Here is a 56,126-nt window from a genome sequence, read left to right as displayed (position 1 = left end):
TGCGCCAAGTTAGCAGACCAGTTTTCTGCCACATCGGCAGGGTGGCGCCGGCGATAAAAAACTGCGACCAGTGTAAGGATGTCGGCCAGCTAAAGGAATTGGTCAGTCCAAAATAAGCCAGGATCGTGAAGTGGATCAACCAATGAGGGGTTCGGTTTTGACAGCGCAGGGCGAAAGAGTAAGTTAAAGGTAGCTGACATCTAAATTAAACTGGTATAACAGCATCGCGGTGCGAGACAGGCATAAGGACAAAACATGGAACAAACATGGCGTTGGTATGGCCCGAACGATCCGGTCTCTTTGGACGACGTGCGTCAGGCCGGGGCGACCGGGGTGGTGACGGCGCTGCATCATATCGCGAACGGCGACGTCTGGCCGATCGATGAGATCCGCGCGCGACAGGCGCTGTTGGCGGAAAAGGGGCTGGTGTGGTCGGTGGTGGAGAGCGTGCCGGTGCATGAGGAGATCAAAACCCACAGCGGCGACTGGCGGCGGTACATCGCCAATTATCAACAGTCGCTGCGCAACCTGGCGGCCTGCGGCATCGACACCGTCTGCTACAACTTCATGCCGATCCTCGACTGGACGCGCACCGATCTGGCCTATCCGCTGCCGGACGGTTCCAAAGCGCTGCGCTTCGATCAGATCGCCTTCGCCGCGTTCGAGCTGCATATCCTGCAGCGCGCCGGCGCCGAGGCCGATTATACGCCGCAAGAGCGCAGTCAGGCGGCGGCCTATTTCGCCGCCATGAGCGAGGAGGAAAAAAACCGGCTGACCGGCAACATCATCGCCGGGCTGCCGGGGGCGGAAGAGGGCTACACGCTGGAACAGTTCCGCCGCCGGTTGGCGGAGTACGACGGCATCGACAAGGCGCGGCTGCGCGAGAACATGGCGGTCTTTCTGCGCGCCATCGTGCCGGTGGCGGAAGAGGTCGGCATCCGGCTGGCGGTGCACCCCGACGATCCGCCGCGGCCGATCCTCGGCCTGCCGCGCATCGTCTCCACGATTGAAGACATGCAATGGCTGAAGCAGACCGTCGACAGCATCTATAACGGCTTCACCCTATGCACCGGTTCCTACGGCGTGCGCGCCGACAACGATCTGGTGCGGATGATTGAAACCTTTGGCGATCGCATTCACTTTACCCACCTGCGCGCCACCTGCCGCGAGGAGAACCCGAAAAGCTTCCACGAAGGGGCGCACCTGCAGGGCGATGTGGACATGGTGGCGGTGATTGAAGCGATCCTGACCGAAGAGCTGCGTCGGCAGCGGGCGGGCGATCTGCGGCCGATCCCGATGCGCCCCGATCATGGGCATCAGATGCTGGACGACTTGAAAAAGAAAACCAATCCGGGCTATTCGGCCATCGGGCGGTTGAAAGGGCTGGCGGAGCTGCGCGGCGTCGAGCTGGCGCTCAAGCGGCGTTTTTTCCCGGGGTTGCCTTAGCGGAAAATGAAACGGGGCCGCGTTCCGGCCCCGCTGGCGTCGACTAGTCGGCGCGGCTCATGTAGCGGCGTTCGGCGATATGAATGCGAATCTTGTCGCCGGCGCTGAGGTATTCCGGCACGTGGATCACCAGGCCGGTCGCCATGGTGGCCGGTTTGTTGCGGGCGCTGGCGGAAGCGCCTTTGATGCCCGGCGCGGTCTCGACGATTTCCATATCCACGGTCTGCGGCAGCTCCAGCGCCAGCACCTGGCCGTCCAGCGTCAGCACCTGCATACCCGGCAGGCCGCCTTCCGGAATGAACAGCAGCTCGTCTTCGATCTGGTCTTTCTTGAAGATGTACGGGGTGTAGTCTTCGTCATCCATGAACACGTATTCTTCGCCGTCGATATAGGAGAAGTTCACCTTGCGGCGCGACAGGGAAATGGTGTCCAGGATATCGTCGCCCTTGAAGCGTTCTTCCACTTTCAGGCCGGTGCGCACGTCGGAGAAGCGCATTTTGTACAGGGTGCTGGCGCCGCGGGCGCTCGGGCTCTGCACGTCGATATCTTTTACCAGCAGCAGCTTGCCGTTGTAGCTGATCGCCATGCCGCGCTTAATTTCGTTAGCTCTTGCCATTTCAATTCATCCGCAATGAAGAGTATTAGTGAAGTTGCGACAAGGTACTCGCGCCGCCGATTTCAGGCAATAGCCCGGCGTAAAAACAGTGCGGGAAAGGGAGGGCGATCGCCCTCCCGTCGGGGATTAGCGGAAGACCGGCAGCAGGCCGAACAGCGAAAGAATATGCGCGGCGGCGTTGATCAGGCCGAACAGGATAACGAACAGGATCACGCCGTTGCCGCCCGGTGCACGGTAACCGGCCTGCGGGTGGCGGCGGCGGCTGGCGCGTGCCATCAGCGCCGGCACGATCACCGCCCAGACGGTGGCCGCCAGCCCGGCGAAACCGATGGCGTACAGGAAACCGTTCGGGAACAGCAGCGCGGCCAGGGTCGGCGGCACAAAGGTCACCAGCGCGGTCTTGCTGCGTCCGACGGCGTCGTCCTTGAACTTGCAGAAGTCTGCCAGGTAGTCGAACAGGCCCAGCGACACGCCGAGGAACGAGCTGGCCAGCGCCATATAGGAGAAGGCGTTCAGCAGTTGGCTGACGGTCTGGCTGCTGGAGACGTTGCCCATTTGCTTGAGCAGGCTGCCGATGTTGCCGCCCTCGGCGATCACTTGCTTAAAGGCGTCGCGCGCGATATTGCCCTGGATCACGTACTGCCACAGGATGTAGATAGCCAATGCCAGCAGGGTGCCGTACACCAGGCTGCGCACCACGGAGCCGCTGTCCTTGTGGTAATACTTCACCAGCCCGGGAATGTTGCCGTGGTAGCCGAACGAGGTCAGCAGGTAAGGCAGCGCCGCCAGGGCGTAAGGCAGATAGCTGGCCTGGTCATCGCCGGTGTTGAACAGCACCGCGGGCTGCACGTGGGTGAACATGTCGCCCACCGACATCACGAAGGTGATCACCATACCGCCGATTAAAATGGTGCTCAGGCGGTCGACCGCGCGGGTGGAGAGCCATACGATAAACGCCACGACCAGCGCGAACACCAGGCCGGCGGTGGTCTGGCCGACGCCGACGATGCCCTCCAGCGTGTGGGCGATGATCGAGCCGCCGGCGGAGATATAGGCGTAGGTCAGGATGTACAGCACGAACGCCACCGACAGGCCGTTCACGGCGTTCCAGCCTTTGCCCAGCAGATCCTTGACCATGGTATTGAAGCTGGCGCCGCTCGGGTAGTGCAGCGTGGCTTCGAGGATCATCAGGCCGGAAAGTAACATGCAGGCCCAGGTATACACCAGCAGCGCGACGGAGCCGCTGAACCAGACACCGGAAGTGACGATCGGAATGGAAAACATGCCGGCGCCAACGGCGGTTCCGGCAATGATCATCGCGCCGCCGAGGACGGAAGGGCGGGCCAGCTTCTGGATGGTGTCCGTAGACATGCGTGCTCCTGGGGGATGGATTCTTTTGTACTAGCTCAATGGTACATGGGCGCATGGCGCATGTAAAGCGTGGTAATTGCACGTTTCACGCGTTTTTGTCTTTAAATCAAGGTTTGTTGGGCGTTTTTTCGCCAAAGGATGCAGCCGGCCGGCGCAGGGCGATGAGTGTAAAGATCGCCGGGGCGCAGGGATTCTGCTGGCGGCCGCCGCGCGCGGCTGCTATTGTCGCGCTTCTTTTCCCCAGCCCACCAGGAGTAGCGCTGATGGACTGTCGCAGCGACTGCGGCGCCTGCTGTATCGCGCCGTCAATATCCAGCCCGATCCCCGGCATGCCGAACGGCAAGCCCGCCAATACCCGCTGCATTCATCTGGATGAACGGCTGCGCTGTGGCCTGTTTCATTCGCCGCTGCGGCCGAAGGTGTGCGGCAGCCTGCAGCCGAGCCGCGACATGTGCCACGATCACCGCGATCAGGCGCTGATTTATCTCGCCAGGCTGGAAGCGGACACCGCGCCTTAAGCTTCCCTCAACCGCCACAGACACAGCGTCGCGCCTGCCGCCATCGCCAGCGCGGCGTAAAACACCGCATGGTAATTCCAGATTTCCGCCACCGCACCGGCGATGGCGCCGGCGATGACCCAGCCTACCCGAATGGTGTTGGTGAACAGCGTGGTGGCCGTGCCGGCCTGACCGGGCATCAAATCCTGAAAGTAGAGCATGCCGATGCCAGCCAGCACGCCGATAAACGCCGCATTCAGCAGCTGCAGGGCAATCAGCGGCCAACTGCCGGTGATAAACAGCAGGCCGCAATAGAACAGCATGCCGGCGACCACCGCCCCGCGCATCAAACAACGCTTGCCGCAGCGTTTCGCCACCATGCCGGCGATCAGCATGATTGGGATCTCCAGCCCGGCGGCGGCGCCCATCAATATCCCGGCCAGCCGCTCCGGCAGCCGCAGCTCGTGCACCACATACAGCGGCATGTTGATCAGGTACATGCTGTTGGCGGTCCACATCAGGGTGCAGGCGACGAACAGCAGCAGCGAATCGCGGCGATGCTGCCGCGGTGCGGCCAGGGGCGCGTTCGTCGCCGCGGTTTTCGGCATCGAAGGCAGCCGCTTCCACACCAGCAGGCCGCACAGCACAAAGGCCGCCGCGCCCGCCAGATACATGACCTTAAAGCCGAAGCCCAGCGCCAGCGCGAAGGCGATCGGCGGGCCAATGACCCAGGCAAGGGAAACCTGGGCGCGCATGATGGAGGTGAACATCACCGCCTCGCGTCCGGTGCGATCGGCATGCTCGCGCGCCAGCGCAAACATCTGCGGATTGGCGGTGGAGCCGAAGCTGGTGAGCAGCACGCCGACGAGCAGCAGCAGGTAATAGTTGCGGCTCCAGGCGAACAGCGTGAACCCCAGCGCACCCAGCATGCAGCAGAGGAAGATCAGTGATTTGCGGTCGCCTTGTTTATCCGAACGGCCGGCGAGAAACTGGCTGACCAGAATGCCGATCACCGCGCTGCCGGTAAAGAACAGCCCGACCAGCGCCGGCCGTACCTTGACCTCGGTTTCCAGAAACAGGCTCAGCGTCGGGGTTTGCAACGCGCCGGCGATGCCGGTCAGAAACGCCACCGCCAAAAAGGCCAGCGAAGTGAGATCGGGCGCGCGTCGCGTTACTGCGGATGAAGTCGGCATGGCGGTTGATAATTCGTCGAAAAAGGGAGGTCGCGCGCATCATACGCCCGTTGAAATGAAACGCAAACCGCTCCCTTGCGGCGAAGGGTAAGCGGATATGTCGCGCGGCGACGAGAAAAAAGGGGCGCGTTGCGCGCCCCAGTTTATCGCGGGTTATCGCGGGATCAGGCGCCTTGCGGCACCGCGTGCGCGGTATTTTTCAATACCGGCCCCCGATACTTCTCGATCTGCAGCTGCGCCATCTGCCCGCAGTTGCCCTGCGCCAGGCTGGAAGAGCCGATGTCGAAGGTCAGGCAGTTGACGTTGCCGTTCTTGCACAGCGAGCCGGGCTGCGCCGGATCGGCCGGATCGAACCAGGCGCCTTCGCTGATGCGCACCACGCCCGGTCGCACGTCTTCGCTGACCACCGCCCCCACCAGGATCTGGCCGCGATCGTTGAACGCCCGCACCAGATCGCCGCCGCTGATGCTGCGCGGCTGCGCGTCCTGCGGGTGGATCAGGATCGCTTCACGATCCGCTACCGCGTATTTCTCGCGCAGCGGCGTGTTGTCGAGCTGAGAGTGCAGCCGGTTGGTCGGGTGCGCGGTATTGAGCGACAGCGGATACTTGGCCGCTTCCGGCCCGCGATACCACTCGTGCGGCGGCATCCAGGTCGGGATGCCGGGGCAATCCTCGTAATGCATTTTGGCGATGGCGTCGGAGTAGATCTCGATCTTGCCCGACGGCGTGCCCAGCGGGTTCAGCAGCGGGTTGTCGCGATAATCGGCAAAGCGCACCCACTGCTTGTTGGCCTCCGGCACCGGGAAGCGCACGTAGTTGTTGGATTGCCAGAACATGTCGAACGGCGGCAGCGCCACCCGGGCGGCGCGCGCCTGGTTTTTCATGTCGTCGTACATGCCTTTCAGCCACTGGGTTTCATCCTTGCCCTCGGTAAAGGCCTCCTGCACGCCCAGCCTGGCCGCCATCGCCGAGAAGATGTCGAAGTCGCTGCGCGACTCGTGCTGCGGCGGCACGCATTGATGCATCGGGAACACGTAGAGCTGCGAATAGTCGCCGCCCATTTCCAGATCGTTGCGCTCGTAGCTGGTGGTGGCCGGCAGCACGATGTCGGCATGCTTGGCGGTGGCGGTCCAGTAAGGCTCGTTGACCACGATGGTGTCCGGCCGCTGCCAGGCTTTGACCAGGTTATTGGTGTCCTGATGCTGGTGGAAGGTGTTGCCGCCCGCCACATATACCATTTTCACCTCGGGGTAGGTGACCTTGGCGCCGTTGAAGTCGATGGTTTTGCCCGGGTTGCTCAGGCATTCGGCGATGCGTGCCACCGGGATCGGCGCCGGCGAGTTCTTCGGCGCGTTGCCGGCGGAGATGCCGGCGATGATGCCGCCTTTGGCGGTCGGGCTGCCGCCGGAGGAATAGTGGTAGCTGAAGCCGAAGCCGCCGCCCGGCAGGCCGATCTGGCCGAGCATCGCCGCCACCGTCACCAGCAGCCAGTGCTGCTGTTCGCCGTGGTGCTGGCGCTGAATGCCCCAGCCGCCCATGATCATGGTGCGGTGTTTCGCCATCTCGCGCGCCAGTTGGCGCAGCGTGTCGGCATCGACGCCGCTGATGTCGGCCGCCCATTCGGCGGTTTTCGCTACGCCGTCGCTCTCGCCCAGCAGGTAGGCCTGGAACTTGTCGAAGCCGACGGTGTAGGTTTTCAGGAAGTCCGGGTTATGCAGCTTCTCGGTCAGCAGCGTGTGGGCGATGCCGATCAGCATGGCGCCGTCGGTATAAGGGCGCGGGGCGATCCACTGCGCATTGACGAACTTGGCGCTGTCGCTGTGCACCGGATCGATGCTGATCACCCGGGTGCCTTTCTTCTTCAGCGCCTCGAAGCCGGTCTGGCCGACGTGATCCGGCACGTTCCAGCTGTTTTTCAGCGTGACCATCGGGTTGCAGCCCCACAGGATCACCAGCTCGCTGTTCTCAATTACGTTTGGCCAGGCGGTCTGCTGTTCGTAGACCTCCATCGAACCGACCACGTGCGACATGATCACCTGCGCCGCGCCGGTGGAGTAGTCGCCGGCGTAGCCGAGGAAACCGCCGGTCAGGTTCATCAAGCGTTGCAGCAGCGTGCGGCTGTTGTGCAGCATGCCGACGCTTTTCCAGCCGTAGGAACCGGCGTAGATCGACTGCGGCCCGTGATCTTTTTGCAGGCGAGTGATTTCATTGCACACCAGCTCGGTCGCTTTGTCCCAGCTGACGCGCACCCACTCGTCGCGGCCGCGCAGCTCGGTGCGGCTGCCTGGGCCGCCCTCCAGCCAGCTTTTACGCACCATCGGGTATTTGATGCGGTTCTCGGCGTGCACCTGATAAGGCGCCATGGCGATCAGCTCATTCGGATACGGATCGTCCTGCACCGGCTGCACGCCGACCATCTTGCCGTCCTGCACGATGGCCTCGAACGCGCCCCAGTGGGCGCCGGTCAGAATGCCTTTTTGCGCCTGACGCAAGGCGATGAACTGCGGCAGCGCTTCGCTGATGGCCTGCGCCAGCGCCGCTTTGGGCCATAAGCCCGCCAGCAGAGGGGCGGCGGCCAGAGCGGCGGCTCCGGTCAGGAAGCGGCGGCGGCTCATGGTTAACGGTTGTTGGTTGCTCATTGCGCTTCTCCCTTAAAGCTTGGCCGGTGCGGCAGGTGGCATGTCGCTGGCGTGTTTTTGTACGTATTGCGTCAGCACGCGCAGCTGTTCCTGCGTCAGCGAGGTGCGCGGCGCCATGCCTTTGATGACGCCAATCCATTGGTTGGCGTTGAAGCGATCGAGCGCGGTCAGCCCGTGGCAGCCGGTGCAGTTGGCCGACATCATGTCCGCGGCGTAGCGCCAGATTTTTTGCTGATCGTCAATCAACTGTTTACGCGGCAGCCACACCTGCAAAGAGACCTGATGCCAGACCAGGCCGGTTTCCGCATCGGTCTGGGTGGAGGCGGTCTTCAGCTGTTGGCGCGCGTCTTCACCCAGCAGCACGCTGAGGATGCGTTTGCCCTGCGCGGCGTAGAACACTTCGCTGACCCCGTCCTGCTGCCAGCCGCTGACGGTGGCCAGCACCTTGTCGCCATCCTGTTTCACCACCTGCACTTCGGTGGAAGGCATCAGGTTGCCGGCGTTATGGCTGTCGTCTGCGCTGAGGAAGAACGGTTCTGTGGCGATGGTGTAGAGGGTGGTGGCGTCCGGTGCGGTCAGCGCCGCGGCCTTCGCCAGCTCGGCGGCGCCGGCCTGGGTTTCGCCGCTCATATCCGGCAGGATGTGGGCTACGCCCTTATGGCAATCGATGCAGGTCTCGCCCTGTTTGATCGCCACCGGGTGCTGCAGGCGCGCCTCAGGGCGCTGGGCGGTGATGTCCATGGCGTCGTAGCTGTGGCAGGAGCGGCAGGTGGCCGAGTCGTTCTCTTTCAGCGTTTTCCAGACCGACTGCGCCATCGCCAGCTTGTGCGCTTCGTATTTTTCCGGCGTATCGATGGTGCCGACCATTTCGCCGTAAATATCTTTCACCGCGCGGATTTTGGTCCACAGGTAATCGATCGGCTGGTGCGGCACGTGGCAGTCGGCGCACTCGGCGCGGATGCCCTTGGTGTTCTGGAAGTGAACGCTGCCCTGATATTCGGCCAGCGGCTGTTGCATGGTGTGGCAGGAAACGCAGAAGGCGGTATCGCTGGTTTTATGGAATACGGTGGCGGTCCCGGCCAACAGCGCCGCGCCGAGGATAATCCCCAGCAGCAAAAGCCATAGCCATCCCCACCGGCGCTTTTTTTCAAAGCCAGTCAGTTTTTTGCTCATGGTAAACCCGCTTATAATTATGAATTTAAAATAAAATCTTGCCAAAAGGCCGCCGACCGGAGGTCAGAATGCCACGTCGATTGCAGGGGTAATATAGAAGAGGGTTAACCCCATAGGGTTATCCGTAGTCAAAAAAAGGGCATATATCGCAAAAAATAGCGTTATATTCTGGTGTATATAGCGATGGGATCGAGCGGCAGGGGAAGCGAACGCAGGACGCGTTCGCGATGGCTCAGGCCGTGGGCAAATAGGGCTGGCCGCTCAGCCATAGCCGGATGGCGGTGCGGCTGGCTTCGAAATGCGGTTCCGGCAGGGCGTCGGGCGCGCACCAGCGCCACTCGGCGCACTTTTCGGGTTCTTTCAACTCGGCGCTGCCGCCGGGGTGATCTACCTGCAGGCAGACAGACACCGTGTGTTTGCCTTCGGCGCGCCAGGTTTGCAGATTGTTGCTGACGCCCACGAAGCGCGGCGGATCGATGAGCAGCCCGGTCTCTTCGGCGATTTCGCGCCGGGCGCACTGCTCGAAGGTTTCACCGGCCTCCAGATGCCCGCCGGGGATCGACCAAAAGGGCGCGTGGGAACCGCAGCGCTTGCCCAACAAAATCTCGCCCTGCGGGTTGACGATGATCACCCCGACGCCGGTCACTACGTTCATGCTTTTCTCCGTCAGCAAAGTTTCAGCACAGTATGTCATTTTGCCCCGGCGCTGACCAATGCGTCGGCGAAAGTGTGCGTAAGCTCAAAAATCTGCAATGGCAAAAGGGAGAAAGCTTGCTTTCGCCTTGCGCTGCTCACACACTCCTTGAAACGTTTCAGCGTTATCCGGCCGCTTGTGGCGAGCGGGTAACGCTCCTTTTTCTCAATGAAGCTGAAACGATTCAATTCAGCAGGGGAGGAGAATCATGTTCCAGTTGTCACCGCAAGACATTCATCTGGGCGCCGCTGCCGCCGATAAGCAGGAGGCCATCCGCCAGGTGGCCGCCGCCCTGACCGAAGCCGGCTGCGTCAGCGCCGGTTACGTGGACGGCATGCTGCAGCGCGAACTGCAGACGTCCACCTATCTGGGCAACGGCATCGCCATTCCGCACGGCACCACCGATACCCGCGATCTGGTGCTGAAAACCGGCGTGCAGGTGTTCCAGTTCCCGCAGGGCATCGCCTGGGGCGAAGGCCAGACCGCCTATGTGGCGATCGGCATCGCCGCCCGTTCCGACGAGCATTTGGCGCTGCTGCGCCAGCTTACTCACGTGCTGAGCGATGACGGCGTGGCGGAGCGGCTGGCGAAAACCACCTCCGCGGAAGAGCTGCGCGGCCTGCTGATGGGCGAGCAGCAGAGCGCCGAATTCCAGTTCGACGTTTCGCTGATTGCGCTAGACGTCGCGGCCGACAGCCTGATGACGCTGCAGGCGCTGAACGCCGGCCGGCTGCAAAAGGCCGGCGCGGTCAACGCGCAGTTCGTCAGCGATGCCATTACCCGCAAGCCGCTGAACCTGGGGCAGGGCATCTGGCTGAGCGACAGCGTTGAAGGCAACCTGGCCAGCGCGGCCACCGTCAGCCGCCCGGCGCAGGCTTTCGTGGAAGACGGCGAGCCGGTGGCGCTGCTGCTGACGGTGTCGGTCGCCGACGCGCAGCCGCTGGCGGTGCTCAACTACCTCAGCGACCTGCTGCTGGCCAACAAAGCTGAACGCCTGCTGAAGGCGGATGCCGCCGGGGTGCTGGCGCTGCTGACCAGCGAAGTGGCCGAGGAGAGCAGCGTACTGAGCGCCGAGTTCGTGATCCGCAACGAGCACGGCCTGCACGCACGGCCGGGCACGGCGCTGGTCAACGTGATCAAAAGTTTCAACAGTGACATCACCGTTACCAACCTGGACGGCAGCGGCAAGCCGGCCAACGGGCGCAGCCTGATGAAGGTGGTGGCGCTGGGCGTGAAAAAAGGGCATCACCTGCGCTTTACCGCCAATGGAGAAGATGCTGAAGCCGCGCTGAAGGCGATCGGCGAAGCGATTAATGAAGGACTGGGCGAGGGCGCAGCATGAGCAGAAGAGTAGCAACGATCACCCTGAACCCGGCGTACGATCTGGTGGGGTTTTGCCCGCAGATCGAACGCGGGGAAGTCAACCGGGTAAAAACCGCCGGCCTGCACGCCGCCGGTAAGGGCATCAACGTCGCCAAGGTGTTGAAGGATTTGGGCATCGACGTCACCGTCGGCGGCTTCCTGGGCAAAGACAATCAGGACGGTTTCCAGCTGCTGTTCAGCGATCTGGGGATCGCCAACCGCTTCCAGGTGGTGCCGGGCCGCACCCGCATCAACGTCAAGCTGACGGAAAAAGACGGCGAAGTCACCGATTTCAATTTCTCCGGTTTTGAAGTGACGCCGCAGGACTGGGATCGCTTCGTCAGCGACTCGCTGAGCTGGCTGGGCCAGTTCGACATGGTGGCGGTGAGCGGCAGCCTGCCGGCCGGCGTCGATCCCGATGCCTTTACCGACTGGATGACCCAGCTGCGCGCCAAGTGTCCGTGCATCATTTTCGACAGCAGCCGAGAAGCGCTGGTCGCCGGGTTGAAGGCCTCGCCGTGGCTGGTGAAGCCGAACCGCCGCGAGCTGGAGATCTGGGCCGGCCGCCCGCTGCCGGCGCTGGCGGACGTGGTCGAGGCCGCGCATGCGCTGCGCGAGCAGGGCATCGCCCACGTGGTGATCTCCCTCGGCGCGGAAGGCGCGCTGTGGGTTAACGCCTCCGGTGCCTGGATCGCCAAACCGCCGTCCTGTGAGGTGGTCAGCACCGTGGGCGCCGGTGATTCGATGGTCGGCGGCCTGATTTACGGCCTGCTGATGCGCGAATCCAGCGAACACACCTTGCGTCTGGCCACGGCGGTAGCGGCGCTGGCGGTCAGCCAGAGCAACGTCGGCGTGACCGATCGTCCCCAGTTGGCCGCGATGATGGCGCGCGTCGATCTGAAACCTTTCAATCAATAGCAGGAGGCAGAATGAAAACGCTGCTGATGGTAGACAGTTCGCTGGGGCAGGCCCGTGGCCACCTGGCGAAACGCATGCTGGAGGCCGCCGCGGCCAAAACCGGCCTGACGCTGGTCGAGTCGCTGCAGGACGCCGAACTGGTGGCGGTGGCGGGGCAGTCGGCCCCGGCTGACGCCGGGCTGAACGGCAAATTGGTGTATGTGGGCGATGTAGAACAGGCGGTGCGTGAACCGGACGCTTTTCTGGCGCGCGCCAAGGCCGAAGCTGAAACCTATCAGGCGCCGCAGGCGGCGCCGGTGAAAGCCGCCGGGCAAAAACGCATCGTGGCGATTACCGCCTGCCCAACCGGCGTAGCGCATACCTTTATGGCGGCCGAAGCCATTGAAAGCGAAGCGAATAAACGCGGCTGGTGGGTGAAGGTGGAAACGCGCGGCTCCGTCGGCGCCGGCAACGCCATCACCCCGGAAGAGGTGGCGGCGGCGGATCTGGTGATCGTCGCGGCGGATATTGAGGTGGACCTGGATAAATTCGCCGGTAAGCCGATGTACCGCACTTCCACCGGCCTGGCGCTGAAGAAAACTGCCCAGGAACTGGACAAGGCGCTGGCCGAGGCTGAGGTGTTCCAGCCGCAGCAGCGCGGTAGCGCGGCGCCGGCGGGTAAAAAGAAAGAGGGCAACGGCCCGTATCGTCACCTGCTGACCGGCGTGTCCTACATGCTGCCGATGGTGGTGGCCGGTGGCCTGTGCATCGCGCTGTCGTTCGTGTTCGGCATTAAGGCGTTTGAAGTCAAAGACACGTTGGCGGCGGCGCTGATGCAGATCGGCGGCGGCTCCGCCTTTGCGCTGATGGTGCCGGTATTGGCCGGTTTCATCGCCTTCTCCATCGCGGATCGCCCTGGCCTGACGCCGGGCCTGATCGGCGGCATGCTGGCGGTGAGCACCGGCGCCGGGTTCCTCGGCGGCATCATCGCCGGTTTCCTGGCGGGTTACGTCGCCAAGGCGATCAGCAGCAAGCTGCGCCTGCCGCAGAGTATGGAAGCGCTGAAGCCCATCTTGATCATTCCGCTGGTGGCCAGTCTGATCACCGGTCTTATCATGATTTACGTGGTCGGCACGCCGGTGGCGAAAATCATGGAAGGCCTGACTCATTGGCTGCAATCGTTGGGCACCGCCAACGCCGTGCTGCTGGGGGCGATCCTCGGCGGCATGATGTGTACCGACATGGGCGGCCCGGTGAACAAAGCGGCCTACGCCTTCGGCGTGGCGCTGCTCAGCTCCTCGGTGTATGCGCCGATGGCGGCGATCATGGCGGCGGGCATGGTGCCGCCGCTGGCGATGGGGCTGGCGACGCTGCTGGCGCGCCGCAAGTTCCCGAAATCCGAACAGGAAGGCGGCAAGGCAGCGCTGGTGCTGGGGCTGTGCTTCATCACCGAAGGGGCGATTCCGTTCGCCGCCCGCGACCCGATGCGCGTGCTGCCGTGCTGCATTGCCGGCGGGGCGCTGACCGGCGCGCTGTCGATGGCGTTCGGCGCCAAGCTGATGGCACCGCACGGCGGGCTGTTCGTGCTGCTGATCCCGGGCGCGATTTCGCCGGTGTTGCTGTACCTGGTGGCGATCGCCGCCGGTACGCTGCTGGCGGGCGTGGCTTACGCCCTGCTGAAACGTGCTGAAGTGCCGGCGGCCAGCGTGGCGTAACGGCGTCCAGCCATAAAAAAACCGGAGCCCAGGCTCCGGTTTTGTCGTTTTGGCGCCGCGTTACTGCTGCGCTTTCAGCCAGGCGATCTCTTCCGCCCAGATATCCGGGTTTACCGTTTCCAGAATCAGCGGGATATTGTCGAAGCGCGGATCGCGCATGATGTAGCTGAACACCGTTTTGCCGATGTTGCCTTCCCCCAGGCTATGGTGGCGGTCGACGCGGCTGTTGAACTCGCTCTTGGCGTCGTTCAGGTGCATGCCGCGCAGATAGTTGAAGCCGACGATGTCGCCGAGCTGTTTGAAGGTGTGTTCGCAGTCTTCTTCGGTGCGCAGATCGTACCCGGCGGCGAAGGCGTGACAGGTGTCGATGCAAACGCCGACGCGGCTTTTGTCTTCCACGCCGTCGATGATCGCCGCCAGGTGCTCGAATTTGAAGCCCAGGTTGCTGCCCTGGCCGGCGGTGTTTTCGATCACGGCCGTCACGCCGGCGGTTTTATCCAGCGCGATGTTGATCGATTCGGCGATGCGCGCCAGGCACTTGTCTTCATCGATTTGCAGCAGGTGGCTGCCGGGGTGGAAGTTCAGCAGCGTCAGCCCCAGCTGTTCGCAGCGCTGCAGCTCGTCGATGAACGCCTCGCGCGATTTTTCCAACGCGTCGGCCACCGGGTGGCCCAGGTTGATCAGGTAGCTGTCGTGCGGCAGGATCTGCCCCGGCCCGAAGCCGTACTGGGCGCAGGCGCTCTTGAACTTATCGATCACGTCGGCGGCCAGCGGCGCGGCCTTCCATTGACGCTGATTTTTGGTGAACAGGGCGAACGCGGTCGCCTCCAATTCGTGCGCGCGGATAACCGCCTGATCCACGCCGCCTGACGCGCTGACATGTGCACCGACAAACTTCATCTTCATTCTCCTGTGTTATCGGTGACATTATGGCATTGATGGCGGGCGGAATAAATGCGGCCCGCCGAAGCGAGCCGCAGAAGGGGCAGAAGGGAGTGATTAGAGCCAGTGTTGCACCAGTTGGTTTATCGCGCCGCCGCCGACCAGCAGCCAGACGAACAGCAGCGTGGCCAACAGAATCGGTTTCATCCCGGCCTGGCGCACGGCGCTGATGTGGGTGGTCAATCCCAGCGCCGCCATCGCCATCGCCAGCATCCAGGTGTCGGCGGTGATCAGGTGCTGCACCAGCATGGCCGGCAGCAGGTTGAAGGAGTTCAGCCCGGCGACGGCGATAAACAGCACGGCGAACCACGGAATGGTAATCGCGGATTTTTCCGCCTTGCCTGCGCCGCCGCGGCTGATGTAGCCCGACAGCAGCAGCAGGAACAGCGCCAGCATCATCACGCGGATCATCTTGGCGATCACCGCCGCATTTTCGGCGTCAGGCCCGATGGCGTGCCCGGCCGCAACCACCTGAGCCACTTCGTGGATGGTGGAGCCGGCATAGATGCCGAAGGTTTCCTGGCTGAACGGCAGCCACTGGAAGTGTTCGTTCAGCTGATACAGCCACGGGTAGGCGAAGATCGCCAGGGTGCCGAACACCACCACGGTCGAGACCGCCACCGCTACTTTACTGGAGTCGGCCTTCAGCACCGGCTCGGTGGCCATCACCGCCGCCGCGCCGCAAATGCTGCTGCCGGCGCCGATCAGCATCGCGGTCTGGCTGTCGATGCCGAACACTTTCTTGCCGAGCCAGCAGGCCAGCAGGAAGGTGGTGGTCAGGGTCAGCGCATCGATGATGATGCCGCTGGCGCCCACGTCGGCGATCTGCTGAAAGGTCAGGCGGAAGCCGTACAGGATAATGCCCAGACGCAGCAGGCGTTGTTTAGCCAGCTGTACGCCGCCGTGACAAACGGTTTGCCAGCGGGGATACAGCGTGTTGCCCACCAGAATGCCGAACAGGATCGCCAGCGTCAGCGCCCCCAGGCCCAGCTCCGCCACCCAGGGAATGTCGCCGGCCCAGACGGCCAGCGCGGTGAGCGCGCCGGTCAGCGCCAGCCCCGGCACCAGCCGCGGCAGGCCGAACAGCGGAAAGCGTCGCTCGGGGTAAGTATGAGTGGTATCAGTCGCCATAAAAGTCAGTCCTTCAGTCTGTTTCTTGCTGCCAAGAGTACGTTTGGGCTGAATAAAAGAGAAATTGATTATATATTTATAACCTATCTGAATAAGTGGTATGGCGTCAGGCATTGGCATACAGCCGCATTGCGGCTAGGGTGAGGAGGAGCGGCGAACCGCCGTCAACTTTCCAACTGAACAGGAGCAGGCGATGGATACCGACGATCAACGCAGAGAGCAGATAGACCGGGAAGTGGGCCGCGCGGTGCGGCGGTTGATTGAAGAAAACAAGGCGATCGACCGCGACCATCTCGTGGCGATGCTGCAATTGATACAGCGGGACGAAGCCGGCACGCCGCGCGAGGCGGCGCTGGCTGCGGCGGCGCAGCTGGTCGCCTTGGGTAAGTAGCGCGCCGAATTGGCCGTAAACGGGGTGGCCTCGCTGGGCTCTCCACAGCATGTTGACATCATTTTGCGGTTCTCTGGCAGAACCCTTTTTCATTACCGGGACGGCTATGCATATCACGTTGCGTCAACTGGAAGTCTTCACCGAAGTGCTGAAAAGCGGTTCGACCACTCAGGCCTCGGTGGTGCTGGCGCTGTCGCAGTCGGCGGTCAGCGCGGCGCTGGCGGATCTGGAGGGGCAGCTGGGCGTGCAGCTGTTCGATCGCGTCGGCAAACGGCTGGTGATCAACGAGCACGGCCGGTTGCTGTATCCCAAGGCGCTGGCGCTGCTGGAGCAGGCGGGGGAGATCGAGCAGCTGTTTCGCCATGACGGCGGGGCGTTGCGCATCGCCGCCAGCAGCACCATCGGCAACTACATGCTGCCGGAGATGATCGCCCGTTACCGCCGGGATTTTCCGGCCACGCCGCTGGAGCTGAACGTCGGCAATAGCCAGGACGTGATCGTGGCGGTGGCGGATTTCCGCGTCGATCTGGGGTTGATCGAAGGGCCTTGCCATATGCCGGAGCTGGTGACGCAGCCGTGGCTGGAGGACGAGCTGGTGGTGTTCGCCGCGCCGGACAACCCGCTGACCCGTCAGCCGCCAACGCTGGAGGCGCTGGCCAATGCCCCTTGGATCCTGCGCGAGCGCGGTTCGGGCACCCGTGAGGTGCTGGATCATCTGCTGTTGGCGCACCTGCCGCATTTCCAGCTGGTGATGGAGCTCGGCAACTCGGAGGCGATCAAGCACGCGGTGCGGCACGGCATCGGCATCAGTTGCCTGTCGCGGCGGGTGGTGGCGGAACAGCTGGCCAGCGGCGCGCTGGTGGAACTGCCGGTGCCGCTGCCGCCGCTGCGGCGCACCCTGTACCTAATCCGCCATCGGCAAAAGCACATTTCCAACGCCTTGCAGCGTTTTCTCAGCTATTGCGCGCTGTAATCGACAGCGCGTCACGCCCTCTGCTGCCGCGCAGGCCGAAGAAAGCATAAAAACCTGCGCGCGCTCACATTAATGAGAGTAAGTAAGGCCATAAGGGGCGCGGCTAATAATTGCCTCTGAATTATGAAGCTATCTTATATCAGTGCAATGTTGCTAGTTCACCGGCGGGTATTTGTTACAATCCGCCCTCATTTTTTCAAAGAGCAGATAGGGTACGAATGGCTCAGCAGGATATAAAAACATCGGGGCAGCAAGCACCCGGATTGCGCCGCGAGCTGAAAGCCCGGCATTTGACCATGATCGCCATTGGCGGCTCCATCGGCACCGGCCTGTTTGTCGCCTCGGGCGCCACGGTTTCTCAGGCAGGCCCCGGCGGGGCGCTGTTGTCTTACGCTCTGATCGGTTTGATGGTGTACTTCCTGATGACCAGCCTGGGCGAACTGGCGGCCTTTATGCCGGTTTCCGGTTCATTCTCCACCTACGGCGCCAAATACGTGGAAGAAGGCTTCGGCTTCGCGCTGGGCTGGAACTACTGGTACAACTGGGCGGTGACCATCGCCGTTGACCTGGTGGCTTCGCAATTGGTGATGAGCTACTGGTTCCCGGACACCCCCGGCTGGATCTGGAGCGCGCTGTTCCTCGGCCTGATGTTCCTGCTGAACTACATTTCGGTGAAAGGGTTCGGCGAGGCGGAATACTGGTTCGCGCTGATCAAGGTCAGCACCGTGATTATCTTCATCGCCGTCGGCGTGCTGATGATCGTCGGCATTCTGAAAGGCGGCGAGCACGCCGGCTGGCAGAACTGGACGATAGGGGACGCGCCGTTCGCCGGCGGCTTCTCGGCGATGATTGGCGTGGCGATGATCGTCGGCTTCTCGTTCCAGGGCACCGAGCTCATCGGCATCGCGGCCGGCGAATCGGAGAACCCGGGTAAAAACATCCCGCGCGCGGTGCGTCAGGTGTTCTGGCGTATTCTGCTGTTCTATATCTTCGCCATTCTGATCATCAGCCTGATCATTCCATACACCGATCCGAGCCTGCTGCGCAATGACGTGAAAGACATCAGCGTCAGCCCGTTCACCCTGGTGTTCCAGCATGCCGGCCTGCTGTCGGCGGCGGCGGTGATGAACGCGGTGATCCTGACGGCGGTGCTGTCCGCCGGTAACTCGGGCATGTACGCCTCTACCCGCATGCTGTACACCCTGGCGTCGGAAGGCAAGGCGCCGCGCATCTTCGCCAAGCTGTCGAAAGGCGGCGTGCCGCGCAACGCGCTGTATGCGACCTGCGTGGTGGCCGGGCTGTGCTTCCTGACCTCGATGTTCGGCAACCAGTCGGTTTACCTGTGGCTGCTGAATACCTCGGGCATGACCGGTTTCATCGCCTGGTTGGGCATCGCCATCAGCCACTACCGTTTCCGTCGCGGTTACATGCTGCAGGGGCGCGATCTGAACGACTTGCCATACCGTTCCGGGTTCTTCCCGCTGGGGCCGATCTTCGCCTTCGTGCTGTGCCTGATCATTACCCTGGGCCAGAACTACCAGGCCTTCCTGCAAGACAAGATTGACTGGTACGGCGTGACCGCCACCTACATCGGCATTCCGCTGTTCCTGCTGATTTGGTTCGGTTACAAGCTGTCGCGCGGCACCCGCGTCGTGAAGTACAGCGAAATGGAATTCCCGAAGATGGACGTGAAGTAATCTTCGGTGAGTGACACGCGGCGGGAGCTCCCGCCGCGTGTGGTTTTACTTTTTCCCGCCTTTGGCTTCCGCCAGTGCCTGCTGCGCCGAACTCATCAAATCTTCCACCGTCGCATAATCCTGCGTCAGCGCCAAAATGCCGGCGTTGAGTTGCATGTTCACCTCGCCGAACGCGCCAAAATCGTAGGGCGCTTCCAGCGGCGGCACAATGCGCGCCAGGAACTCGCTTTCCGCGCCGTAGGGCAGATCGTGCACCAGTATCAAAAACAGGCCGCCGGTGTAGCGGCAGACGTAGTCGCTGGGGCGGATCAGCGTCTTGAGGCGCTCGCCGACGGTGCGCAGCACGTCGTCGCCGATCTGCACGCCGTGGCTTTGGTAAAGCGCCGCCAGCGGGCCGAATTCAAGAATGAACAGGTGAGAGATTGGCTGTGTCGTACCAGGGCGGCAGATGTTGCGCATCACTGCCTCGCCGCCCGCGCGGTTGAGGAAGCCGGTCAGGCGATCGCGGTGGGACGCCTGCTGCTTCTCCCACGCCAGCGTGACGTGCTGTACCCGCTGGCGGTGGTAGCGCGCGATCATGCCATGGGCCAGCACCAGCCACAGCGGCGTGAGATCCGCCAGGACGAACAGGTTTTGCACGCGCGACAGCGGCGCCGCCAGCAGGTAGGGCAGCGTCAGCGCGATCACCTCAAGCAGCGCGAAACGCGGCGCGGCGGCATGGCGCTGCATCAGCCAGCAGGCCAGAGCGGTGATCGTCAGACCGGCGAACAGGATCAGCACAAAGCGGCCCGACAGCATCGCCAGCGCGGCGCTGGCGCCGACCAGCAGCATCCACAGCAACACCGTCACCAGCATGGCGTCCGGCCAGGCGGGTTGGCGCCTCTGCGCCAGCCAGGCGCGCCCGGCGGTCAGCAGCAGCAACAGCAGCAGCAGAACGATACCGACCAGCCGCTGGTTCAGCCAAGCGTACCCCACCAACAGCGCCGCCGGCCCCACGGCATTCAGCCAGGGAGTGAGAGGAGAGGGCGTCAGCGTGAGCCGCAGCTGGCGTTTAAACGGCTCGTCATCGGCGTGCAGCGGGCTGTGCAACAGCCAGTTCAGCAGCGCCGGGCGTTTGGGCGTTACCGCCGGAGATGGACTTCTCATTACAGCCTCGTCAATAAGGCCGCTCTTACGGCGGCCTGAAGTTTTTTGCACGCTCGGTGCTGTGATTTTGGATTCTATGTGGTTTTTTCGTTATTTGTCAGAGTCTGGTCGGATCAGGAATAACTTTCAGAATAATGAACCTGCTGGCCGCAGCGGGGGTAAACGCGATGGATTGAAGAATGGCGTGGAAAAACAATTTATTACATTTCGATAACGCCGTTTTCACCTATTGATATGATTGATAAGTATTATCGTTTGCTTTATTGTTGACGGCTGCGCGCAGGCTGTCGCCGCGCGCTTTCCGGTTTACGGCGGACGCTTTCGCGCCGCTGTCATGATGGTTGTAACAGGTATCTTAACGAATGAGCGTATCCACCGATCCCATGACTGACGCCAAGGGGCAACCCAACGCCGGCGTGATGGGGCGTTATCAGCATATTCTTCGCCATCGCCTGTTGATGATGGGCGTGTTGGCACTGGCGATCCTGGGGTCGCTGCTGCTGGATTTCACCATGGGGCCGTCCGGGCTGTCGCTGTCGTCTTTATGGCAAACGCTGCTTGACCCCGCGGCGGCCGATGCCGGCACGCGGGTGATCGTCTGGGACATCCGCTTGCCTTACGCGCTGATGGCGGTGGTGGTGGGGTTTGCGCTCGGCCTGGCCGGGGCGGAAATGCAGACCATCCTGAATAACCCGCTGGCCAGCCCCTTTACCCTCGGCGTGTCTTCCGCCGCGGCCTTTGGCGCCGCGCTGGCGATCGTGCTCGGCATCGGCATTCCGGGCATTCCCGATCAGTGGTTCATCTCCGCCAACGCCTTTATCTTCGCGCTGTTCGCCGCGCTGATGCTCGACGGCATCACGCGCTGGACGCGGGTCGCCACCTCCGGCGTGGTGCTGTTCGGCATCGCGCTGGTGTTTACCTTCAACGCGCTGGTGTCGATGATGCAGTTCATCGCCAGTGAGGACACGCTGCAGGGGTTGGTGTTCTGGACCATGGGCAGCCTGGCGCGCGCCTCGTGGGACAAGCTGGGCATTCTGTTCGGCGTGTTCGCCGTGCTGCTGCCGCTGTCGATGATGAGCTCGTGGAAACTGACCGCGCTGCGCCTGGGTGAAGACCGGGCGGTGAGCTTCGGCATCGACGTGCGCCGTCTGCGGCTGACCACGCTGCTGCGCATCAGCATCCTTTCGGCGCTGGCGGTGGCGTTCGTCGGGCCGATCGGCTTTATCGGCCTGGTGGCGCCGCACATCGCCCGCATGATCTTCGGCGAAGATCACCGTTTCTATCTGCCGGCCAGCGCGCTGATTGGCGCGCTGGTGCTGTCGATGGCCTCGGTGGCGTCGAAAAATTTGGTGCCCGGGGTGATCATTCCGGTGGGCATCGTCACGTCGCTGGTCGGGGTGCCGTTCTTCCTGAGCATTATTCTGCGCCACCGGGGGAACGTATGAGCCAGGGCCTGCGAATAGAACACTTCTCGGCGGGCTACCCGAAGCGCCAGGTGATCGACGATCTCTCGGTGCCGATGCTGCCGCGCGGGCAAATCACCGTGCTGCTGGGGCCGAACGGCAGCGGCAAATCGACGCTGCTGCGCTCGCTGGCCGGGCTGAACCCGGCGCAGGGCAAGCTGTGGCTGGACGACGGCGATCTGATGCAGATGCCGTTCGCCCGTCGGGCGGAGAAAGTGGTGTATTTGCCGCAGTCGCTGCCCGCCGGGGTGCATCTGCACGTGCTGGAGTCGATCATCGTGGCGCAGCGCGCCTCGGGCGGCCGCAGCAACGCCGGCAGCGAAGCGGAAGTGATGGCTTTGCTGGAGCAATTGGGTATCGCCCACCTGGCGCTGAGCTATCTCGATCAGCTGTCCGGCGGCCAGAAACAGCTGGTGGGGTTGGCGCAGTCGCTGATCCGTCAGCCCTCGCTGCTGTTGCTGGATGAGCCGCTGAGCGCGCTCGATCTCAACTATCAATTCCACGTGATGGATTTGGTGCGCCGCGAAACCCGCAAGCGCAACATCGTGACGGTGGTGGTGGTGCACGACATCAACATCGCGCTGCGCCACGGCGACCACGTGCTGATGCTGCAGGATGGCGATCTGATCGCCGACGGCGCGCCGGATCAGGTGATTACGCCGCAGAGCCTGGCGCGGGTCTACGGCGTGCGCGGGCGTATCGAGCGCTGTTCGCAGGGCACGCCGCAGGTGCTGATAGACGGTCTGGTGAACCAGCCGACGATTTAATCCAAGAAAAAGCCCGGCATCGCCGGGCTTTCTTTATCGTGCTGCGTGGTTCAGCGCCTCGCTCACGCGTTCGACGACGTGCTGGGCGGTGACAATGCCGCCGGACAGATACACCTCGGCCGCCGGCAGGTAAACCACCTGGCCTTTTTTCACCGCCGTGGTTTTCTTCAGCGCGGTGCCGGTGAGGATCTTCTGCGGCGCCACCGCGTTCGGCCGCCCGGTCGCGGCGTCTCTGTCGATGACGAACAGCCAGTCAGGATTCAGTTTGGCCACCTGCTCAGGCGTCAGCTTGTTGCCGCGCACGTCTTTTTCGTCGGACTGCAGCGCAGACGCGAAGCCGAGGGCGTCATAGACGAAGCTGAAACGGCTCTTGGGGGCGTAGGCGCTGATCTTGCCGCCGGAGAACAGCACCACCAGCCCGCGCCCGGCCTGAGCGGCCTGCGGTTTGACCGCCGCGATCTGCGCATCCAGCTTATCGACCGCCGCCTGCGCCTGTTGCTGCTTATCGAACAGCTCGCCCAGCTGCAGCGTGCGCTGTTTCAGGCTGCCCAGCTGATCCTGCGGATCGACGGACATGTTCAGCGTCGGCGCCAGCGCGTTCAGCTCGTCATAGGCTTTGGACGCCCGGCCGGCGATCAGGATCAGATCCGGCTTGGCGGCGCGCAGCACGGCCATATCCGGCTCGAACAGGGTGCCGGCATTGAGGTATTTGTCGTCCTGATAGCGCTTCAGGCTATCCGGCAAGTTCTTGCGGTTGCCGGGCAGCGCCAGCGGCTCGACGCCCAGCAGCTGCAGCGTTTCCAGCGAGGCGTAATCCAGCACCACGATGCGCTGCGGGTGCTTGTTCACCTCGGTGCTGCCGTTCAGGTGCTGGACGTTGACGGTGGCCGGGGTTGCGGCTACCGGCGTAGCGGTTTTGCTGTGGCAACCCGCCAGCGCCATCGCGGCCAGCAGGGCGATCATCAGGGGGGAGCGGCGTAATCTCATGGGGCTTCCTCACGGTGATGGAATGAAAAGGGCGCGCAGCGCGCGCCCGGGGGCATCAGAAGTTATAGGTCATGCCGACGGTGTAACGGCGGCCGTCCAGCGTGGTGTTGTAGTGGTCGTAATCCACGGTCTTGTCGAGGATGTTGTAGACCCCGCCGGTCAGCTGCAGGTTTTTCGCCGCCTGGTAGCTCAGGCCCGCATCGACGAAGGTGTAGGACGGCGTGCTCTTGGCCATTGAGGTACGGCTCAGATACTCAGACGTTTTGCTGCGGAAATTGACGCGCGACCATAGGCTGAGGTCCTGCGTGGCGCGCCAATCCAGCACGGTGTTAACCATGTGCTTCGGCATCTGGTTGAGCGCCTTGCCCTGGAACTCGCCGCTCTTCTGCTCGGAAGCGGTGTAGGTGTAGTTGGTGTTCCACTTCCAGTCTTTGTTGATCTGCCAGCCGAAGGTGGCTTCCACGCCGCGCATGTTGGCTTTGTCGACGTTGACGCGATCGCTGATAAAGTCGTAGGACGTGCCGCCGATGGTGCAATCCGGCGTGTCTTCGCAGCGGCGTACTTCGGTGATCTTGTTCTTGAAGTCGGTGTTGAAGACGGTCACGCCGGCGTTGATGCCTTTCAGGCTATCCCACATCAGGCCGATCTCTTCGCTCAGGCTCTTCTCCGGCTGCAGATCCGGGTTGCCGACGATGATGCCTTTACGCACGCCGCCGCCGGTGACCTGGCCCCAGTTAGGAGAGGATTGGCGCAGGTCCGGCGATTTGTAACCGGCGGAGACGCCGCCTTTCAGCGTCCACTGTTCGGTCAGGTGCCAGACGCCGTACATGCGCGGCGTCCAGTGGCTGCCGAAGTTTTCGTCCTGATCCATGCGGATGCCGGTTGTCAGACTGAAGTCGTTGGTCAGCGCCCATTCGTCTTCAGCGAACAATGCCCAGCTCCAGCGCGTCAGCTTGCTGAGACCTTGAGCCGATTCAAGCTGGTTACCGCCGTCGCCCAGTTTTTCATAGCGGTATTGGCCGCCGAGGTTCAGCATGTGGGAACCCAGTTCGAACTGGTTCTGGGTGTTGAAGATGGTGTTGTACATCTTCATGTTACGGCCTGGGTTATTGGTCTCTTCCCGCTGCACGTAGCTGGTGGAGTTGCCGAAGTCATAATAGCCATTGTGGGTCAGCGCGTAGTTGGTGCGCGTATACAGGCTTTCGCTGCGGGACGTCGGCGAGCATTTGCCTTTGCTGCAGCGCTCCGCCACCACCGATTTGCCCGGCGTGCTGTTGCGATCTTGCAGCGAACGGCCGATTTCGAAGTCGAATTCGTTTTTCTCGTCCGGCGTCAGGGTGAACACCGCGGTGCCGCTGCGCATGCGCTGTTCGTTGTAACCGTTGACGATTTTATCTTCCGCGCGGCGCGACAGCAGGCCGTTGACCCGCAGGCCGAGCAGCCCTTCAACCAGCGGGCCGGAGGCGTAGGCGTTGGTCTGGAACAGATCGCCGGAATCGCGGTTTTCCTGAATGGTGGCGTCGCCGTGCAGCGAGCCTTTCCACTCGGTGCGGGAGGTCTTGCGAGTGATGACGTTGATCACGCCGCCCATGGCGTCGGAGCCGTACAGCGAAGACATCGGCCCGCGCACCACTTCGATGCGCTCGATGGCTTCCATCGGCGGCAGCCAGCCCTGTTCGATGCCGGCGTTGTCGCTGTTCGGACGGGTGCCGCGGGTGTCGACGCGCTTGCCGTCCACCAGGATCAGGGTGTACTTGGAGGACATGCCGCGGATGCTGATGTCACTGCTGCTGGCGCCGCCGGTGATCACCACGCCCGGCACGTCTTTCAGCGCGTCGGTCACGTCGCGATAGGCCTTGTCTTCGATCTGCTGGCGCGGGATCACCGAGATGGAAGCGGCGGAGTCCTGAATTTTTTGCTGGAAGCCGGAGGCGGTGACGACCATGGTGTCCTGAGTGTCGTCCTGCGGCGCGGCCAGCGCGGCGGTGGCGCTGAGTGAGGCGATCACCAGAGCGGCGAGCTTGCTGTAACGTGGCGTTTCCATGAGGTAAACCTTTCCTGGATTGAAGTGAAAGTAATTAACCAATTGAATTTCTAATGAAATTGTTCGTCTTTCGCTGAGAAATGCTTAGCTTCGTCAACGTTGCGTGAGGCTATTGTAAGGATTTTTTTCTGAATGTAAACGCTAATGATAATCCATATCATTTGTATGCTGGTTTTGCTGGCGGGAAAGGTTAACCGGATGAATTAAAGGGAAAAGCGGCGCAGCGGGCGTGCGCCGGGGAGGATCAGCGTTTTTGGATGTAGGTGATGGCCAGCGCCAGCGCCAGCACCAGGCCTTTGATAATGTCCATGGCGTAGTAGGGCACCGACAGCATCACCAGCCCGTTTTGCAGCACGCCGAGGATCACCGCGCCGATCAGAGTGCCGAGCGCATTAGGTTTGCCGGCCCCGGCCAGCGAGAAGCCGATATAGGCCGCCGCCACCGCGTCCATCAGATAGCCGCCGCCGGCGTTGACCTGCGAAGAGCCGATACGTGACGCCAGCAAGATGCCGCCAAGCGCCGCCAGCCAAGAGGAAATGACATAAGCGGCAACCCTGTAACGCACGGTGCGGATGCCCGAAAGGCGCGCCGCCTCGGGGTTGCCGCCGATGGCATACATGCGGCGGCCATGCTTGGTCAACGACAGGAACAGCTGCACCGCCACGGTGACCGCCAGCATGATCAGCACGATCACCGGCACCTGGCCGAGGGCGGAAAACACCTCCGGAATCAGGCCTTCCGCCATGTCGCCATTCGGCAGCACCATGTTTTGGGTGATGGATCCGCCGTAGCTGTAGGTCATCGCCACGCCCTGGATCACGAACAGGCTGGCCAGCGTCGCCAGCATATCGGGAATTCTGAACACCACGATCAGCAGGGCGTTGAACAGGCCGACCAGCGTGCACAGCAGCAGCGTCACCACGATGGCGCCGGTGGTGCCGAACCCGTGCCAGACGAACAGCGAAATTACCAGCGCGTTGGCCAGCGAGGCGGTCGAGCCGACCGACAGATCGAAACCGCCGACCGACAGCGAGATAGAGACGCCGATGGCGATCACCGTCACGATGGCGATCGAACGCAGGATATTGATGATGTTGTTGGCATCGAGGAAGTTGTCCGACGCCAGGCCGAACAGGGCGATCAGCGCCGCCACGGTCAGCAGCATGCCCCATTTGTAGAGGAAATCGAACAGCTGTTGGCGCCAGGGCAGCGCAGGCCGCAGGGCTAATTCTTTACTCACGCAGGGGTTCCTCCGGTGGAATAGAGCAATAAGGTTTCTTCGTCGATGTCGGCGGCGTTCAACTCCGCCACGATGCGGCCGTCCCACAGCACGCAGATGCGATCGCACAGGCCAACCAGTTCGGCGAACTCGCCGGAGGCGTAAACCACGCCCTTGCCGGCGCGCGCCAGGCCGTCGATCAGGCTGAACAGCTCCTGCTTGGCCTTGATGTCCACGCCCTTGGTCGGTTCATCGAAGATCAGCACCTCGGCGTCGCCGCGCAGCCATTTGCCGATCGCCACTTTTTGTTGATTGCCGCCGGACAGGCGCGCCAGCCGCTGTTGCGGGCCGGAGGCGCGAATGTTCAGGCGTTGCATGATCTCGCGCGCCCAGCGCAGCTCTTGTCGCCGGCTGAACAGGCTCCAGCGCGAGAAGCTGTCGTCGGCGCTGACGCTCAGGTTCATCGGGATCGCCTCATCGATGAAAATGCCTTCTTTGCGGCGTTCCTCCGGCACCAGCGCCAATCCTTGTTCGACCGAGAGGTGCGGCGCGCGCGGCGCCCAGGGCTGCCCGCGCAGTTCGCCGCGCTCAAGCTGCACGGCGCTGGCGCCGAACAGCGCTTTGCACAGCTCGGTTTTGCCGGCTCCCGCCAGCCCGGCGATGCCCAGAATTTCGCCTTCATGCAGCCGCAGCGAAACGTCGCGCAGCTTGTGGCGATCGCGCAAGCCTTGCACCTGCAGCAGCGTTCGCTCGGCGTGCGGCGGGCGCGGCGGCGGGAAAATATCGTCCAGCCGATGGCCGAGCATCTTCTCGACGATCTGTTCGCCGCTCAGCCCGCGCATGGCGTCTTCGCTGACGCGACGGCCGTCGCGCAGCACCGTCAGCCGATCGCAAATGTCGCTCAGTTCGTGGATGCGGTGGGAAATAAATACGATGCCGATGCCTTCGGATTGCAGGCGGCGCACCACGTTAAACAGGCGCTCGCTCTCGGCGCGGTCGAGCGGGGCGGTCGGTTCGTCGAGCACCAGAAAACGGCAGCGGTGCGACAGCGCGCGCGCCAGCAGCACCTGCTGTTTTTCCGCCAGCGTGCAGTCCGCCAGCCGCCTGCGCGGGTTGAGCGGCAGCGCCCATTGCTGCAGCAGCTGCGCGGCGCGGCGGTGCAGTTCCGCCCAGTTCAGCCAGTGGCCCGGTTCGTTCAGCCAGTCCAGCATGATGTTTTCCGCCACCGACAGCGTGGGGATCAGCGCGACGTCGACCTCTTGCTGCACCACGTGAATGCCGTGGCGGCGCGCCTGCAGCGGGGAGTGGATCGCCACCGCCTGGCCGTCGATCAGGATCTCGCCGCGATAATGATCGTGGGCGCCGGAGAGGATCGCCATCAGCGTCGACTTGCCCGCGCCGTTGGCGCCGACCAGCGCGTGGATTGAGCCGCCCTGCAGCGTGAAGTCCACGTCCTGCAGCGCATTGAAGCCGGCGAAGGCGATCGAGATATTGCGCATCTCGAGGCGTGAAGGCGTTGCGGTTGACATAGGGTATTAAGGCCGTTTAGATGTTTAGATGGCTGTTATGCTCTGTTGTAACACAGATTACGCCGTTGGCAACCAACAAAATGGCATAACGGCGGTGGAAAACGCGTTGGCGGGTAGGGGCGCAACCCGCGTCAGGCTGCGCCGGTGCGAGAAGCGCTCAGAAGGTGGTGGGGGTGTGTGCGCTGACGATGCGGCAGATGCGCGCCGCGGTATTGCTGAAGCTGTGCGGAATGCCGGTGTTGATGGCGTAACTCTGGCCGGCGGTCAGGCAGTAGCTCTGGCCGTTGATGGTCAGCACGATCTCGCCCTCCAGCAGGGTGCCGATCTCTTCGCCCTGGTGCTTGATCTTTTCACCGGTGGTGGTGCCGGGCTGGTAGGTTTCCAGCATCATCGCCAGGTTACGCGTCGGGCTGCCGTTGTGCACCAGCTTCATCGACACCCCCTGGCTGCCGATCTCAATTAGATCCTCGGCGTCGATCACCACGCGCGGCTCGTCGACGGCTTCCGGTTCGGCAAAGAATTCAGACAGCGACAGGCCATACACCTTCAGCAGCTTTTGCAGCGTGCTGATGGCCGGGCTGACCTTGTCCTGTTCGATGGTGCTGATCGCACTGTGGGTTAACCCGGACAGTTCGGCGACCCGGCGCTGCGACAAACCCAATTGCTGACGGATCTGCGACAGGCGTTTGCCCGGTGCCAAGCTGGCTTCGCTCATAGCGGTACTTCCTTCTGGTAGGGGCGACAGGCAGACATGAATATCGCTATCGGGCGCCTGTCTGGGCGATAACGATGTTGCATGATATCGGTAGTTAGGGCAGGTTTGGAAAATATATTGCCCATGTTCACTCTCGGTGCGTTGGACGAAATAGTTGACGTAAAAATGGCGGCAAGGCCTTTTCGGTCAATATTTTATCAATTTAGCAGCCGGCGGCGAATAATCAAACAGGATTGTAACATTTGCAAACCTATTCTGTTAAGACTATGTTTCATGGTGTGGATGTTATTTTGAGCGCCCGGCAGCGGCGCAGCCTGGCGAGAAATCCAATCATGTTTTGAATCGAACGGCGGACGGGCGCCAACGCGCCTTAAGAGCATAATGGCGGGTGACGTATGCAAACCAATAGCGCAGCAGTTGAACATTTTGCACAGCATCATGAAGAGAGGCGAAGTAGCGCGTTCCAAAATGAGGTTGCTCATTATTTGGAACGCCATCCCGCCACGCAGTATGTCGATATCCTTCTCACCGATCTCAATGGTTCCTTCCGCGGCAAACGCATACCCGTCTCAGGGTTGAAAAAACTGGAAAAAGGCAGCTACTTCCCCGCGTCGGTGTTCGCCATGGACATCCTCGGCAACGTGGTGGAGGAGACCGGCCTTGGGCAAGAGCTCGGCGAGCCGGACCGCATTTGCCTGCCGGTACCCGGCTCGCTGACGCCGTCGGCCGCCGATCCGCAGCATATCGGCCAGGTGCTGCTGACCATGCTGGATGAAGATGGCACTCCCTTTGACGTTGAACCCCGCAATGTGTTGAACCGCGTGTGGCAGGCGCTGCGACAGCGCGGCTTGTTCCCGGTGGCAGCGGTAGAGCTGGAGTTTTATCTCATCGATCGGCAGCGCGATGCGGAGGGCGATTTGCAGCCGCCGTGCGCGCCCGGCACCCAGGAGCGCAACACCCAAAGCCAGGTGTACTCCGTCGATAACCTGAACCATTTCGCCGAGGTGCTGAACGACATCGACGCGCTGGCGAAGCTGCAGGGGCTGCCGGCGGACGGCGCGGTGGCGGAGGCGTCGCCGGGGCAGTTCGAGGTCAACCTGCGTCATACCGACGATATCTTGCTGGCCTGCGACCACGCGCTGGCGCTGAAGCGGCTGGTGCGGCTGGTGGCCGAGAACCACGACATGCACGCCACCTTTATGGCCAAGCCCTACGAGGATCATGCCGGCAGCGGCATGCACGTGCATGTCAGCATGCAGGACGGCGCGGGCAACAACCTGTTCGCCGACGACGAAGGCGAGGATTCGCCACTGCTGAAACAGGCGCTGGCCGGGATGATCACCCTGATGCCGGCGTCAATGGCGCTGCTGGCGCCGAACGTCAACGCCTACCGGCGTTTCCAGCCTGGGATGTATGTGCCGATCCAGGCCGCCTGGGGCCACAACAACCGCACCGTGGCGCTGCGCATTCCCTGCGGCGAAGCGGAGAACCATCGGGTGGAGTATCGCGTGGCCGGCGCCGACGCCAATCCATATCTGGTGATGGCGGCGATCCTGGCCGGCATGCTGTACGGGCTGGACAACGCGCTGCCGCTGCCTGAGCCGGTGACCGGCAACGGGCTGGAGCAGGAGGGGCTGCCGCTGCCGATCCGCCAGAGCGACGCGCTGTACGAGTTTGAGCATCAGCACGCGCTGACCCACTATCTGGGCGAGCGTTTCACCCAGGTTTATCACGCCTGCAAGACCGACGAACTGCTGCAGTTCGAGCGGCGGGTGACGGAAACCGAGATTGACTGGATGTTGAAAAATGCCTGAATGGGCGTATAAAGTAAGAGGTATGTGCGGCCGACCGGCCTGCCGGTAGTGGATTAATTCGCCTGCCGGGCCGGTTTTCCGCTCGATCGACAAAAAGAATTTGTATTTGAGGGCTTCCGGATCTTGTCATCCGGAGGCATTCTGGTGCAAAATATCTCAAATGCAGATAGCCGACGTTTTAACGCGTCGGTTATTTTTTTTTGCATTAAGTTTTACCAACGTAGCGTTTCATACACCAAGCGAGGCCGGACACCGATCCGGATAGATAAATAGTTTCGTGCACGATCAAACAAAACTTTATGGTCGTGACTCATGAGGATTAGAAAGATGGGGCAATTTTTCACTTTAGCACCGGTGCCCGCCGGTTTCCGCTGTGGCCGCAGCGACTATGGAGCAGCCGAGGTTACCTCGACCCGTTATCCAGCTTACAATCCCCTTCTTTTAGAATTAAGTCGCTCGTTGCGAAGTTTCCCCGCAACCTTAAGTCTTGGCGTGTCCGCCATCCGCAAGGCTCAAGGTAAGGGGGGGCTGAACAATGTCCGATAACACCCTCAACGCCGCTCCGGCTCAGCGCACTCAGCTGCGTAAAACCCTGACTTTGGTTCCGGTAGTGATGATGGGCCTGGCTTATCTGCAGCCAATGACCATCTTCGATACCTTCGGCATCGTATCCGGCCTGACCGATGGTCACGTCGCGACCGCGTACGCCTTCGCTCTGCTGGCGATCCTGTTTACCGCCCTGAGCTACGGCAAACTGGTGAAGAAGTTTCCTTCCGCCGGTTCCGCCTACACTTACGCCCAGAAAGCCATCAGCCCGCACGTCGGCTTTATGGTGGGCTGGTCATCGCTGCTGGACTACCTGTTCATGCCGATGATCAACATTTTGCTGGCCAAGATTTACCTGGAAGCGATCTTCCCGGGCGTTCCGTCCTGGATTTTCGTGGCGGTGCTGGTCGGCTTGATGACGATTTTCAACCTGCGCGGCATCAAGCTGGTGGCTAACCTGAACTCCATCATCGTGGTGGTGCAGGTGGCGATCATGATCGTGTTCCTCGGCCTGGTGATCAACGGCGTTTACCACGGCGAAGGCGCCGGTACGCTGGTCAGCAGCCGCCCATTCTGGTCCGATAACGCGCACGTGGTGCCGATGATTACCGGCGCGACCATCCTGTGCTTCTCGTTCCTGGGCTTCGACGGCATCAGCTCGCTGTCTGAAGAGACCAAAGACGCGGAAAAAGTGATCCCGAAAGCCATCTTCCTGACGGCGCTGATCGGCGGCATCATCTTTATCGTGGTGTCTTACTTCGTGCAGCTGTACTTCCCGGACATCTCGCGCTTCAAGGATCCTGACGCGTCGCAGCCTGAAATCATGCTGTACGTGGCGGGCAAATTCTTCCAGTCGGTGATCCTGGTGTTCTCCTGCGTGACGGTATTGGCGTCAGGCATGGCGGCGCACGCGGGCGTTTCGCGTCTGATGTACGTGATGGGCCGCGACGGCGTGTTCCCGACTCGTTTCTTCGGCTATGTACATCCGAAGTGGCGTACCCCGGCGCTGAACGTGCTGCTGGTTGGCGCCATCGCGCTGTCCGCCGTGTCGTTTGACCTGGTGACCGCGACCGCGCTGATCAACTTCGGTGCGCTGGTGGCCTTCACCTTCGTCAACCTGTCGGTGATCTCGCAGTTCTATATTCGCGATAAGATGAACCGCACCGTGAAAGACACGTTCAACTACCTGATCCTGCCGGTGCTGGGCGCATTGACCGTCGGCGCGCTGTGGATCAACCTGGAAGCCAGCTCGATGACGCTGGGCCTGGTCTGGGCGGCCATCGGTCTGATCTACCTGGCCTTCGTCACCCGCAGCTTCCGTCTGCCGGTGCCGCAAGCGAGCGAAGACGCCGCCTAAGCGCGAGCCGTCTCCTCAGCCACAAAAAAGGCCGCATTTGCGGCCTTTTCCTTTTCTGCTTGCTGCGGGTTTACCCCACCAACTCTTTGCCGTAATCGAACAGCGCTTTCAGCAGGGCGGTTTTCTCTTTGTCGCCTTCGTGCAGGTTATACAGCGATTCGAGCTGCAGCAGGTAACTCTGCACGCGCTCCGCGCTCAGCGCTTCCTGGCGGTGCTGCAGCCAGCGGCGCTGTTCGGCATCGTCCAGCGTATTCGGGTAGTTGCGCGCGCGGAAGCGGAACAGCAGCTCTTTCATGCGGCCGTCGCTGAAGGCCAGATCCAGCGCCGGCAGGTTCTGCGGCTTGGTCTGCTGGATAATCCTCATCGCCGCCTTGTCGGCGTCGCTGAAGAAGCCGTCATACAGCCGGGCGTCGACGTCGTCGGAGCCTTTGAACGGCTCGGCTTCGGCGAACAGCGCCACCACTTTCTCGCGCACTTCCGGGTGCTGTTTCAGCAGCTGCAGGTTTTGCAGGCAGGCCTGGCGATCGATGCCCAGCCGCTCGGCGTTCTCCGGCAGCAGGGTTTTGGCCGGCGCCAGCACCGGGCATTTGTTGATGTGCACCAGCTTGATCGGCACCGGCGCCTGATCCGGCGCCAGGTCGTCGCGGCGGGTGTACAGCCGTTCACGCAGCTGCTCGGCGCTCAGCGTCAGCAACGGCGTCATGTCGCCGGCGAGATCGCACATGATCACCGCGTTTTTGTTGTCCGGGTGCCAGGCCAACGGCGACACCCAGCTGGTGTTGCCGCGCGCCGCGCCAAACATGCCGGAGACGTGCACCAGCGGCGTCATTTCGGCGACGTCGATCAGGGCGTTCAGCTTGTGCTTGTTGCGGTGCTGCAACAGGAAATCGAACAGCCGCGGCTGCGCCTGCTTGACCAGCTTGGCCATGGCGATGGTGGCGTAAACGTCCGACATTGCGTCGTGAGCCTGCGTGTGTTCGACGCCGTTGGCGCGCGTGAGATGCTCCAGGCGGAAGCTGGGGAAGCCGTCTTCGTTTTCCGGCCAGACGATGCCGTCCGGGCGCAGGGCGTAGCAGGCGCGCATCACATCCAGCAGATCCCAGCGCGAGTTGCCGTTTTGCCAGCTGTAGGCATAGGGATCGTAGAAGTTGCGATAGAAGATATTGCGGCTCACTTCGTCATCGAAACGGATGTTGTTGTAACCGAGAATGCAGGTGCCGGCCACGCTGAAGGCCTGGTGGATTTGGCGGGTGAATTCGGCTTCGTTAACGCCTTTGGCGCGCGCCACCTGCGGCGTGATGCCGGTGATCATCACCGCCTCGGGTTCCGGCAGGTAGTCGTCGGCCGGGGCGCAGTAGATGACCAGCGGCTCTTCGATAATGTTGAAATCCATATCGGTGCGCACGCCGGCAAACTGCGCCGGGCGGTCCAGCGACGGGCTTTTGCCGAAGGTTTCGTAATCGTGAATATAAAATGTGGCCGTTGCCTTGCTGCTCAAAATCGCGTCTCTTCAGTGGCGGATACAATATGTTCCTATTGTAACGGCGTAGGGAGCGATGCCAAGCGACGGTTAGCGAAATGCGCGCAATTACGCACGGCGATAGTAATCCAGCCGTTGATGAAAGTAGGGGAGCAGGTGGTCGGGGATCTGTCGTTCCGTTTCCGCCTGGGTCGAGGCGATGCCGTAGCGCTCATTGTAGATCACGCTGATGGCCAGCAAATCGGTTTCTATTTTTTCGCGTTGTGCCTGCGGTAAGCTATCCAGCTTTCGAGCCATCGTTATCTCCCTGTTAACCTTAGGGCATAATAGGATCGTTAGCGGGTCTTGTCCCTACCCATTCCGGGGGGCGCTTGATGCCTGTGAGCTGGGTTGCGTGCAAGGGGGCTGGCTGTGGCGAGCGGCGAGCTCGCTCTCCGGGTGGTGAGCCTGGAAGCGATCCGCCCGGTTATACAGCGAACAGGCGCCGTTTATCACCGCCCCCCAAAACAGGGCGCACAGCAGCAAAACCCCCAACCAGATTTTTTGGTTATAGGTCATAAGTCCTCCACGGACGATAAGAGAAATAACATTGACCGCTAAATTAAATCAGGCGCTACATCAATGGTATTTAAACGGCAGAGATTAATCATAAAATAGATGAGATTCTTTTGTTACTAAATCCACGCTGGATGTATCAAAAGATTCCTTAAGATAATATTAAGAGAAGTGATTTCTGGCGCCGTAATTCTATTTAATATTTGTTTAAATACCCGCAGATACAATCTCCCACATTCAATGCCAATGTGGATGACAATTATGAAAACGCTACTGTTGACCGGCGCTACCGGCTTTTTGGGTGGTGCAGTTCTCGAGAAATTATTGATTGAAAATCAGTCTGTTAATTATCTTTTGTTGGTGCGCGCCGACGATGCGCAACAAGGGCTGGCCCGTATTCGCGCGAATATGGAAAAATTTAATATCGACGCGAGCCTGCTGTCTAAAATTACGATAGAAAATATATTGTTGGGCGACCTTTCCGAGCCGGCCAACTTTTTAACTGACGCACGTATTAACAAAGTCACGCACGTTATTAACTGCGCGGCCGTTGCTTCATTTGGTAATAACCCGCTCATTTGGAAGGTAAACGTAGAAGGCACTCTGGCCTTTGCCGAAAGAATGGCGCAGGTGCCGGGATTAAAACGTTTCCTGCACGTTGGTACCGCCATGTCCTGTTCGCCGGAGCCGGGTTCGCTGGTGGCGGAGAGCGGCGAGTTTGAGGAAGACGCCGAGCATCTGGTGGAATACACCCGTTCCAAATCCACCATCGAACAGCTGATGCGCCAGCGCTGCCCGCAACTGCCCCTGACCATCGCTCGTCCGTCGATCGTGGTGGGGCACACCCGCCTGGGCTGCCAGCCTTCCAGCAGCATTTTCTGGGTGTTCGGCATGGCGCTGATGCTGCGCAAATTCATGTGCTCGCTGCAGGACAATATCGATGTGATCCCGGCGGACTACTGCGCGGATGCGCTGGTGATGCTGATGAACAGCGAAACGTTGGAGAACGACGTTTATCACATCTCCGCCGGTGAGGAGAGCAGCGTCAGCTTTGCCGAAATCGACCGCGCCATGGCGGCGGCGCTGGAAAAGGCGCCGGTGGGCGATGAGTATGCGCAGGTGACGTATGACGCGCTGGTGAAAATGCGCCGCCAGCTGAAAGACATTTTCGGCCCGTGCAACGAACGGCTGATGCTGAAAGCGATGCGCCTGTATGGATCGTTCGCCATGCTCAATGTGCGTTTCAGCAACGAGAAGATCCTCAAGCTGGGCATGCCGAAACCGCCGCGCTTCACCGACTACATCGCCGGCTGCGTGCAGTCGACCCGCGGGCTGTCTATCCAGCAGCAGATGGTGGTGGACTTCAAATAACCGCCGGGCGCAACGGGCGCCCGAGGTTGCTCCGCTACCAGGACGAAGAGGACCAGAAGACGCGGCCGAGCACCACCAGTTGCTCCTTGCGCTGCTGGTAGCTGAGATGCTCGTCCTGGTACTCTTCCCGGTTGAGGGAGCGGATGACGACGCCGCCGTCCGGCTGCTCGATCAGCACCTTCACCCGCAGCAAATTGCCGTGGCGGATGGCGTAGGTCTTGCCTTCGCGGATGCGCGTATCGTCGGTGTTGATGCCGACCACGTCGCCGTCCTGCAGACGCGGTTCCATGCTGGAGCCGGAGATGCGGATAATGCGCGCGGCGTTGACCGCCACCCCCATCTTGTGCAGGTAGTAACGGCGGAAGATCAGCGAAAACTCCTCGCGATCGACGATTTCGTAGCAGCCGTCGCCGGCGGAAAAATCGATATCCAGCAGCGGGATCTCCACAAACTCTTCCTTGTCTTGTTCGGTATCTTCCCATACCACCGGTTTCAAACGGGCGGGCTGGAAGTCCGACTCCGCTGCCACGTTGTCAAACGGGCGTACCAGCTGCTTTTCGTGAAACACGTCGAACCAGCCCTTGGGCAAATTCAGCCGGGCCTCGATCCGCCTGGCCAGATTGTCGCCAAGATTGCGGGAGGATTTTTCCCCGATGATTTGGCTCAGCGTCGGCGCGGAAGACTCAACCAGCGTGGCGAATTCATTCTGGTTGACGCCTTGCCGGGCGTAGCGGGCCATCAATTCGCGCAGATTGTTGCGCCTGATTTCTTTAGTTTCCATCGTGCCATGATCGCACTCTTTAGCAAAAAGGTAAATAACGGTTTTGCTAAAAAACGCTTGCGCATAATTTAGCAATTAGCTAAAACAAAAAGGGTGAGCCAAAGGTTCACCTGTGCGGGGCGGCCTGTCATGATGAGGGGCCGCTCAGTGAAATCAAGCGAGAGAGGGACTTTACGATGTACAAGATTGATTACAATAGCTACCGATCGGTCGCCAGCTTCGGCCACCGCGTGCGTTTTCTGGTGCTGCACTACACGGCGCAAAACTTCGCCGACTCGGTGAAGTCGTTGACCGGAAAATCGGTCAGCGCACACTATCTGGTGCCGGATCCGACCGAAGCCACCTATCAGGCCGCCGGCTTCAGCGGCGTGCGCATTTTCAACCTGGTGGATGAGAACGAGCGCGCCTGGCATGCCGGCGCCAGCCAGTGGGGCACCCGCAGCAATATCAACGACACCTCGATCGGCATCGAGATCGTCAACCTGGCGAGCGGCGACGGTGGAAACATCACCTTCCCGCCGTTCAACCCGCAGCAGATCGAGGCGGTCACCCAGCTGGCGCAGAACATCCTGCAGCGTTATCCGGACATCTCGCCGGTGAACGTGGTGGCGCACTCCGACATCGCGCCGGGCCGCAAGAGCGATCCGGGCCCGCAGTTCCCGTGGCAGCAGCTGTATCAGGCCGGCGTCGGCGCCTGGTATGACGAAGCGACCAAGCAGCAGCGCCAGCAGGAATACTGCCGCCAGGGCCTGCCGGCGCAGGCCGAGCTGCTGAAACTGTTCGCCCAATACGGCTACGATACCTCGGCGGCCAATACCGCAGAAGGCTATCGCCAGCTGGTGCGCGCGTTCCAGCTGCACTTCCGCCAGCAGAAGTATGACGGCGTGATGGATGTCGAAACCGCCGCCGCTCTGCGCGCGTTGGTCGACAAGTACGCCGCCTGAGCCTGACCGCGAATGGGGGACGCCTCATTCGCCTTTTCCTTGCCGGGTTTCCTCCGCTAAAATAGCGGCCTGGCTGGCCTTTATCGGAGGCATCGTGCGCCTCGATCGAAAAATCTCTTCCCTTGAATTGCTGACCTATCGGCACTATCGCATCGTTCACGGCGTGCGCATTGGGTTGGCGTTTATCCTGACCTTTCTGCTGATCCGCTTGCTGGCGGTGCCCGAAGGCACCTGGCCGCTGATCACCCTGGTGGTGGTGATGGGGCCGATCTCGTTTTGGGGTAACGTGCTGCAGCGGGCGCTGCAACGCATTGCCGGCACGGTGTTCGGCGCCGCTTCCGGTTTGATCGCCCTGTATCTGGAACTTTATTCGCTGCCGCTGATGCTGGCTTGGTGCGGCGTGGTGATGTTCGTCTGCGGCTACCTGACGCTGGGCAAACGGCCGTATATGGCGCTGCTGGTGGGGATCACGCTGGCGGTGGTGTGTGGCGCGGGCGCCGGCGACATGCATACCGCGCTGTGGCGCAGCGGCGACGTGATCTTCGGCTCGCTGCTGGCGCTGCTGTTCACCAGCATCTACCCACAGCGCGCCTATATTCTGTGGCGCATGCAGATGGCGGACTGCCTGCAAACCGCCGCCCGCCTCTACGGCGCGTATTTTTCGCCGAACGTCATTGAGCGGCCGCGGCTGGAGCCGCAGCTCAAGGATCTGTTGAATCAGGTGGTGAAGCTGCGCAGCCTGATCGTGCCCGCCAGTAAGGAAACCCGCATCCCCAAAGCGGTGTTCGAGGCGGTGCAAACCCTCAGCCGCAATCTGGTATGCACGCTGGAGCTGATGGCCGACGCCTACTGGGCCTCGCGTGAAACGCACTTCATCATGTTGAACGCCCGCACGCTGCGCAGCACCCAACTGCTGACGCTGAGCTCGCTGGAATCGCTGGCGGTGCTGATGCGCGAAGGGCCGCAGGAACAGCGGCAGGCGGCGGCGGGGCAGCTGGCGGAGATCGCCGGCGAGCTGAAAACGTTGATGCAGGAGGTGAGCCTCGGCCAGCACGGCGAAGCGCCGATTTACGGCTATGTCTGGCTCAGCATGGAGCTGGCGCAGCAGTTGGAAGAGCTGGGGGATCTGCTCCTGGTCTGCACCGCCGCCGGGCGCGAATAAGGGGTCAGATCATGAAGGCGGCGCTTTGGGTTTTGGCCGCCGGGGCAAAGTGGGTAAGATAAGGCAATCACTGTTGTGCCGGACCGCCACAAACCTGTATCTTGGTGCCATGTGGCCGTAAGCAAATGAATCTGTGTATTACTAAAGCAAGGGTATAAAGATGGATAATGCAAATAAGCCGAGTTTCCAGGACGTGCTGGAGTTTGTGCGTATGTTCCGCCGCAAAAACAAACTGCAACGCGAGATCGTCGACAACGAAAAGAAAATTCGTGATAACCAGAAGCGCGTGCTGCTGCTCGACAACCTGAGTGAGTACATCAAGCCCGGCATGAGCATTGAAGACATTCAGGGCATCATCGCCAACATGCGCAGCGACTACGAAGATCGCGTTGATGACTACATCATCAAAAATGCCGATCTGTCCAAAGAACGCCGCGAGCTGTCCAAAAAGCTGAAAGCGATGGGCGAAGTGAAGTAACCCGCTTTAGCGGGCCGGGCGTCCTGCCTGGCCCGCATCCTTATCCCGCCTGATTTTCCGTTCTTGCCGACACTGCCGTTTCCGTTGGGGCGTTCCCCGGCGGCCGAAGGCGCCTCCCCATCCTGCAGGTTCTGCAGGTGACCGCCGGGGAACGCTGGTTACTGCTCCGCACCGTACATGTCGAAGTCGAAATACCTGTCGTTGATTTTCTTGTAAGTGCCGTTGGCGCGGATCGCCTGCAGCGCGGTGTTGAAGGCGTTCAGCAGCGCGGTATCCTCTTTGCGCACTCCGATGCCGTCGCCGACGCCGAAGTATTTGCTGTCGTTCAGTTCGGCGCCGATAAAGGCGAAATCTTTGCCGCCGGGCGTTTTGAAGAACTCGCTGGCGCTGACGCTGGCCAGCAGCGACGCATCCAGACGGCCGTTGGCCAGATCTTCGTTCACCTCCTGCTGGCTTTGGTAGGCGACCACGTTAACGCCGGCCGGGCGCCACAGCGCGTTGGCATAGGCCTCCTGGCTGGAGCCTTGCTGCACGCCGACCGATTTGCCCTTCAGCGAGGCGGCGGTAGGCTGCAGGTTGCTGCCCTTATGCGCCACCAGCCGCGCCGGGGCGTTGGAGACTTTGCTGGAGAAGGCGATCTGCTGCTGGCGCTGCGGCGTGATGGTCATCGACGAGGCGATGGCGTCGAATTTCTTCGCCTGCAGGCCGGGGATCATGCCGTCCCAGCTGCTTTCCACCCACACGCATTTGGCCTGCATCTGGTCGCACAGCGCCTGGGCGATATCGACGCCGAAGCCGGTCAGCTTGCCCTGCGGGTTTTTATATTCCAGCGGCGGAAAGGTGGGATCGATGCCCAGCTTGATCACCTTGCCGCTGAATTCGCCGCTCAGCGCGGGAAAGCTCGCGGCCAGCGGCAGCAGCAACAACAGCCCTTTGATGGTTTTCATGTCATTTCCTCAGCGTTGGCGATTAAACAGTGGGGCAAGCCAAAAAGCGCTCGACCAATTTGACCCAGTAGGTGGCGCCTACCGACAGGTTGTCGTCATTGAAGTCATAGCCGGGGTTGTGCAGGGAATTGCCCGGCGTGGCGGGGCCGTTGCCGATCGAGATGTAGCTGCCTGGGCACTTCTCCAGCATAAAGGCGAAATCTTCGCTGGCGGTGAACGGCCGCAGCGTGGGGATAACCTGGCTCTCTCCGGCCCAGTCCAGCGCCACCGCGCGCGCCAGTTCGGTTTCTGCCGGGTGGTTCACCAGCACCGGGTAGCCGTGCCGGTAGTCGATCTCCGCGCGGGCGCCGAAGCTGGCGGCCTGCGCCGTGACCAGCTCGGTGATGCGCTGTTCCAGCCGCGCGCGCACCACCGCCGTCAGCGCGCGCACGCTGAGCGTCAGGGTGGCGGTCGCCGGGATTACGTTGGCGGCCTGGCCGGCCTGCATCGCTCCCACGGTGACGATCGCCGTTTCCTGCGGATCGATATTGCGCGCCACGATGGTTTGCAGGCTCATGACGATGGCCGCGCAGGCCACCACCGGATCGACGGTGCTCTGCGGCACTGCGCCGTGGCCGCCGTGGCCGTGCAGGGTGATGTGCACCGTATCGGCCGAGCACATCAAGGGGCCGCTGGCGAAGCCCAGGTGGCCGGTGGGGAAGCCGGGCACGTTGTGCATGGCGAACACCGCGTCGCAGGGGAAGCGCTCAAACAGGCCGTCTTCAATCATCACTCTGGCGCCGCCGCCGCCTTCTTCCGCCGGCTGAAAGATCAGGTGCAGCGTGCCGCTGAAGTTGGGCTGCCGCGCCAGACAGCGCGCCGCCGCCAGCAGCATGGCGGTGTGCCCGTCGTGGCCGCAGGCGTGCATCACCCCAGCATGGGTGCTGGCGTGCGGCAAGCCGGTGGTTTCGGCGATCGGCAGGGCGTCCATGTCGGCGCGGATGCCGAGCGATTTTCCCGGCCCGCGCTGCAATGTGGCGACAACGCCGGTTTGTCCTACGCCGCGCGTGACGCGGTAACCCCACTCCTCCAGACGCTGCGCCACCAGATCTGACGTCGCGAACTCCTTAAATCCCAGCTCCGGGTGGGCGTGAATGTGGCGGCGAAGCGCGACCATCTCATCATGAACGGCGGCGATCTCAGGCAGTACGAGTGAAGGGCTCATCACGGTCTCCGGCAAAGGGTCCCGGCCAACGGGCGGGGAATGGGGCAGAGGGGTAGGCATCGAGACTAGCAAACTCCGTTTTTGCCGGGTAGCCGCCGTTCAGTTATGCTGACAACCTATGATTGTCAGGAGGTGAACATGAAACTGCACCAACTGCAGGCGCTGGTGGCCAGCGCCGACAGCGGCAGCATTCGCGCGGCGGCGCGGCATCTGGGGCTGTCGCAGGCGGCGGTGACCCGCGCGCTGCGCGAACTGGAGCAGGAACAGGCGCTGCCGCTGCTGATCCGCACGCCGACCGGGCTGGGCTTTACTCCCTACGGCAAAACCTTGCTGGCGCACGCCCGGCTGGTGCTGAACCAGCTGGAGCAGGCGCAGGGCGAAATGGCGGCGCTGCGCGGGCGCACGGCGGATCTGGTCAAGGCGGCGTTCACCCCCTGGCTGATGCTGACGGTGCTGCCGTCGGCGGTGATGGCGTTTCGCAGCAAGATGCCGGCGGTGCGGCTGGAGCTGTCGGAAAGCCTGATGGCCAACGCCCAGTCGCAGCTGCGCGAGGGCACGATGGATTTTGCCATCACGCCGCTGCCGGCGTCGTCGGCGCCGCAGGAGTTCCACTGCGAGCCGCTGCTGGAGTATGAAACGGCGTACATGGTGCGGCGCGGCCACCCGCTGGCGCACAGTACCTCGCTGCATCAGCTGCTGGAACAGGATTGGGTGATGAGCTATACCCCGGAAAGTTTCGATGCGCTGTTCGACGAGGTGTTTCTCCGCCACGGCGTGCGCCTGCCGCGCCAGCGCATTATCCAGGCGCATTCGTTCGGCATGCTGCAGGCGCTGGTGGAGTTCGCCGAAATGTGTACCTGCTGTCCGCAGCCGATTGCCGCGCTGCCGCAGTTCGCCTCTCGCCTGCAGCCGCTGGCGCTGCGGGAGAGCTGCCGGCCGGTGCAGCTGAATATCGTCACTCGGCGCAACAGCATTCTGAGCGCCGCTGCCCATGCGTTTATCGACACGCTGGTGCGCACCCTGCGCCAGCAGGCGCGATCGTCGCGGCCGGAAGATCGCCAGATCTACGATCGCGTGCGCCTGCTGATTTAGCGGATCCCCCCGGATCGACGATCCCGTAAATGGGATCGCGATCCGCATTTGTAGCATTTTTAGCCGCAATGTTAACGATATGTGATTTCGCTCAAATAATTATTTTTGCAGCTTTGGTTATATGTTGCTCTATGTTCACGTTGTCATTTTTGGTTTTCTGGGTGTTTGATGATTAATCTATTGAAATTTATCACTTTATAACGTTTGTTGTTTTTTGTTGGATAAAAATGACAACGTCAACATTAAGAAAATTCAAGCGTTTAACAAGTGTATTGGAGGAAGATATGAGCCAGTTGCCGGAAAAAATGCGCGCGGTCGTTTGCCACGGCCCGCAGGACTATCGTTTCGAACAGGTGCCCACGCCGTTGCCGAAGGCGCGCGAGCTGGTGATCAAGGTGGAAGGCTGCGGCATCTGCGCCGGCGACTGCAAGTGCAAGAACGGCGCGCAGATGTTTTGGGGGGAGAACCCGTGGGTCAAACCGCCGGTGGTGCCGGGCCACGAGTTCTACGGCCGCATCGCCGCGCTGGGCGAGGGCGCGGAAGGCAAATACCAGCTCGGCGAGCGGGTGATCGCCGAGCAGATCGTGCCGTGCTGGGAGTGCCGCTACTGCAAATCCGGCAGTTACTGGATGTGTGAGACGCATAACATTTACGGTTTCCAAAAAGACGTGGCGGAGGGCGGCATGGCGGAGTACATGCGCTTTTCCGAGAACGCCATCGTGCACAAGATCCCGGAAAGCCTGAACCATGAAGACGCGGTATTGATTGAGCCGATGGCCTGCGCCATTCACACCGTGGCGCGCGGCGACATCCAGCTGGACGATGTGGTGGTGCTGGCCGGCGCCGGGCCGCTCGGGCTGTGCATGGTGCAGGTGGCGCGCCTGAAGACGCCGAAGAAACTGATCGTGATCGACGCCATCGACGAGCGGCTGGCGCTGGCGAAGGAGTTCGGCGCCGACGTGGTGATCAACCCGCTGAAGGAAGACGCCGACCAGATCGTCAAATCGCTGACCGGCGGTTACGGCTGCGACGTGTATATCGAGGCCACCGGCGCGCCGATCGGCGTCACCCAGGGGCTGCAGATGATCCGCAAGCTGGGCCGCTTCGTGGAGTTCAGCGTGTTCGGCAAGGAAACCACCGTCGATTGGTCGATCATCGGCGATCGCAAAGAGCTGGACATTCGCGGCGCGCACCTGGCGCCCTACAGCTACGAAATCGCCATCGATCTGTTCGAGCGCGGGCTGGTGACCTCCAATGGCGTGGTTACCCACAGCTATTCATTGAACGACTGGGACGAAGCCTTCGCCCTGGCGGACTCGACCGACTCCATCAAGGTGATCCTGGTTCCCTGACCCTCCCGCTGTACCGTTGTTGCAGTCACGATCGCCGGCCCGCTCGCAATGGGGGGCCGGCCGGTCGGCCAAACGTAAAGACATGCTGTTGCTCTGATAACCACAACAAGAAGCTTCCCTACAGGAGAATTGGCTATGTTTTCATTATTCAAAAAGACCCTGCCTTTTATCGTCGCCGGTGGAATGTTGGCGGCCAGCCATGGGGCGCTGGCCAAGCAAATCACTATCGGTATGTCGTTCCAGGAAATGAACAACGACTACTTCGTCACCATGAAGCAGGCGCTGGATCAGGCGGCGGCGGATATCGGCGCCAAGGTGTACGTGGCCGATGCGCGCCATGACGTCGCCAAACAGATCGGCGACGTGGAAGACATGCTGCAGAAGAAGGTGGACATCCTGCTGATCAACCCGACCGATTCGGTGGGGGTGCAGTCGGCGGTGATCTCCGCTCATAAGGCCGGCGCGGTGGTGGTGGCGATCGACGCCCAGGCGGAAGGGCCGCTGGATTCGTTCGTCGGCTCGGAAAACTACGACGCCGGCTTCCAGGCGGGCGAGTACCTGGCGAAAGCGCTGGGCGGCAAAGGCAAGGTGGCGATCCTCGACGGCATCCCGGTGGTGCCGATCCTGGAGCGCGTGCGCGGCTTTGAAGCGGCGATGAAGAAATACCCCGACATCAAGATCGTCACCAAGCAAAACGGCAAGCAGGAGCGTGACACCGCGCTGACCGTGACCGAAAACATGCTGCAGTCGGCGCCGGATCTGGCGGGCATCTTCAGCGTCAACGACGTCGGTGCGCTCGGCGCCCTGGCGGCGATCGAAAGCAACGGCGCCAAGGTCAAGCTGGTGAGTGTAGACGGCCAGCCGGAAGCCATCAAAGAGATCCTCAAGCCGAACTCGCCGTTTATCGCCACCTCGGCGCAGTTCCCGCGCGACCAGCTGCGCATCGCGCTCGGCATTGCGCTGGCCCGCTACTGGGGCGCCACGGTGCCGAAAACCGTGCCGGTGAAAGTGAAGCTGATCGACCGCAGCAATGCGGCCGGCTTTAGCTGGTAACAGCGGCCAGGTTCGCCCCGCTGCGGCGGGGTGTTCGGCGCGGAGGGCAATGCGGTGACACCTTTACTGGAACTGAAGCGAATAAAGAAGAGCTTTCCCGGCGTGAAGGCGCTGGACGGCATCGATCTGGCCATTCAACGCGGCGAAGTGCACGCCCTGCTGGGCGAAAACGGCGCCGGCAAATCGACGCTGGTGAAAATCATGTGCGGCATCTATCAGCCGGACGAGGGCGATATTTTTATCGACGGCGAGCAGCGCCGCTTTAACAACTATCGCCAGGCGATCGAGGCCGGCGTCGGCATTATTTTTCAGGAATTTTCGTTGATTCCCTACATGAGCGCCATCGACAACATCTTCCTCAACCGGGAGATCAGGAACCGCTGGGGCCTGCTGGATCGGCGGGCGATGCGGCGCAAGGCCGAGGCGATCTTCAAGCGGCTGACGGTGGCTATCGATCTCGATTGCCCGGTGGAGCAGCTGAGCGTGGCGCAGCAGCAGTTCGTTGAGATCGCCAAGGCGCTGTCGCTGGAGGCGCGGGTGCTGGTGCTGGATGAGCCGACCGCCACGCTGACGCCGGGCGAGGCCGAGCACCTGTTCAGCGTGATGAACGATCTGCGGCTGCTGGGCGTCGGCATGGTGTTTATCTCGCACCACCTGGACGAGATCTTCACCATCTGCGATCGCATCACCGTGCTGCGCGACGGTGCCTACATCGAAACGCTGGCCACCGGCGACACCAACGTGGAAGAGCTGGTGCGGCTGATGGTCGGGCGCAAAATCGAGAACGCCTTCCCGGTGAAACAGCACCCGGTCGATACCGCGACGGTACTGTTGGAGGCGGAGATCCAGCGCGAGAAGCACGGCGCGACCGACCGCTTCCACCTGCACAAGGGCGAGATCCTCGGCTTCGCCGGGCTGGTGGGATCCGGGCGCACCGAGACCGTCTCGGCGCTGATCGGCGCCAGCCGCTGCCACCGCAAACGCGTCAGCCTCGGCGGCCAACCGGCGGCGCTGCGCTCCCCGGCGCAGGCGCTGGCGCAGGGCATCGGCCTGCTGCCGGAGAGCCGCAAAACCGAGGGCCTGGTGCTGCCGTTCTCGGTGGCGCAGAACATCACTCTCAACCGGCACCACCGGCGCGGCAAGATCTTCGTCAGCGCCCGCAAGGATCGCGACGTGGTGCAGCGGCTGATCCGCGCCGTGGGGGTGAAAACCCCGGACGCCGAGACCGCCGTCAGCACCCTGAGCGGCGGCAACCAGCAGAAGGTGGTGATCGCCCGCTGGCTCAACAACGACTGCAACATCCTGATCTTCGACGAGCCGACGCGCGGCATCGACGTGGGCGCCAAGGCCGAGATCTACCAACTGATGCAGCAACTGACCCAGCAGGGCATCTCCATCATCATGATTTCCTCCGAACTGCCGGAGATCATCGGCGTGTGTGACCGCGTACTGGTGTTTCGCGGCGGCCACATCGTCGCCGAGCTGACCGGCGACGACATCGAATCCAACCACATCATGCTTCACGCGACCGGGAGTGCCTTATGATCGGAATTGAACAACCCGCCGTGGCGCGCCGCGCCGCCGGCCCCAGCCTCGGCAAGCGCTGGGAAAAACTGCTGCATCACCCGGCGGTCTTGCCGTTTATCGGCTTCGCTGTCCTGTTCGTATTGATGAGCCTGCTGAACGACAGCTTCCTCAGCGTCAACAACCTGACCAACGTGGCGCGCCAGGTGTCTATCAATGCCATCATCGCGGTGGGCATGACCTGCGCCATCCTGACCGGCGGCATCGATCTCTCGGTGGGGCCGGTGATGGCGCTGGCCGGCTCGGTCGCCGCCGGGCTGATGCTGGCGGCGGTGCCGATCCCGCTGGCGATGGTGGCGGCGCTGGCGGTCGGCGCGCTGTTCGGCCTGGCCAACGGCGCCTGCATCGCCTACCTGCGCATGCCGCCGATCATCGTCACCCTGGCGTCGATGGGCATCGCCCGCGGCCTGGCGCTGCTCTATACCGGCGGCTACCCGATCTCCGGCCTGCCCGACGTCTTCTCCTTCTTCGGCCGCGGCACGGTGCTGGGCATCCAGGTGCCGATCCTGATCATGCTCGGCGTGTACGTGCTGGCCTGGCTGATGCTCAACCAGCTGCCGTTCGGCCGCTACGTCTACGCGATGGGCGGCAACGAAGAGGCGGCGCGGCTGAGCGGCATCCGCGTGCCGCGCTACAAGATGCTGGTGTACGTGATCAGCGGCCTGACCGCCGCGCTGGCCGGGCTGGTGCTGACCTCGCGTCTGATGAGCGGGCAGCCCAACGCCGGCGAAGGCTTCGAGCTGGACGCCATCGCCGCGGTGGTGCTGGGCGGGGCGGCGATCTCCGGCGGGCGCGGCGCCATCGTCGGCACGCTGGTGGGGGCGATGATGCTCGGGGTGCTCAACAACGGCCTCAATCTGATGAACGTGTCGCCGTATATCCAGAACGTGGTGAAGGGCGGCATCATTCTGGCCGCCATCTACCTCAGCTCCGTGCGGCGCAAATAGGGGGCGCGATGGCAGTCTTTCTTGGGATAGACGTCGGCGGCACGGTGATCAAGGCCGGGCTGTACCGGGCAAGCGGCGAAGAGCTGGCAGTCGCCGAGCGCGACGGCGCGGCGATTGCCGCCCAGCCGGGCTTCAGCGAACGCAATATGGACGCGCTGTGGGATGACGTTTGCGCAGCGATCCGCCAGACGCTGCACGCGGCGGGGCTGGATGCCGGGCAGGTGCGCGGCGTCAGCTTCTCGGCGCACGGCAAAGGGCTGTACGCCATCGACCGCCACGGCAAGCCGGTCGGCAACGGCATCCTCTCTTCGGACAACCGCGCGGCGGCCACGGCGGCTGAGCTGCGCCGCACCGGCGTGGGCGCGCAGACCTACCCGCGCAGCCTGCAGCCGCTGTGGCCCAGCCACCCGGCGCTGCTGCTGCGCTGGCTGAAGCATGAGCAACCGGCGCAGTACGCCGCCGTCGATCGCATCCTGATGGCGCACGACTACCTGCGCTTTCGCCTCACCGGCGAGGCGGCGGCCGAGGTGACCAACATCTCCGGCAGCAACCTGTTTAACCAGCACAGCGGCGCTTACGATCCTGCGCTGATGGCGGCCTTCGGCATCGAAGAGGCGCAGGAGAAAACCGCGCCGGTGATCGGCTCGGCGCAGCTGGCCGGGCGGGTGACGGCCGCGGCGGCGGCGCAATGCGGCCTGCGCGCGGGCACCGCGGTGTACGGCGGCCTGTTCGACGTGGTGGGCGCGGCGCTCAGCTCCGGCGTGGCCGACGATCGCACGCTCAGCGCGGTGGCGGGCACCTGGTCGATCGCCACCTGCGTGACCGAGCGCATCATTCCCGCCGATTACCCCTACGCCTGGGGGCGCTACTGCATCGACGGCCGCTATTTCGTGCACGAAGGCAGCCCGACCTCGGCCGGCAATTTGGCCTGGTTCCTGCGCCAGTTTTGCGCCGACGACCGGCAGCGCTACGCCCAGTTCAACGCCTGGGTGGCCGAGCGCCGCGAGCAGCCCAGTGGGCTGCTGTTCCTGCCTTATCTGTACGGCTCCAACCTCGGCGGCAACACGCCGGGCGGGCTGATCGGCCTGAGCGCCCACCACGAGATGGCGGACGTGGTGCAGGCGATCTACCAGGGCATCGTGTTCTCGCACCTGATCCATCAGGAGCGCATGGTGCAGCTGAACCCGCGCATCGAGCGGGTGCGCATGACCGGCGGGCCGACGCAGTCCGAGGTGTGGATGCAGATGTACGCCGACGCCGGCAACCTGCCGCTCGAGGTGGTGGAAACGCGCCAGAGCGGCTGCCGCGCCGCCGCCCTGTGCGCCGCCGTCGGCGCCGGGGAGTACGCCGGGTTCGCCGAAGCGATCGCCGCCGCGCCGCCCAAGCTGCGCTGTTATTATCCCGCGACCGCCGCCCACCGGCGCCTGCGCGCCCAGCAGGCGCGCTATCTGGCGGTCGCCCAGGCTTTGAGTGAGGTGACTGATGCAAACGACTAACGCCGCCTGTCTGGGGCTGTATGAAAAGGCGCTGCCCGCCGATCTGAGCTGGCCGCAGCGGCTGGCCACCGCCGCCGAGCTGGGCTTTGAATTTGTGGAGATGTCGATCGACGAACAGCCGGCGCGCCAGCAGCGGCTGGATTGGGATCGCCGCCAGCGGCTGGCGTTTATCCAGGCGCGGCTCGACAGCGGGGTGACGGTGCCGAGCCTGTGCCTGTCGGCGCACCGGCGCGATCCGTTCGGCAGCGCCGACGCCGCCACCCGCGAAAGGGCGCAGGTGCTGATGAGCAAGGCGCTGGAACTGGCGACGGATCTCGGCATCCGCAACATCCAGCTGGCGGGCTACGACGTCTATTACGAACCGGCCGATCGCCACAGTCGCGAGCGCTTTATCGAGGGCATGCAGTGGGCGGCGGCGCAGGCCGCCAGGGCGCAGGTGATGCTGTCGGTGGAGGTGATGGACACGCCGTTCATCAACAGCATCAGCAAATGGCGCGACATCGCCCGCCACGTCAACAGCCCGTGGTTCACGGTGTATCCCGATCTCGGCAACCTCAGCGCCTGGGGCAACGACGTCGCCGCCGAGCTGGCGCTGGGCATCGGCAGCATCACCGCCGTGCACCTCAAAGACACCGTCGCGGTGGGGCCGAGCAGCGCCGGGCAGTTTCGCGACGTGCCGTTCGGCGAGGGCTGCGTGGATTTCGCCCACGCCTTTGCCGTGCTCAACGCGCTCGGCTATCGCGGCCCCTACCTGCTGGAGATGTGGGCGCGCGAAGACGGGCAGGACAAGCAACGCATTGCCCAGGCCAAGGCCTGGATCGAACAACAGATGATCGAGGGAGGCATCGCATGCTGAACGAACTCAAGCGGCAGGTGCTGGCCGCCAACCTCAGCCTGCCGGCATACGGGCTGGTGACCTTTACCTGGGGCAACGTCTCGGCGATCGACCGCCAGAGCGGGCTGGTGGTGATCAAGCCTTCGGGCATCGCCTACGAGGCGATGACGCTGGAGGATTTGGTGGTGGTGGATCTGGAGGGCAAGGTGCGCGAAGGGCACCGCAAACCCTCATCCGACACCGCCACTCACCTGGCGCTGTACTGCGCCTTCGCCGATATCGGCGGCGTGGTGCACACCCACAGCCGCAACGCCACCATCTGGGCGCAGGCCGGGCAGCCGATCCCGGCGCTGGGCACCACCCACGCCGACTACTTTTACGGCGACATTCCCTGCACCCGGCCGATGAGCGAGGCGGAGATCGCCGGTGACTACGAGGGGGAAACCGGCAAGGTGATCATCGAGACCTTCAATCAGGCGGGGCGCGATCCGCAGCAGGTGCCGGGAGTGCTGGTCTATTCCCACGGCCCGTTTGCCTGGGGCAAGGACGCGGCGGATGCGGTGCACAACGCGGTGGTGCTGGAAGAGGTGGCGATCATGGCGATGGCGACGCGCCAGCTTGCGCCGGCCATCGCCCCGATGCAGCCGGAGCTGCTGGACAAACATTTCCTGCGCAAGCACGGCAAACACGCCTACTACGGGCAATAGCGCCCGTCAGCGATTTAACAGCGAGCCGGTGAAGAACTCTCTGCGCACCGGCAACTCGCCGCGCGGGCTGTGAATGGCGCTGAACAGCAGCTCCGCGGCGATCTCCCCCAGTTTCTGCGTATCGTGATACACCCCCGGAATGTGCAGGCCGTAAGCGCCGGCGCGCGGCGGTTCGTCTATCGAGAAGAACTTCACCTGCTCATAAAGCCCCATCTCGTGGCAGATGGCGATGGCGCCCAGCGTGATGATGCCATTCAGACCGATGATGTAATCCGGGCGGTTCTCCGGCTGTGCCAGATAAGCGCGCACCTCGCTCTCTTGCGAGGTGAAATCATAGTCGCCGTTGATGATATGAATCTCACGGCCGCTGCCCTGCAAGGCCGCGACGATGCCGGCGGTGCGCGTTAAGGTAATTTCCGAATCCGCCGGGCCGCCGATAATCAGCAGCTTCTGCTCCGGCTGCTCCGCCAGATAACGCCCGGCCAGCACGCCAATCTCGCGGTTATCGAGGAACACGCCGCTCAGCTGCTGATCGTAGAGATCGCGGTCGATAAGGATCAGCGGCACGCCGTACACCTCGGCCAGCTCGAGATAGGCGGGGCGGTAGCGCTTGTCGTCACGCACCGCCGACAGCAGAATGCCGCGCGCCTTGTAGCCGAACAGCGCCTGAATGGCGCGCATTTCCGCCTCTTCGCTGCCGTCGGTATCGAACAGCATGATCTGGTAGCCCTGCTGGCGCGCAATGCGCGACACGGTCTTGATCAGGCCGGAATAGAACGGGTTGTACATGCTGCTGGTGACGATGCCGATAATCTGGCTGCTGCTGCTTTTCAGCCCCTGCGCGAACGCATTGGGCACATAGTTCAGCTCTTTGGCGATGGCGTGAATGCGCTCGCGGGTTTCCGGCTTGACCAGCTCGGGCTTATTGAAGGCGCGGGAAACGGTGATATTGGTCACCCTGGCGCGGCGGGCGATATCCACGATAGTGGCATTGGGATTGGCTTTCGACACCGTCTTTCCTTGCGTTATGCCTCAACAGATCCCTTATTGTAGGGAAAGGGCGGGGGCGGTGCTAGGGGGGAGTTGGGGGATGGGCTGGAGTGGGGGAGGAAAATAATAGAATGAAAGCAAGAATAATAATGTATCTGGCTTATTAATTGTGGGTTTAATCATTTTATGTGGTTGTATTTTGTTGGCGGAGAGTTTGGTAAGGTGTATCGCATGGTCGAGGTTAGGTGTTAATGGCTGCTTTGTGCCAAAAGCGGACATTGCTAGAAATAATGTTGCGCAGCGGAAAAACGCAATTATATATAATTGGGTTGGAAATTAACTGGTTTAAGTCCCTAAAGTATGCACGGTGCAAAATCGAGGCCTGGCGCATACTCTATACCCAGAGACGCCCTCATCCTGAGCAGGACTGGATGACCTCATCCGAATTTGCTGAAAAGCCTGCCGCAGGATATGCAGCCAACATATGGCCGGTTGTTCCTGATTATGACTAGTATATATTCGGATTCAGGATCATGAGCCAATATTGCTTATCACATATTTTATCGATGGACAATCAATTCAAAAGTTGATAATACTAATTTACATTTTTTAAAGAAAAAAGCGGGCTTTATGGAAATCGAAGAATTTACTGACACATATTCAGACGACATTATTTATTTAAGAGAAGCAAGAGAGGCACTTCTGACACACCCTCTTCGTTCAGAAATGCCTAATTATTGCAATGCGTCCCTGAGTAGGATATATGCAATTGTAATGATTGGCAGCATTGAGTCAATGCTGGAAAGATGGCTTGACCGTGATAACCTTGAAATACTAAGCGTTTATTTTAAGCCGAAAGTAACCAATGCCGTTCGCATTAACGGATTATGTTCGTCTTTTACCTCGAAAGGCATCAATGTTAATAAAGACATATTTGATGATTATTTGGCGATAAAATACATACGTAATGCGATAGTACATGCCAGCTGGGAGAAACAATCCGGTGGTCTGAAACAAGATGAAATAGACTGGATTCATAGTCGTGGATTCCCCACTGATACCCGCAAACTCAATTCAACGCACTGGCAGCGATTTGAATGGGTTAATGAAAACATGATGCTCTACATTGCACTTTCAGGATTGGCAAAAGCTCCACCTGCTCATCATGCGGGTACAGTAGGTATTGATATCAAGCCGTTGCCAGATACCAGTGGTATCATCAACTGGTCAGACTGGCCCAGACTCTACTGGTCGAATCTTGAACGCATCTCTGAGTCATTAAACACAAGCATAGAACAAGGGATTAGCCAAAATGAAAGTAATTGGTCAGAAAAACTCGCGGGCTCAGATTTCAACAAATTAACATCCTTGCAAAAAAGTCGTCATCTCATTCTGTCTGCTTTTGCTTCAGTTAAAAATGGGGAGCGTATAGTACAGAATACACTCGAGATTTCAGAAAATGTATCCATGTGCTGGAACCAATTTGTTGCCCATTGCCCGGAATTTAGAAGTTTAGAAAAGTTAGAAGTCAGGTCTGCAATAAGCACTCTTTTTATCATGCATGAAAACAATATTCATCCTATAAATCATATTTTCCCGGAAATTAAGGAGGACGCCCCATTCAAGGTACATGAAGATTTGGTTTCAGTGTGTTTTGAAAAAACAGATCTACTCACAATTACTGATATTGCCAAAGCTTATAAGCTGGGAAGAATGGCATATCGTGTAATGCCAAACATTATGCCGCTAAAATTGTTTTCTTATTTAATACCAATTTGTTCCCCTGAAAGAATTCAGGAGTGGCATAATCAATCAAATTATATTTCTGATATTTATAAATTAAATCGTCTCTGGTATACTTCCATTGAGGGGCGTCAGTTGAATCTTGATGCAATTGATTATTATCAAGATTTAATTAAAGAATTCAGCAAAACAAAATAACCCGCACATACATTCAATAGGTCAGGCGATCGTCTGACCATTTTTAATCAACACCATTTGGCGAGGTTGATTAATGCTTGGCAATATTAATAATTTATTTTCGGTTCCGCTCCTCGCTCACAGCGGACCTTCAGCTCAGTCAGCAACGTCCGCTGCGTGCCAGAAGCGGACTATGTTAAAGAAAAGAGCTTGAGGTGGCTGAAGTCAGTATAGGTGCAACAAATGTGGTAAATGAGGGTTGAACCAATGGGAAACAAAAGCTATTTTCGTCTATGTAGGATATATCTCCAAATAGCTTAAAATCCCCAGATGCAAGAATGGTAGTATGGTTTTGATAATTAGAACAGCGAGTACATCAGGCACTCTATTCAAATGATTTATAAGGGAAAAATGACAATGCTTAAAACCTGGAATGATTTAGAAAGTTATACCCAATATGTCTACTCGACCTTGCTTAACCCACGAGATAATGGAGTGGAAGTTAGTCGTAACGTTATCCTTAAGGGATTAAAAGGTGAATATCAAATTGATGTATATTACCAATTTGAAAATGCAGGTTTTATACATCGTGTAGCGATAGAGTGTAAATATCACAATCGCCCGCTTGATCGCGATACTATTATGCCATTTTGCAACAAAATCACAGATATTGGGAATATTATCGGGGTAATAGTCAGTAAGTCTGGTTACCAAAGTGGCGCACAAGAATACGCAGAAAAACATGGCATTACTTTACTGACAACTGATGATTTACCAAAATTTAACATATTGGTTGCCGATTACTTGATAAATTCAACTTTACCTACAAAAGACTGGATCGGCGAGCCTTTTTGGATTTTGATGGAAAGAGAGGAAGATAATGTTTCAGGTTCATACTACAAGTTTGCACAAAAACATAACGGAAGAGATGTAATACCCTTATTCTTTTCAAAGCGTGAAGCAATTGACTTTCTAAATGAATCTGAGCAGTCACTGCATTTTGCAATAAGAGGTGTTCCACAACATTATTTGAAACGGTTGATAGCAATAACAGAGCGGTTAAAACCTTTATTCTTCTTAATGCTTCCTGCTTTGAATGAAGAACAAGCCAAAGGTTTATTAATTGAACCAACTGAATTAATGAAAAGATATCTACTATCAGAAATATCACCTGAAGAATATCAAGAGTTTTACGTTAAAAGGAAGTCGCGTTACAAGAATGAGCTTACTCTTTTTAAAATATTAAAAGCAATGAAAGGTAAAATTGGTGCAGAATTGGCTGAAAAAATTTTAAAAAATAAAAAAACGTAATTGCGGAGCCGTGATCACGGGAACCGTTCAACCTGATGTGCTGGCGTTAAAGGTGAAGTGAAGGGCCATTTGTTGAAAAAAAGATTAAGATTTCGATGCAAATCAAACGGTCTGCTGTGTGCCAAAACCGGACGTTGCTGACACCAATATAAGGAATTAAATAGAATGGTTCTAAATGTTAAGAGCCATCACAATACAAAGCGCGCTACATTAAAAAAATAAAATTAGCCATCATCTTGAATAGCACAAATACAATTTGCTAGCCGTGTCGGTTTTAAAAGTCGATAAGTATATTTCTTTTTTAAACTCTGAATATGCCCTGCCAATGTGTATCCACTACGTCTTGATAAGTTACTTTTCAAATCGGATTCAACTTTAGTATAGTCTTTCACAAAAGCATTGTTTGGTGACTCAATCATAGCTTCTATAATATCAGCTAACCCTTTAAAACCCATTTTTAAATTATCTAGATCGACGACATTTAACTCTTCAATGGCTAGCGTCAAGTCAGAACTTATATCTGTCACACTATCACCCTGAAAAGCGACAACCCATTGCCCATGAGCAATCCTATTCCTGAGTGTGCTTGGCGTTTTCACATAGTCAATGATTAATTGTTTAATATAAATCTCAGCAGAAGATAATTGAACAGAATTGAATGTTGGTGCTAATAAAACTTTAGCCTTAGCTAGTTTTAAGCATCTACGCCATTTAGCTTCCATTCCTTTTATGTTTTTTATATTCTCTATTTCGCTTAATTCAAAACCATAAGGTGTGTGAATTAATTTTGAGAATAATGCTTCAGTCCAGGCGGAATAAATTAGCGAAAGAGTTTTCGTATGGATTCTTGCCTCAGTATCTCGATCATTTTTTAAAGCAAGATTCAAACTAATCTTAGCAATACGCCAAGCGCGATCCAATTCTTTAACGTTTTTTGTTTGGGATTGGAACACGATAAGTTGTTGGGCTCTATCCATAACGCGCCTTAGGATGAAATTTACGACTCACAAGTATGGAAAAAATACTTAGAAAATATTTTTTCCATACCTGGAATTGAACCAGGAACCTCCATCAAACCTCAATAGATGCAGATTTAAAGGCGCTCTACCAAATTTGAGCTATATGGGCATAGGCATGATTACAAGCATGTTAAATTTTGTCAAGTTTTTTGTCGGTAACCCAATGTTCAGCCATAAAATGGCATTAATCGACTAATGCATGAGTAGGAAATTCAGACTGATAGCTATCATCAAAGCTATAAAATAAAGCTAGCGGTGCTGAACTGCTTCCTGTTGTTTAACACGGCATGTTTTAAGTAATAACATCATCATACTGCGAATGTCTTCTCCTCGCTCAAAGCTGCCCCTTAATGCCACCGTTCAAAGCAATAAACCAGTACCAGTAGCTGTGGAACGGAAGCGTTGTGGGGCTCATTGAGGAAAACAGAAATCCCCGCTTAAGAGCGATCAGATCGACAACGCAGATGATGAACCCTACGCTCGACTACCGGTAACAACACCGCTAATCTAACAGCGACTTTTCACCCCTCAGCTCCCCGCCACAATCCCGGCAACAACCCCAACGTCTCATCAA

General features: G+C 60.3%; 50 protein-coding genes (1 of these 50 cut by a window edge). 27 read left to right on the top strand and 23 right to left on the bottom strand.

Going from position 1 to position 56,126, the window contains the following annotated elements; all coding sequences use genetic code 11:
• Window positions 1-255: 255 nt before the first annotated feature.
• The gene (uxuA, locus tag ACJ8PI_RS12290; protein ID WP_164134531.1) at window positions 256-1,446 is read left to right on the top strand and encodes a mannonate dehydratase; all 1,191 of its coding nucleotides are present in this window, start codon (window positions 256-258) and stop codon (window positions 1,444-1,446) included.
• A gap of 43 nt (window positions 1,447-1,489) precedes the next feature.
• Here uxuA and yeiP read toward each other — a convergent pair whose 3' ends face one another.
• Together yeiP and mtr are read right to left on the bottom strand one after the other, a co-directional pair.
• Window positions 1,490-2,062: an elongation factor P-like protein YeiP gene (gene yeiP / locus ACJ8PI_RS12285; RefSeq protein WP_004935725.1), complete on the bottom strand. Its 573-nt coding sequence runs from the start codon at window positions 2,060-2,062 to the stop codon at window positions 1,490-1,492.
• A gap of 126 nt (window positions 2,063-2,188) precedes the next feature.
• Window positions 2,189-3,433: a tryptophan permease gene (gene mtr, locus ACJ8PI_RS12280; RefSeq protein WP_033648004.1), complete on the bottom strand. Its 1,245-nt coding sequence runs from the start codon at window positions 3,431-3,433 to the stop codon at window positions 2,189-2,191.
• A gap of 263 nt (window positions 3,434-3,696) precedes the next feature.
• Between mtr and ACJ8PI_RS12275 the strand changes: the two genes are divergently transcribed.
• Complete coding sequence (locus ACJ8PI_RS12275; protein ID WP_015378527.1) at window positions 3,697-3,951, top strand: YkgJ family cysteine cluster protein; 255 nt, start codon at window positions 3,697-3,699, stop codon at window positions 3,949-3,951.
• Here the strand turns inward: ACJ8PI_RS12275 and ACJ8PI_RS12270 are convergent.
• The 4 genes from ACJ8PI_RS12270 to ACJ8PI_RS12255 all read right to left on the bottom strand — a co-directional run bounded on the left by ACJ8PI_RS12270 (window position 3,948) and on the right by ACJ8PI_RS12255 (window position 9,590).
• On the bottom strand, window positions 3,948-5,123 hold the full coding sequence (locus ACJ8PI_RS12270; protein WP_164134532.1) for a sugar efflux transporter: 1,176 nt from the start codon (window positions 5,121-5,123) through the stop codon (window positions 3,948-3,950). The genes ACJ8PI_RS12275 and ACJ8PI_RS12270 overlap by 4 nt on opposite strands.
• Before the next feature lie 164 nt (window positions 5,124-5,287).
• Window positions 5,288-7,762: a trimethylamine-N-oxide reductase TorA gene (gene torA / locus ACJ8PI_RS12265; RefSeq protein WP_164134533.1), complete on the bottom strand. Its 2,475-nt coding sequence runs from the start codon at window positions 7,760-7,762 to the stop codon at window positions 5,288-5,290.
• A gap of 12 nt (window positions 7,763-7,774) precedes the next feature.
• Entirely contained in the window at window positions 7,775-8,935 is a 1,161-nt protein-coding gene (locus tag ACJ8PI_RS12260; protein WP_033648001.1) for a NapC/NirT family cytochrome c, read from the bottom strand.
• Window positions 8,936-9,167: 232 nt separating this feature from the next.
• The gene (locus tag ACJ8PI_RS12255) at window positions 9,168-9,590 is read right to left on the bottom strand and encodes a nucleotide triphosphate diphosphatase NUDT15 (protein ID WP_033635266.1); all 423 of its coding nucleotides are present in this window, start codon (window positions 9,588-9,590) and stop codon (window positions 9,168-9,170) included.
• Between the two features lie 247 nt (window positions 9,591-9,837).
• Between ACJ8PI_RS12255 and fruB the strand changes: the two genes are divergently transcribed.
• From fruB to fruA, 3 genes are read left to right on the top strand one after another with little or no spacing between them, the layout of a single operon-like run.
• Window positions 9,838-10,971, top strand: coding sequence for a fused PTS fructose transporter subunit IIA/HPr protein (fruB, locus tag ACJ8PI_RS12250; RefSeq protein WP_033635264.1), 1,134 nt, complete (start codon window positions 9,838-9,840; stop codon window positions 10,969-10,971).
• Complete coding sequence (gene fruK, locus ACJ8PI_RS12245) at window positions 10,968-11,909, top strand: 1-phosphofructokinase (protein ID WP_004935702.1); 942 nt, start codon at window positions 10,968-10,970, stop codon at window positions 11,907-11,909. The genes fruB and fruK overlap by 4 nt, the downstream gene beginning before the upstream one ends.
• Window positions 11,910-11,920: 11 nt before the next feature.
• Window positions 11,921-13,603, top strand: coding sequence for a PTS fructose transporter subunit IIBC (fruA, locus tag ACJ8PI_RS12240; RefSeq protein ID WP_049195140.1), 1,683 nt, complete (start codon window positions 11,921-11,923; stop codon window positions 13,601-13,603).
• Between the two features lie 60 nt (window positions 13,604-13,663).
• Here the strand turns inward: fruA and nfo are convergent, their stop codons facing one another.
• Together nfo and ACJ8PI_RS12230 are read right to left on the bottom strand one after the other, a co-directional pair.
• Window positions 13,664-14,503 carry a deoxyribonuclease IV gene (nfo, locus tag ACJ8PI_RS12235; RefSeq protein ID WP_033635262.1) on the bottom strand — a complete coding sequence of 280 codons (840 nt, stop codon included), beginning with the start codon at window positions 14,501-14,503 and terminating at the stop codon, window positions 13,664-13,666.
• A 99-nt stretch (window positions 14,504-14,602) separates the two neighbouring features.
• Window positions 14,603-15,676: a YeiH family putative sulfate export transporter gene (locus tag ACJ8PI_RS12230; protein WP_164134534.1), complete on the bottom strand. Its 1,074-nt coding sequence runs from the start codon at window positions 15,674-15,676 to the stop codon at window positions 14,603-14,605.
• A 193-nt stretch (window positions 15,677-15,869) separates the two neighbouring features.
• Between ACJ8PI_RS12230 and ACJ8PI_RS12225 the strand changes: the two genes are divergently transcribed.
• The 3 genes from ACJ8PI_RS12225 to ACJ8PI_RS12215 all read left to right on the top strand — a co-directional run bounded on the left by ACJ8PI_RS12225 (window position 15,870) and on the right by ACJ8PI_RS12215 (window position 18,737).
• Complete coding sequence (locus tag ACJ8PI_RS12225; protein WP_033647996.1) at window positions 15,870-16,067, top strand: hypothetical protein; 198 nt, start codon at window positions 15,870-15,872, stop codon at window positions 16,065-16,067.
• 106 nt (window positions 16,068-16,173) lie between these two features.
• Window positions 16,174-17,040, top strand: coding sequence for a DNA-binding transcriptional regulator YeiE (yieE, locus tag ACJ8PI_RS12220; RefSeq protein WP_016926991.1), 867 nt, complete (start codon window positions 16,174-16,176; stop codon window positions 17,038-17,040).
• A 218-nt stretch (window positions 17,041-17,258) separates the two neighbouring features.
• Complete coding sequence (locus tag ACJ8PI_RS12215) at window positions 17,259-18,737, top strand: amino acid permease (RefSeq protein ID WP_033635259.1); 1,479 nt, start codon at window positions 17,259-17,261, stop codon at window positions 18,735-18,737.
• Window positions 18,738-18,782: 45 nt separating this feature from the next.
• On the opposite strand, the gene ACJ8PI_RS12210 is transcribed toward ACJ8PI_RS12215, so the two are convergent.
• Window positions 18,783-19,883 (bottom strand): GGDEF domain-containing protein, encoded by a 1,101-nt coding sequence (locus tag ACJ8PI_RS12210; RefSeq protein WP_039565091.1) that lies wholly within the window; start codon window positions 19,881-19,883, stop codon window positions 18,783-18,785.
• A 362-nt stretch (window positions 19,884-20,245) separates the two neighbouring features.
• On the opposite strand from ACJ8PI_RS12210, the gene ACJ8PI_RS12205 reads away from it, so the two are divergent.
• Window positions 20,246-21,328: a FecCD family ABC transporter permease gene (locus tag ACJ8PI_RS12205; RefSeq protein ID WP_031300718.1), complete on the top strand. Its 1,083-nt coding sequence runs from the start codon at window positions 20,246-20,248 to the stop codon at window positions 21,326-21,328.
• Window positions 21,325-22,113 carry an ABC transporter ATP-binding protein gene (locus ACJ8PI_RS12200; protein ID WP_033647994.1) on the top strand — a complete coding sequence of 263 codons (789 nt, stop codon included), beginning with the start codon at window positions 21,325-21,327 and terminating at the stop codon, window positions 22,111-22,113. Before ACJ8PI_RS12205 ends, ACJ8PI_RS12200 begins: the two co-directional genes overlap by 4 nt.
• A 33-nt stretch (window positions 22,114-22,146) precedes the next feature.
• Here ACJ8PI_RS12200 and ACJ8PI_RS12195 read toward each other — a convergent pair whose 3' ends face one another.
• The 6 genes from ACJ8PI_RS12195 to ACJ8PI_RS12170 all read right to left on the bottom strand — a co-directional run bounded on the left by ACJ8PI_RS12195 (window position 22,147) and on the right by ACJ8PI_RS12170 (window position 29,089).
• Complete coding sequence (locus ACJ8PI_RS12195) at window positions 22,147-23,100, bottom strand: siderophore ABC transporter substrate-binding protein (protein ID WP_164134535.1); 954 nt, start codon at window positions 23,098-23,100, stop codon at window positions 22,147-22,149.
• A 55-nt stretch (window positions 23,101-23,155) separates the two neighbouring features.
• Entirely contained in the window at window positions 23,156-25,144 is a 1,989-nt protein-coding gene (locus tag ACJ8PI_RS12190) for a ligand-gated channel protein (RefSeq protein ID WP_164134536.1), read from the bottom strand.
• Between the two features lie 244 nt (window positions 25,145-25,388).
• Window positions 25,389-26,384, bottom strand: a complete 996-nt coding sequence (locus tag ACJ8PI_RS12185; RefSeq protein ID WP_033648150.1) for an ABC transporter permease — start codon at window positions 26,382-26,384, stop codon at window positions 25,389-25,391.
• A complete protein-coding gene (locus ACJ8PI_RS12180) occupies window positions 26,381-27,892 on the bottom strand; it encodes a sugar ABC transporter ATP-binding protein (protein ID WP_033647991.1) in 1,512 nt (503 codons plus the stop codon). The genes ACJ8PI_RS12185 and ACJ8PI_RS12180 overlap by 4 nt, the downstream gene beginning before the upstream one ends.
• 157 nt (window positions 27,893-28,049) lie before the next feature.
• Complete coding sequence (gene puuR / locus ACJ8PI_RS12175; RefSeq protein ID WP_164134537.1) at window positions 28,050-28,607, bottom strand: HTH-type transcriptional regulator PuuR; 558 nt, start codon at window positions 28,605-28,607, stop codon at window positions 28,050-28,052.
• 197 nt (window positions 28,608-28,804) lie between these two features.
• A complete protein-coding gene (locus ACJ8PI_RS12170) occupies window positions 28,805-29,089 on the bottom strand; it encodes a hypothetical protein (RefSeq protein ID WP_164134478.1) in 285 nt (94 codons plus the stop codon).
• Between ACJ8PI_RS12170 and ACJ8PI_RS12165 the strand changes: the two genes are divergently transcribed.
• Together ACJ8PI_RS12165 and ACJ8PI_RS12160 are read left to right on the top strand one after the other, a co-directional pair.
• Entirely contained in the window at window positions 29,003-30,421 is a 1,419-nt protein-coding gene (locus ACJ8PI_RS12165) for a glutamine synthetase family protein (protein WP_048321810.1), read from the top strand. The genes ACJ8PI_RS12170 and ACJ8PI_RS12165 overlap by 87 nt on opposite strands.
• 535 nt (window positions 30,422-30,956) lie before the next feature.
• Window positions 30,957-32,324: an APC family permease gene (locus ACJ8PI_RS12160; protein ID WP_033647989.1), complete on the top strand. Its 1,368-nt coding sequence runs from the start codon at window positions 30,957-30,959 to the stop codon at window positions 32,322-32,324.
• A 70-nt stretch (window positions 32,325-32,394) separates the two neighbouring features.
• On the opposite strand, the gene sbcB is transcribed toward ACJ8PI_RS12160, so the two are convergent.
• Both sbcB and ACJ8PI_RS12150 read right to left on the bottom strand, forming a co-directional pair.
• Window positions 32,395-33,822: an exodeoxyribonuclease I gene (sbcB, locus tag ACJ8PI_RS12155; protein WP_033635248.1), complete on the bottom strand. Its 1,428-nt coding sequence runs from the start codon at window positions 33,820-33,822 to the stop codon at window positions 32,395-32,397.
• Window positions 33,823-33,912: 90 nt separating this feature from the next.
• On the bottom strand, window positions 33,913-34,101 hold the full coding sequence (locus ACJ8PI_RS12150) for a DNA polymerase III subunit theta (protein WP_033635247.1): 189 nt from the start codon (window positions 34,099-34,101) through the stop codon (window positions 33,913-33,915).
• 519 nt (window positions 34,102-34,620) lie between these two features.
• Between ACJ8PI_RS12150 and ACJ8PI_RS12145 the strand changes: the two genes are divergently transcribed.
• Window positions 34,621-35,730, top strand: coding sequence for an SDR family oxidoreductase (locus ACJ8PI_RS12145; protein WP_164134538.1), 1,110 nt, complete (start codon window positions 34,621-34,623; stop codon window positions 35,728-35,730).
• Between the two features lie 34 nt (window positions 35,731-35,764).
• Here ACJ8PI_RS12145 and ACJ8PI_RS12140 read toward each other — a convergent pair whose 3' ends face one another.
• Window positions 35,765-36,511, bottom strand: a complete 747-nt coding sequence (locus tag ACJ8PI_RS12140) for a S24 family peptidase (RefSeq protein WP_004935623.1) — start codon at window positions 36,509-36,511, stop codon at window positions 35,765-35,767.
• Between the two features lie 176 nt (window positions 36,512-36,687).
• On the opposite strand from ACJ8PI_RS12140, the gene ACJ8PI_RS12135 reads away from it, so the two are divergent.
• From ACJ8PI_RS12135 to tmaR, 3 genes are all read left to right on the top strand, one after another.
• The gene (locus ACJ8PI_RS12135; protein ID WP_033647986.1) at window positions 36,688-37,455 is read left to right on the top strand and encodes an N-acetylmuramoyl-L-alanine amidase; all 768 of its coding nucleotides are present in this window, start codon (window positions 36,688-36,690) and stop codon (window positions 37,453-37,455) included.
• Window positions 37,456-37,549: 94 nt separating this feature from the next.
• On the top strand, window positions 37,550-38,617 hold the full coding sequence (locus ACJ8PI_RS12130; RefSeq protein ID WP_033647985.1) for an FUSC family protein: 1,068 nt from the start codon (window positions 37,550-37,552) through the stop codon (window positions 38,615-38,617).
• A 160-nt stretch (window positions 38,618-38,777) separates the two neighbouring features.
• The gene (tmaR, locus tag ACJ8PI_RS12125; RefSeq protein WP_004935612.1) at window positions 38,778-39,095 is read left to right on the top strand and encodes a PTS system regulator TmaR; all 318 of its coding nucleotides are present in this window, start codon (window positions 38,778-38,780) and stop codon (window positions 39,093-39,095) included.
• 158 nt (window positions 39,096-39,253) lie between these two features.
• On the opposite strand, the gene ACJ8PI_RS12120 is transcribed toward tmaR, so the two are convergent.
• Entirely contained in the window at window positions 39,254-40,042 is a 789-nt protein-coding gene (locus ACJ8PI_RS12120) for an ABC transporter substrate-binding protein (RefSeq protein ID WP_049195324.1), read from the bottom strand.
• 22 nt (window positions 40,043-40,064) lie between these two features.
• Window positions 40,065-41,246 (bottom strand): M20 aminoacylase family protein, encoded by a 1,182-nt coding sequence (locus ACJ8PI_RS12115; RefSeq protein ID WP_164105232.1) that lies wholly within the window; start codon window positions 41,244-41,246, stop codon window positions 40,065-40,067.
• A 138-nt stretch (window positions 41,247-41,384) separates the two neighbouring features.
• On the opposite strand from ACJ8PI_RS12115, the gene ACJ8PI_RS12110 reads away from it, so the two are divergent.
• The 8 genes from ACJ8PI_RS12110 to araD all read left to right on the top strand — a co-directional run bounded on the left by ACJ8PI_RS12110 (window position 41,385) and on the right by araD (window position 50,312).
• Window positions 41,385-42,338 carry a LysR family transcriptional regulator gene (locus ACJ8PI_RS12110; protein WP_033655111.1) on the top strand — a complete coding sequence of 318 codons (954 nt, stop codon included), beginning with the start codon at window positions 41,385-41,387 and terminating at the stop codon, window positions 42,336-42,338.
• A 284-nt stretch (window positions 42,339-42,622) separates the two neighbouring features.
• Window positions 42,623-43,690 carry a zinc-binding dehydrogenase gene (locus ACJ8PI_RS12105; RefSeq protein ID WP_033647981.1) on the top strand — a complete coding sequence of 356 codons (1,068 nt, stop codon included), beginning with the start codon at window positions 42,623-42,625 and terminating at the stop codon, window positions 43,688-43,690.
• Between the two features lie 135 nt (window positions 43,691-43,825).
• Complete coding sequence (locus tag ACJ8PI_RS12100) at window positions 43,826-44,743, top strand: ABC transporter substrate-binding protein (protein WP_015378502.1); 918 nt, start codon at window positions 43,826-43,828, stop codon at window positions 44,741-44,743.
• Between the two features lie 54 nt (window positions 44,744-44,797).
• Window positions 44,798-46,288, top strand: coding sequence for a sugar ABC transporter ATP-binding protein (locus ACJ8PI_RS12095; RefSeq protein WP_033655112.1), 1,491 nt, complete (start codon window positions 44,798-44,800; stop codon window positions 46,286-46,288).
• A complete protein-coding gene (locus ACJ8PI_RS12090) occupies window positions 46,285-47,274 on the top strand; it encodes an ABC transporter permease (RefSeq protein ID WP_038877882.1) in 990 nt (329 codons plus the stop codon). The genes ACJ8PI_RS12095 and ACJ8PI_RS12090 overlap by 4 nt, the downstream gene beginning before the upstream one ends.
• Before the next feature lie 8 nt (window positions 47,275-47,282).
• Window positions 47,283-48,770 (top strand): FGGY-family carbohydrate kinase, encoded by a 1,488-nt coding sequence (locus ACJ8PI_RS12085; protein WP_103774188.1) that lies wholly within the window; start codon window positions 47,283-47,285, stop codon window positions 48,768-48,770.
• Window positions 48,757-49,626 carry an L-ribulose-5-phosphate 3-epimerase gene (locus ACJ8PI_RS12080; RefSeq protein ID WP_164134539.1) on the top strand — a complete coding sequence of 290 codons (870 nt, stop codon included), beginning with the start codon at window positions 48,757-48,759 and terminating at the stop codon, window positions 49,624-49,626. Before ACJ8PI_RS12085 ends, ACJ8PI_RS12080 begins: the two co-directional genes overlap by 14 nt.
• Window positions 49,620-50,312 carry an L-ribulose-5-phosphate 4-epimerase gene (gene araD / locus ACJ8PI_RS12075; RefSeq protein WP_164134540.1) on the top strand — a complete coding sequence of 231 codons (693 nt, stop codon included), beginning with the start codon at window positions 49,620-49,622 and terminating at the stop codon, window positions 50,310-50,312. The genes ACJ8PI_RS12080 and araD overlap by 7 nt, the downstream gene beginning before the upstream one ends.
• Window positions 50,313-50,318: 6 nt before the next feature.
• On the opposite strand, the gene ACJ8PI_RS12070 is transcribed toward araD, so the two are convergent.
• Entirely contained in the window at window positions 50,319-51,323 is a 1,005-nt protein-coding gene (locus ACJ8PI_RS12070; RefSeq protein WP_043136352.1) for a LacI family DNA-binding transcriptional regulator, read from the bottom strand.
• Between the two features lie 230 nt (window positions 51,324-51,553).
• Between ACJ8PI_RS12070 and ACJ8PI_RS12065 the strand changes: the two genes are divergently transcribed.
• The 3 genes from ACJ8PI_RS12065 to ACJ8PI_RS12055 all read left to right on the top strand — a co-directional run bounded on the left by ACJ8PI_RS12065 (window position 51,554) and on the right by ACJ8PI_RS12055 (window position 54,533).
• Window positions 51,554-51,814, top strand: a complete 261-nt coding sequence (locus ACJ8PI_RS12065) for an integrase core domain-containing protein (protein WP_133160390.1) — start codon at window positions 51,554-51,556, stop codon at window positions 51,812-51,814.
• Between the two features lie 118 nt (window positions 51,815-51,932).
• Window positions 51,933-53,243 carry a hypothetical protein gene (locus tag ACJ8PI_RS12060; RefSeq protein ID WP_164134747.1) on the top strand — a complete coding sequence of 437 codons (1,311 nt, stop codon included), beginning with the start codon at window positions 51,933-51,935 and terminating at the stop codon, window positions 53,241-53,243.
• 396 nt (window positions 53,244-53,639) lie between these two features.
• Window positions 53,640-54,533, top strand: coding sequence for a restriction endonuclease (locus ACJ8PI_RS12055; protein ID WP_158002250.1), 894 nt, complete (start codon window positions 53,640-53,642; stop codon window positions 54,531-54,533).
• 224 nt (window positions 54,534-54,757) lie between these two features.
• Here ACJ8PI_RS12055 and ACJ8PI_RS12050 read toward each other — a convergent pair whose 3' ends face one another.
• On the bottom strand, window positions 54,758-55,510 hold the full coding sequence (locus ACJ8PI_RS12050; protein WP_042893231.1) for a hypothetical protein: 753 nt from the start codon (window positions 55,508-55,510) through the stop codon (window positions 54,758-54,760).
• 563 nt (window positions 55,511-56,073) lie between these two features.
• A protein-coding gene (locus tag ACJ8PI_RS12045; RefSeq protein WP_164134746.1) for a LysR family transcriptional regulator crosses the window boundary here: on the bottom strand, window positions 56,074-56,126 show its 3' end. The gene runs 841 nt beyond the window's last position; only the last 53 of its 894 coding nucleotides appear in the window; the start codon falls outside the window, past its right edge; it ends in the stop codon at window positions 56,074-56,076.

Origin of the sequence: Serratia sp. CY82433, assembly GCF_052166535.1 — a bacterium.
In the GTDB taxonomy this organism is placed as follows: Bacteria; Pseudomonadota; Gammaproteobacteria; order Enterobacterales; family Enterobacteriaceae; genus Serratia; species Serratia sarumanii.
Note: the sequence above shows the minus strand (reverse complement) of the source record. Positions and strands in the feature narration are given on the sequence as shown.

What these genes read in the sequence shown, in the direction of transcription:
- uxuA (WP_164134531.1), top strand. Translation starts at nt 256, where the DNA reads ATGGAACAAACATGGCGTTGGTATGGCCCGAACGATCCGGTCTCTTTG.
- yeiP (WP_004935725.1), bottom strand. Translation starts at nt 2,062, where the DNA reads ATGGCAAGAGCTAACGAAATTAAGCGCGGCATGGCGATCAGCTACAAC.
- mtr (WP_033648004.1), bottom strand. Translation starts at nt 3,433, where the DNA reads ATGTCTACGGACACCATCCAGAAGCTGGCCCGCCCTTCCGTCCTCGGC.
- ACJ8PI_RS12275 (WP_015378527.1), top strand. Translation starts at nt 3,697, where the DNA reads ATGGACTGTCGCAGCGACTGCGGCGCCTGCTGTATCGCGCCGTCAATA.
- ACJ8PI_RS12270 (WP_164134532.1), bottom strand. Translation starts at nt 5,123, where the DNA reads ATGCCGACTTCATCCGCAGTAACGCGACGCGCGCCCGATCTCACTTCG.
- torA (WP_164134533.1), bottom strand. Translation starts at nt 7,762, where the DNA reads ATGAGCAACCAACAACCGTTAACCATGAGCCGCCGCCGCTTCCTGACC.
- ACJ8PI_RS12260 (WP_033648001.1), bottom strand. Translation starts at nt 8,935, where the DNA reads ATGAGCAAAAAACTGACTGGCTTTGAAAAAAAGCGCCGGTGGGGATGG.
- ACJ8PI_RS12255 (WP_033635266.1), bottom strand. Translation starts at nt 9,590, where the DNA reads ATGAACGTAGTGACCGGCGTCGGGGTGATCATCGTCAACCCGCAGGGC.
- fruB (WP_033635264.1), top strand. Translation starts at nt 9,838, where the DNA reads ATGTTCCAGTTGTCACCGCAAGACATTCATCTGGGCGCCGCTGCCGCC.
- fruK (WP_004935702.1), top strand. Translation starts at nt 10,968, where the DNA reads ATGAGCAGAAGAGTAGCAACGATCACCCTGAACCCGGCGTACGATCTG.
- fruA (WP_049195140.1), top strand. Translation starts at nt 11,921, where the DNA reads ATGAAAACGCTGCTGATGGTAGACAGTTCGCTGGGGCAGGCCCGTGGC.
- nfo (WP_033635262.1), bottom strand. Translation starts at nt 14,503, where the DNA reads ATGAAGTTTGTCGGTGCACATGTCAGCGCGTCAGGCGGCGTGGATCAG.
- ACJ8PI_RS12230 (WP_164134534.1), bottom strand. Translation starts at nt 15,676, where the DNA reads ATGGCGACTGATACCACTCATACTTACCCCGAGCGACGCTTTCCGCTG.
- ACJ8PI_RS12225 (WP_033647996.1), top strand. Translation starts at nt 15,870, where the DNA reads ATGGATACCGACGATCAACGCAGAGAGCAGATAGACCGGGAAGTGGGC.
- yieE (WP_016926991.1), top strand. Translation starts at nt 16,174, where the DNA reads ATGCATATCACGTTGCGTCAACTGGAAGTCTTCACCGAAGTGCTGAAA.
- ACJ8PI_RS12215 (WP_033635259.1), top strand. Translation starts at nt 17,259, where the DNA reads ATGGCTCAGCAGGATATAAAAACATCGGGGCAGCAAGCACCCGGATTG.
- ACJ8PI_RS12210 (WP_039565091.1), bottom strand. Translation starts at nt 19,883, where the DNA reads ATGAGAAGTCCATCTCCGGCGGTAACGCCCAAACGCCCGGCGCTGCTG.
- ACJ8PI_RS12205 (WP_031300718.1), top strand. Translation starts at nt 20,246, where the DNA reads ATGAGCGTATCCACCGATCCCATGACTGACGCCAAGGGGCAACCCAAC.
- ACJ8PI_RS12200 (WP_033647994.1), top strand. Translation starts at nt 21,325, where the DNA reads ATGAGCCAGGGCCTGCGAATAGAACACTTCTCGGCGGGCTACCCGAAG.
- ACJ8PI_RS12195 (WP_164134535.1), bottom strand. Translation starts at nt 23,100, where the DNA reads ATGAGATTACGCCGCTCCCCCCTGATGATCGCCCTGCTGGCCGCGATG.
- ACJ8PI_RS12190 (WP_164134536.1), bottom strand. Translation starts at nt 25,144, where the DNA reads ATGGAAACGCCACGTTACAGCAAGCTCGCCGCTCTGGTGATCGCCTCA.
- ACJ8PI_RS12180 (WP_033647991.1), bottom strand. Translation starts at nt 27,892, where the DNA reads ATGTCAACCGCAACGCCTTCACGCCTCGAGATGCGCAATATCTCGATC.
- puuR (WP_164134537.1), bottom strand. Translation starts at nt 28,607, where the DNA reads ATGAGCGAAGCCAGCTTGGCACCGGGCAAACGCCTGTCGCAGATCCGT.
- ACJ8PI_RS12165 (WP_048321810.1), top strand. Translation starts at nt 29,003, where the DNA reads ATGCAAACCAATAGCGCAGCAGTTGAACATTTTGCACAGCATCATGAA.
- ACJ8PI_RS12170 (WP_164134478.1), bottom strand. Translation starts at nt 29,089, where the DNA reads ATGAGCAACCTCATTTTGGAACGCGCTACTTCGCCTCTCTTCATGATG.
- ACJ8PI_RS12160 (WP_033647989.1), top strand. Translation starts at nt 30,957, where the DNA reads ATGTCCGATAACACCCTCAACGCCGCTCCGGCTCAGCGCACTCAGCTG.
- ACJ8PI_RS12150 (WP_033635247.1), bottom strand. Translation starts at nt 34,101, where the DNA reads ATGGCTCGAAAGCTGGATAGCTTACCGCAGGCACAACGCGAAAAAATA.
- ACJ8PI_RS12145 (WP_164134538.1), top strand. Translation starts at nt 34,621, where the DNA reads ATGAAAACGCTACTGTTGACCGGCGCTACCGGCTTTTTGGGTGGTGCA.
- ACJ8PI_RS12140 (WP_004935623.1), bottom strand. Translation starts at nt 36,511, where the DNA reads ATGGAAACTAAAGAAATCAGGCGCAACAATCTGCGCGAATTGATGGCC.
- ACJ8PI_RS12135 (WP_033647986.1), top strand. Translation starts at nt 36,688, where the DNA reads ATGTACAAGATTGATTACAATAGCTACCGATCGGTCGCCAGCTTCGGC.
- tmaR (WP_004935612.1), top strand. Translation starts at nt 38,778, where the DNA reads ATGGATAATGCAAATAAGCCGAGTTTCCAGGACGTGCTGGAGTTTGTG.
- ACJ8PI_RS12120 (WP_049195324.1), bottom strand. Translation starts at nt 40,042, where the DNA reads ATGAAAACCATCAAAGGGCTGTTGTTGCTGCTGCCGCTGGCCGCGAGC.
- ACJ8PI_RS12115 (WP_164105232.1), bottom strand. Translation starts at nt 41,246, where the DNA reads ATGAGCCCTTCACTCGTACTGCCTGAGATCGCCGCCGTTCATGATGAG.
- ACJ8PI_RS12110 (WP_033655111.1), top strand. Translation starts at nt 41,385, where the DNA reads ATGAAACTGCACCAACTGCAGGCGCTGGTGGCCAGCGCCGACAGCGGC.
- ACJ8PI_RS12105 (WP_033647981.1), top strand. Translation starts at nt 42,623, where the DNA reads ATGAGCCAGTTGCCGGAAAAAATGCGCGCGGTCGTTTGCCACGGCCCG.
- ACJ8PI_RS12100 (WP_015378502.1), top strand. Translation starts at nt 43,826, where the DNA reads ATGTTTTCATTATTCAAAAAGACCCTGCCTTTTATCGTCGCCGGTGGA.
- ACJ8PI_RS12090 (WP_038877882.1), top strand. Translation starts at nt 46,285, where the DNA reads ATGATCGGAATTGAACAACCCGCCGTGGCGCGCCGCGCCGCCGGCCCC.
- ACJ8PI_RS12085 (WP_103774188.1), top strand. Translation starts at nt 47,283, where the DNA reads ATGGCAGTCTTTCTTGGGATAGACGTCGGCGGCACGGTGATCAAGGCC.
- ACJ8PI_RS12080 (WP_164134539.1), top strand. Translation starts at nt 48,757, where the DNA reads ATGCAAACGACTAACGCCGCCTGTCTGGGGCTGTATGAAAAGGCGCTG.
- araD (WP_164134540.1), top strand. Translation starts at nt 49,620, where the DNA reads ATGCTGAACGAACTCAAGCGGCAGGTGCTGGCCGCCAACCTCAGCCTG.
- ACJ8PI_RS12065 (WP_133160390.1), top strand. Translation starts at nt 51,554, where the DNA reads ATGGCTGCTTTGTGCCAAAAGCGGACATTGCTAGAAATAATGTTGCGC.
- ACJ8PI_RS12060 (WP_164134747.1), top strand. Translation starts at nt 51,933, where the DNA reads ATGGAAATCGAAGAATTTACTGACACATATTCAGACGACATTATTTAT.
- ACJ8PI_RS12055 (WP_158002250.1), top strand. Translation starts at nt 53,640, where the DNA reads ATGCTTAAAACCTGGAATGATTTAGAAAGTTATACCCAATATGTCTAC.
- ACJ8PI_RS12050 (WP_042893231.1), bottom strand. Translation starts at nt 55,510, where the DNA reads ATGGATAGAGCCCAACAACTTATCGTGTTCCAATCCCAAACAAAAAAC.